Origin of the sequence: Pseudonocardia sp., assembly GCF_050250275.1 — a bacterium.
GTDB lineage: Bacteria > Actinomycetota > Actinomycetes > Mycobacteriales > Pseudonocardiaceae > Pseudonocardia.
On sequence record NZ_JBFWOY010000010.1, the window covers coordinates 111,786 to 165,580 of the forward strand.

A 53,795-nucleotide genomic window follows, 5' to 3' on the forward strand; every position below is an offset into this window, starting at 1 on the left:
TTGCTCGTCGTCGGCTGCGCCGCGTCCGGCGACCCCGACGGGTCGCCGCCGTCGGTGCCGCCCGGGATCGTCGACCGCCTCGACCGTGCCGACGTCGTCTTCGCCGTCGGCGATGCCGAGCCGACCGTGCTGTTCTACGCCGAGGCGTGGCGCGTCGAGCGCCTCGACGGCGTCGCCTCCCGCGACGGCCGCCGGGTCGCGGCCTGGTTCGCCGGCCATCCGGGCGCGACCGCGGTGCTCGTCGACCCGGGCGATCCCCGCCAGGTGACCACGGTGGTGTCGGCGCTGCTGCCCGCGCTGCGGGTGGAGTCGCTCGACGGGCCGGGGCTGGCCCCGCCGCGGCGGTACCCGCTGGGCTGGTCGACGGAGTGACCGGCTCCCAGGGGGACGAGTTCCAGGGTGACGACTTCCAGGGGGACTTCCACCGCCTCGCGCGGGCCCGCCGCGACGTGCGGACCGGGTTCCGCCCCGACGTCGACGTCGACGACGACGTCCTGCACCGCATCCTGGCCTCCGCCCATGCCGCCCCGAGCGTGGGCCACTCGCAGCCGTGGGACTTCGTGGTGCTGCGCGACCGCGCCGTGCGCGAACGGGTCCGCGACCTCGTGCACCGCCACCGCGACGCCTACGCCGCCGCGCTGCCGCGGGCGCGGGCCGCGGCGTTCGCGTCGTTGCAGGTCGAGGCGATCCTGCAGACCCCGGTCAACGTCGTCGTCACCAGCGACCCGACCCGCGGCGGCCGGCACACCCTGGGCCGGTACGCCCAGCCCCGGATGGGCACGTTCTCCACGGTCACGGCCGTGCAGAACCTGTGGCTCGCCGCCCGCGCCGAGGGCCTCGGCGTCGGCTGGGTCAGCTTCTTCGACGACGCGGGCGAACGCGAGCTCACCGGCCTGCTCGGGCTGCCCGCGCACGTCGAGGTCGTCGCCTACCTGTGTGTCGGGCACGTCGACGGGTTCGCCGACGCCCCCGAGCTGGAACGGGCCGGCTGGTCGCGGCGGCGGCCGCTGCGCTGGGCCGTGCACCACGACGTCTACGGCCGCCGCGGACTGCCCGGGGAGGCACCCATGGACCTGGTCGACGAGACCGTCGCCGCGATCGAACCCGTCTCCGGGGACGCACGCGACGCCGCGCGGGAGCGGCTGGACCGGATGACCAAGCCGCGTGGCTCGCTGGGGCGTGTCGAGGACGTCGCCGTCGCCCTCGCCGCCATCGCCGGCGCGTGCCCGCCGCCCCTGCCCGAGCCGGCTGTGGTCGCGGTGTTCGCGGGCGACCACGGCGTCCACGCCCGGGGGGTGACGCCGTGGCCGCAGGAGGTCACGGCGCAGATGGTGGGCAACTTCCTGGCGGGCGGGGCGGTGGTCAACGCGTTCGCGGCCCAGCTCGGCGCGGAGGTGTGCGTCGTCGACATCGGCGTCGCCGCCGATCTCGACCCGGTGCCGGGGCTGTTGCCGCGCAAGGTCTCCCGCGGTACCGCCGACATGACCGCCGGGCCGGCGCTGACCCGGGGGCAGGCCCGCGCCGCCGTCGAGGTGGGGATCGAGACGGCCCGCGACCTCGTCGCCGCCGGGAACCGCTGCCTGCTCACCGGTGACATGGGCATCGCCAACACCACCGCGGCCGCCGCGCTGATCTGCGCGTTCACCGGCGCCGACCCCGACGTGGCGACCGGGCGCGGCACCGGCGTCGACGACGACACCCTCGCCCGCAAGACCGATGTCGTGCGGGCGGCGCTCGACCGGCACCGCCCCGACCCGGCCGACCCGCTCGGGGTGCTGGCCGCGTTCGGTGGTCTCGAACACGCGGGCCTCGCCGGGCTCGTCCTGGGCGCCGCGGTGCTGCGGGTGCCGGTGCTGCTCGACGGCGTCTCCGGCGGCGCCGCCGCCCTGGTCGCGGCCGCGTTCGCGCCCGCCGCGGTGCAGTACTGCCTGGCCGGGCACCGTTCCGCCGAGCCCGGGCACACCCTGGCGCTGTCGCACCTGGGCCTGGACCCGTTGCTGGACATGGGGATGCGGCTGGGGGAGGGCACCGGCGCGCTGCTGGCCCTGCCCGTCGCCCAGGCCGCGGCCCGGGCCCTGCACGACGTCGCGACCTTCGACTCGGCCGGGGTCGTCGACAAGAACGCCTGAGGTCGCGAGTGGCGACCGTCGCCGCTCACGGCAGCCAGGAGTCCATCGGGTCCGCGCGGCTGAGGGCGGGGTCGTCGCAGGACAGGGTGCGGGCCGCGCCCGGGCCGGAGGCGCGGGTCTCGAACCGGACCGTGACCCGGCCGTGCCCGGCGCCCTGCACCCAGCCGTGCCCGTGCTCGGCGTGGGCGACGTCGTCGCCGGCCCGCCAGGGCGCCGCCGGTGCCGGCGGGCGGTGGGGGGCCTCGGGCGGCTCGGTGACGGGGTCGGTCACCGGAGCGGGGGAGCCCGCCGCGACGGCCGTCCAGCCGTCGGCCGAGGCCACCGCGTCGAAGAGCGCCGGCGGCGGGGAGTCGTCGAGACCCGACAGCGACACCCCGATCAACCGGATACCGCCCTCGCCGACCGCGGTGCGCGCCAGCCGCTGCGCCACCGCGGTCAGGGTGCCCAGGTCGGTACTCGGGAAGGCGGTGGTCTCCGACCGGCTCGACGTGGCGAAGTCGGCCGTGCGGGCCTTGACGGTGACGGTCCGCGCCGCCCGCCCCGAGGCGACGAGCCGCCGGTGCGCGGCCTCCGCCATGCGCGCGACCGCGGCGTGCACGTCGGTCATCGTCGTCAGGTCGGTCTCGAACGTGGTCTCGGCGCTGACCTGTTTGGCCGCACCGCGGGGCGCGACGGGACGGTCGTCGATGCCGCGGGCCAGCCGGTGCAGCTCCGCCCCGACCGCCGAGCCCAGCACGCCGCCGACCTCGCGGCCGTCCATCGCCGCGAACTGCCCGATCGTGCTCACCCCGAGCCGGTGCAGCGCCGCCTCCGACACCGGGCCGATGCCCCACAGCGACCGCACCGGCAGCGGGTCGAGCACCGCACGCTCGTCCTCGCGTGCGACGACGCGCAGCCCGTCGGGCTTGGCCAGCTCGGAGGCGATCTTGGCCAGCTGCTTGCCCGAGCCCGCCCCGACCGACGCGGGCAGCCCCGTGCGCTCCCGCACCGCCGCGCGCAGCGCCGTCCCGAACGCGGTGACCTCCGCCGCGCTCGCTCCGGCCAGAGCGGGCGGTTCGAGGAAGGCCTCGTCGAGCGATACAGGCTCCAGCACCGGCGCCGCCTCGCCCAGCACCGTCATGACCATCGCGCTCAGCGCCTTGTAGAGCTCGAAGCGCGGCGGCAGCACCGTGGCGTGCGGGCAGGCGCGACGGGCCTGGGCCATGGGCATCGCCGACCGCGCTCCGAACACCCGCGCCTGGTAGCTCGCCCCGGCCACGACCCCACGCGGACCGGCGCCGCCGACCAGCACGGGACGGTCGGCCAGCGTGGGCCGGGTGAGCTGCTCGACGGAGGCGTAGAACGCGTCCATGTCCAGGTGCAGCACCCAGCGCCGTCCCGGACCCGTCACCCGGCCATTCTCACCCCGGGCACCGACAGTGTCCGTCGGGGCGATCAGCCCTCGGCGGCCACCGGGTCGCTCTGCAGCGCGTCGAGGAACGCGCGCACCGTCGCCGGCCCCTCGTGGAGCACCCCGTTGACGAAGAACGACGGCGTCCCGCGCACCCCGGAGCGGATACCGGAGTTGAAGTCGGCCTCCACCCGGTCCTCGACGAAGCGGGTGTTGGGCCACAGCACCTTCTCCGGCGGGACGCCGATCTCCTCGGCGTAGCGGCGCAGGTCGGGCTGGGTGAGGCGCGCCTCGTCGCCGGAGTAGAGCCGCGCGTGCATCGCCCAGAACTGGCCCTTCACCGACGCGCCTTCGGCCGCGGTGGCAGCCGCGAGCGAGAACGGGTGCAGCTCGTAGAGGGGGAAGTGGCGGAACGCGAAGACGAGCTTGTCGCCCAGCCGCTCGATGACCTCCTCCACCACCGGGTAGGCCGCCCGGCAGTAGGGGCACTCGAAGTCGCCGTACTCGACGAGGGAGTAGGGGGCATCGAGGACACCCCGCAGATGGTCGTACGCGCCGATCGGCGGATCGAGCCGGAATGTGCTGATGGTCGCCCTCCTGATCGCGGGTCGCCCGGGCCGGGCAGGATTCCTGGCGTGGCCGTCACGACACTAGCCGAGCGCGGGGACCTGAGCCGCGCCGCGCGCCAGTTCCTGCGCACCGAGTCCGGCTCCGCGGTGATGCTGCTCTCGGCCGCGCTCGTCGCCCTGATCTGGGCCAACGTCTCCGGCAGCTACGAGACGTTCTGGCACACCGAGCTCTCGCTGCGCTTCGGTGGCGTCGCCCTCACCGAGGACCTGCGGCACTGGGTCAACGACGGCCTGATGGTCATCTTCTTCTTCAGCATCGGTCTGGAGATCTCGCGCGAGATGACGATCGGTGAGCTGCGCGGCGGGAAGGCGATCGCCACGCCCGCCCTCGCCGCGCTCGGCGGGCTCACCATCCCGGCGCTGCTCTACGTCGCCTTCAACGCCGGCGGTCCCGGCGCGAGCGCCTGGGGCATCGCGATCTCCACCGACACCGCGGTCCTGCTCGGGGTGCTCGCGCTCGTCGGTCCGCGCTGCCCGGACCAGCTGCGCATCTTCCTGCTCGCGCTCGCCGTCGTCGACGACATCGGTGCCATCGCCGCGATCGCGATCTTCTACACCGACCACGTCGAGTGGACGGCGCTGCTGATCGCGATCGGGCTGTTCCTGGCCACCGTCGCGCTGCGGTTCGTGAACTTCTGGCGCACCCCCATCTACGTGCTGATCGGCGTCCTCATGTGGGTGTCGGTCCTCGAGTCGGGGATCCACCCGAGCGTCGTCGGTGTCCTCATGGGCCTGCTGGTCAACGCCTACGCCCCGCAGCGGCGCGACCTGATGCGGCTGCAGCTCGCCGGCACGAGCCTGCTCGTCGACCCCACCCCGGAGCGGGCGCTGGCCGCGCAGGCCGCCGCGGTCGGGACGATCTCGCCCAACGAGCGGCTGCAGCTGCGCATCCAGCCGTGGTCGGGCTACGTGATCGTGCCCCTGTTCGCGCTGGCCAACGCCGGCATCGTGCTCGACGGCCAGACGCTGCGCGCGGCCGCGTCCTCGCCGATCACGTGGGGCATCGTCGTGGCGCTGGTCGTCGGCAAGCTGCTGGGTGTCTCCGCCGGAACCTGGGTGGCGCTGCGCACCGGTCTGGGCCGGGTGCCGGACACGCTGCGCTGGGGTCAGCTCGTCGGAGGCGCCGCGCTCTCGGGGATCGGGTTCACCGTCGCGCTGTTCGTCACCGATCTCGCGTTCGACGACGAGGCGCTCAAGAGCCAGGCGACCATCGGCATCCTCGCGGGTTCGGTGCTCGCGGCGCTGCTGGGCTGGCTGATCTTCCGGCTGCTGGGGGAGCGGGGTGGCCAGTGCGCCCCGAGCGGGCTGCCGGTCCTGCCGCCGCGCCCGTGGCGCCCGCCGGCCTGACCCGGGTGCGGCGCGGGACGTCATCGGCGCGCGTCGTGCCGGGTCCCGGACCCCGGCGGGGCGTCGGGCACGCTCACCCGTGGGGGCGCCGGGCACGCAGCACGGCGTCGCCGTCGTGCTCGGTGACGGGCGGCGCGACGGCGCCCAGCCCGGCGACGGCGGCCGGATGACGCAGCCGCGGTGTCAGGTCGACCAGCCAGAACGGGCCCGCGGGCGCGTCGTCGCCCGCCCAGCCCAGCACGGCCGCAGGCGTTCCCGGCGGGCTGAGCGTGATCGAGTCCATCGGCCGTGACAGGCCCTCGCCGGTGACCTTGAGCAGCGCCTCCTTACGGGTCCAGACCCGCAGGAACTCCTCGGTCGTCGCCGGCGCCGGCCGCAGCCGCTCGGCCGGCGAGCTGACGTGCTCGGCCATCGACGCGACGTCGGACAGGGTCCGGTGGTGCTCGGCGTCGAGCCCGACCGCCACGTCGGCGACCGCGAGCCCGACGAGGTCGCCGGAGTGGGTGAAGGAGAACTCTGGGGCCCCGGGCTCGTCCAGGCGCGGTTTGCCGTGCTGGGCCCCGCACCGGCACCTGCGGTCGAACCGCACACCCGCGGGATGGGTGGCGGTGCGTTCGCCGAGGACGAGCCGGGTCAACGCGTGCGCGGCCAGGTAGCGGCCCGCGTCGTCGGGCTTGCGGAACGCGCGCAGCCGGGTGCGTTCGTGCTCGTCGAGCAGGCCGACCAGGTCGGACCGGCCCGCGGGGTCGATCGGCCGGGCCCACCAGATCGCGCACCCCGTGGCGCGGGCTGCGGACGGGCCGGTCGGGTCGGGGTCGGGCACGTCGCCAGCGTCGCACGACGGCCGCGACCGGTGCCGGGGGCGTGACGCGCGCGACGTGGAGACCGCGTGCGCGGGACGCGGTAACACCTCGCGTCCCGCGCACGGCCCCCCGATGCGGCCCGCCGTCACCAGCGGCGGGCCGCGGTGTCAGCCGCTGCGGCGGGCGGCGAAGTCGGTGCGGTGGTGCGCCGGCTTCGTCGACACCGATCCGTGGGACGTGGACGACGCCCCGGGGATCGTGCGCTGCGGCTGGTCCCCGCCCTTGCGCCGCGCACGTCGTTCGGCGCGGTTGAGGACGGGCTGGTCGGTCCCGGCGGTGGTTGCCGCGGCGGGAACCGGGAGAGGGGACGGGACGCGTGCGGTCATGCGGACCTCCTGTGAGCTGGGCCGGCGCGCAGCGGCGGACGGCGGGTGCCGGCCGGTGGGCTGGGACGGGGCTGCCCCGCGACGAGTGCGGGGGCGACGGCGGGCGGGCGCCCGCGGTCGGCTCAGAGGAACAAGCGCATGGCCGGAAAGGTAGCCGCGCACCCGCGGGCCCCGCCACTGATTTACCGTCGACGTCGTGACCAGCACGAACGGTTCGGTCGACGTGGTCGTGATCGGCGGCGGGATCGCCGGGGCGTCGGTGGCCTACGAGCTGGCGGCGCACCGGCGGGTGCTGCTGCTGGAGGCGGAGCAGGCGCTGGCCACACACTCGACGGCGCGCTCGGCCGCGACCTGCATCCCCGGCCACGGCACGGGCCCGGTGCGGGCGCTGGTCGCGGCGAGCCTGCCACGGTTCGCCGCGCTCGCGCAGGAGCTCGACGCCCCGCCCCTGCTGACGGCGCGCGCGGTGATCTGGGCGGGCTTCGACGACGACGGCGTCCACGGCGTCGACGGGCTGCTCACCGAACGGGCCGGGGAACCGCTCGCGCCGCAGCGCATCTCCGCGGGGGAGGCGGAGCGGCGGTGCCCGGTGCTGCGCCCCGGCGTGGTGCGGGCGGCCGCGCTGACCTCGGCATCGGCCGACGTCGACGCCGCAGCCCTGCACGCCGCGTTCGTCCGCGGTCTGCGCCGCCGGGGCGGGGTGGTGCGCACCTCGGTACGGGTCACGGGGATCGGTCGGCTCGCCGCCGGCTGGCGGGTCGGCACCGGGGACGGCCACGTCGACGTGCCGGACGTGGTGGACGCGGCCGGGGCGTGGGCCGATGTCGTCGCCCGCGCCGCGGGGGTGGCCCCGATCGGGCTGGTCCCGTTGCGGCGCACCGCCGCCGTGCTGTCGGTGGCGGAGCCGGAGCGGCTCGTCGGTGCCGGCGGCGGGCTGCAGCCGATGGTCACCGAGGTGGGGGAGCGCTTCTACTTCAAGACGGAGTCGGGCGGGCTGCTGGCCTCGCCGGGCGACGAGACGCCGTCGGAGCCGGTGGACGCCCGCCCCGACGCCCTCGACGTCGCGCTGGCGTTGGAGCGGGTGGCCGCCGTGACGACGCTGGGGCTGCGCTCGGTCCGGACGTCGTGGGCGGGGCTGCGCTCGTTCGTCGCCGACCGGCGCCCCGTCGTCGGGTCCCGGCCGCAGGACCCGGGGTTCCACTTCGTCGCAGGTCAGGGCGGGTCGGGGATCGAGACGTCGCCCGCGCTGGCGGCGTTCGCGGCGGCGGTGATCACGGGGACGCCGGTCCCGGCCGACATCGCCGTCGACCCTGCGACCCTGAGTCCGACCCGTCTGAAGTAAGCATCCGCTCACTGTCGATGGCACGATGGGGGCATGACGGAGACCGCCACCACCGGTACCCCCGCGCTGCCCGCGCTGTTCGACGGCGAGTTCTGGAGCGACCCCTACCCGGCCTACGCCGCGCTGCGCGAGGCCGCCCCGGTGCGGCGCATCGACATGCCGGGCGGGCCGGCGTGGATCGTCACCCGCTACGACGACGTCCGCGCCGCGTTCACCGACCCCCGCCTGGCCAAGGACTGGCGCTGGACGCTGCCGCCCGAGCAGCGTGCCGACGCCCCGGCCACGCCGATGATGATCCTGATGGACCCGCCCGACCACACCCGGCTGCGCAAGCTCGTCAGCCGCCCCTTCACCGCCCGGCGGATGGCCGAGCTGCGCCCCCGCGTCGAGGAGATCGCCGCCGACCTGCTGGCCGACCTGCCCGCCGACGGCACCGTCGACCTCATGGCGCGCTACGCCTTCCTGCTCCCGGTGCGGGTGATCTGCGAGCTGCTCGGCGTCCCCGCCGAGGACCGCGACGACTTCAGCGCCTGGTCGGCCACGATGGTCGACGACGCACCGCAGGACGCCAAGATGCAGGCGTCGCAGCAGATGAGCGCCTACCTGGGCGCGCTCGCCGGGCGCAAGGCCGCCGACCCCGGCGACGACCTGCTCTCCGCCCTCGTCGCGGTGTCCGAGGACGACGGGGACCGGCTCTCCGGTGAGGAGCTCGTCGCGATGGGCGTCCTGCTGCTCATCGCCGGCCACGAGACCACGGTCAACCTCATCGGCAACGCGCTGCTGGGCCTGCTCACCCACCCCGAGCAGCTGGAACTGCTGCGGCGCGACCCGGAGCTGGGCAAGGGCGCGGTCGAGGAGTTCCTGCGCTGGGACTCGCCCGTCGGCAACGCACCGGTCCGGTTCACCACCGAGGACGTCGAGATCGCGGGCACGACGATCCCCGGCGGGTCGGTCGTCGTGCTCGGGCTCGGCGCGGCCAACCGCGACCCCGCCCGGTTCCCCGACGCCGACCGGCTCGACCTGACCCGCGACGCGAGCGGGCACGTCGCGTTCGGCCACGGCCTGCACTTCTGCCTCGGCGCGCAGCTCGCGCGGATCGAGGGCGACGTCGCGCTGCGGGCGCTGCTCGACCGCTACCCGTCATTGACCCTGGCCGCCGACCCCGACGACCTGGTGTACCGGCACAGCACGCTCATCCGCGGGCTCACCGAGCTGCCGGTCACGCTGGGCCGGTGACCGCGGGTCGCGGCCGTGCGTCAGCGCAGCGCCGCGGCGAGCTCGTCGACGGAACCCAGGACCGCCACCGCGCCCGCCTCCTCCAGCTCGCCCGGGTCGGCGTAGCCCCAGCCCGCGCCGAGGCACGCGATGCCGTGCGCGGCCGACCCGGCGACGTCGTTGCGCCGGTCGCCCACCATCACCGCGCGGGTTGCGGCACCGGGGCCCAGGCGGCGCAACGCCTCCGCGACCACGTCGGCCTTCGTCGGGCGGCCGGCGTCGAGGGTGTCGCCGACGATCGTCGTGAACAGCTCGGTCCAGCCGTGATGGTCGAGGATGCGTTCGGCGTAGACCTCGGACTTGCTGGTCGCCAGGGCCAGCCGGAGCCCGGCGCCCGACAGCTCGCGCAGCAGCGCGTCGATGCCGGGGTAGGGGGTGGAGTCGTAGAGGCCCCGCGCCGCGTAGTGCCTGCGGTAGACGACCAGCGCCTCGGCCGCCGCCTCCGCGCCGACGATGCCCGGCAGCGTCGTGTACAGCGGCGGGCCGAGGACGTGGCGGCCCACCGCACCCGGCGCCACCTCGATGCCCATCTCGGCGAACGCCGCGTCGAGCGAGCCGAGGATCCCGGACGCGGAGTCGACGAGGGTGCCGTCGAGGTCGAGCAGGACGGTGTCGGGGCGGGTCGTCACGCCGTCCATCGTGGCGGATCGACCGCGTCGCGGCCCGCGGCGGTCGGCGAGGTCACGCGGTGAGCCCGCGCAGGGCGGCGGCGGTCGCCGCGTCGGCCGGGTGGAACGTCTCCACGGCCAGCTCCTCCACGGTGACGTCCGCCGCCGTCGTGACGTGCGCGGCCAGCGAGAACAGGGCCAGCTCCGCGCCGGCGACACGCAGCCGCAGCGGCACGACGACCGCGCCCGCGCCCGGCGCCTCGTCGGTACCACCCGGGTAGGCGGCCAGCTCCGCGTGCAGCGCGGCCAGGCGCGCGTCGCCGGTCCGGTCGGCGCGGCGGCGGACCTGGCCGAGCAGGTGCGCCCGCCACTGCGGGAGGTTCGCGATGCGCGGCGCGAGACCGTCGGGGTGCAGGCTCACCCGCAGCACGTTGACCGGGGGTTCCAGCAGGTGCGGGGCGCAGCCGGCGAGCAGCGTCGCCGCCGCCGCGTTGGCGTCGACGAGGTCCCACCACCGGTCGAGCAGCAGCGCCGGGTGCGGCAGGTGCGCGGCCAGTACCGCCCGCAGTGCCCCGCGGACGTCGGCGAGGGCCGGGTCGTCGAGGCCGTGCTGCGGGTAGGCGGGCGCGAACCCGGCGGCGAGCAGCATCTCGTTGCGTTCCCGCAGCGGCACCTCCAGATCGTCGGCGATCCGCAGGATCATGCGCGCCGTCGGCCGGCTGCGACCGGTCTCGATCCAGCTCAGGTGCCGGGTCGAGACCTCGGTGCGGTTCGACAGCTCCAGCTGGGACAGCCGCCGGCGCTCCCGCCACTCGCGCAGCAGGACCCCGACGGGACGGGTCGCGGCCGTGGTCGTCATGGCGGCGACGGTAGTGCGCCGACGTCGTCACCACGATGACCTCCGAGGTCATCGACCCGCTGCCGTGGACGGCCGCAGGATCGTCGCCGTACCGACCGACACCACGAACGGAGACCGCGATGAGCACGCTCACCGACGCCTACCTCGCCTGCTGGAACGAGACCGACCCGCAGGCCCGCCGCACCCTCGTCGACCAGCACTGGGCCCCGGACGCCACCTACACCGACCCGCTCGTCGACGTCGCCGGCCGCGACTGCGTCGCCGCCACCATCGCCGCGGTGCAGGAGCAGTTCCCCGGGTTCGTGTTCACCCCCGTCGGGCCCGTCGACGCCCACCACCGGCAGGCCCGCTTCGGCTGGGGGTTGGGGCCGGCGGGACAGGAGCCGGTCGTCGTCGGGTTCGACGTCGTCGTCACCGACGCGCAGGGCCGCATCGAGCGGGTCCTGGGCTTCCTGGACAAGGTCCCGGCCTGACCGCCCACGGTGGGCGTCCCGGTCGGGGCGCCCACCGTGACCTACGCTCCGCGGCATGCCCGAACCGCCCGGGGGAATGCTCGGCCCGCTGCTGGGCGCGGACCGCGTCGCCGCCAGGCTCGACGGCCGGGCGTGGCTGGACGCCCTGCTCGCCGTCGAGGTCGCCCTCACCCGCGCGGCCGCGGAGGTGGGACTCGTCGACGCCGCCGACGTCCCGCACGTCATGGGGGCGGTCGCGAGGCTGCGCGACGAGCTCGACCCGGCAGTCGTCGCGGTCGAGGCAGTGGCGGGCGGCAACCCGGTGATCCCGGTGGCGCGCAGGTTGCGTGCTGCCGCCGGACCGGGTGCCGGGGCCGTGCACCCGGGCGCCACCAGCCAGGACGTCATGGACACCGCGCTGGTGCTGCTCGTCCGGTCGGCGACGGTGGTGATCGACGACGACATCGGCAACGCGGCCGACGCCGCGGCCCGGCTGGCGGCGGCCCACCGTGACACCCCGATGGCCGCCCGGACCCTGGGGCAGCAGGCGTTGCCGACCACGTTCGGCCTCGTCGCCGCGGGCTGGTGCGCCGGACTCGACCGGGCGGTGCACAGGCTCGTCGACGTCGTCGGCGCCCTGCCCGTCCAGTTCGGCGGTGCAGCCGGGACGCTCGCGGCGTCGCACCCGCACGGCCCGGCGCTGGCCGACGTGTTCGCCGACCAGCTCGGCCTGCCCCGCCAGGACGTCCCGTGGCACACCGAGCGGTCCCGCATCGGGCAGCTCGCCGGGGCCCTGGGCGTCGCCGCGGGTGCGTGCGCCAAACCCGCGACCGACGTCGTGCTGCTGTCCGCGACCGAGGTCGGGGAGGTGTCGGAGGCGGCGCCGGGCGGGTCGTCGTCCATGCCGCACAAGCGCAACCCGGTCGCCGCGGTGACGGCGCGGGCGTCGGCGCGCCGGGCTCCCGGCCTCGTCGCGACGCTGCTCGCCGCCGCCGACCACGAGTACCAGCGCGCAGCCGGCCCCTGGCACAGCGAGTGGCCCGCGCTCGTGGACCTGCTGTGCGCCACCGGTGGGGCCGGCGCCCGGCTGCGCACGTGCCTGGGCGGGCTCGTCGTGCACCCGGAAACCATGGCGCGCAACCTCTCCCTGACCGACGCGGGCGGCACCCCGCACCACGCCGGCGACCTGGTCGACCGGATCCTCGGTCGTCGCCCAGAGGCGTGAGTCCGCCGGTGGGGGAGCGGATGCTGACGCGGGAGGCGCTCAACCGGGCTCTGCTGGCGCGGCAGGGCCTGCTGGAGCGGGTCCGGATCGGCCCGGAGCGGGCCGTCGAACGCTTCGGCGGGCTGCAGACCCAGTACGCGCCCTCGGGCTACGTCGGGCTCTTCTCCCGGCTCGACGGGTTCGCCCGCGACGACCTCACCGCGGCACTGACGGCGGGGCGCGTCGTGCAGGGCTGGGTGATGCGCTGCACCATCCACATGGTCTCGCGCGCCGACTACGCCCCGCTGACGGCCGCGGTCCGGCTGCCGCGGCGCGGGTACTGGATGCGGCTGCACAAGGCCCACCCCGAACAGCGGTTCGTCGAGGCGTCGGCGCTGGTCCGTCGACGGCTCGCCGCCGGGCCTGCCACCCAGGCCGAGCTCACGGCCGTGCTGACCGACGCCGGGCTCGACCGCGCCCTGTTCCCCGGCACCCAGCTGTGGACCGACATGGTCCGCGTCCCACCGGCCGGGACCTGGGAGAAGCCCCGCGCCCACGTCTACGGTCTCGCGGGCGATCTCCTGGACGGGCCGGTCCCGGAACCCGACGACGTCGTCGCCGCGGGGGAGGAGCTGCTGGTCCGGCGCTACCTGCGCGCGTTCGGCCCGGCCGCGGCGAGCGACGTCGCCCGCTACGCCGGGGTCACCGTCGCCACGGTCCGGGCGGTCCTCGCGCGCCTGGACCTGCGCCGGTTCCGTGCCGAGGACGGCGCCGAGCTCGTCGACCTGCCCCGGGCGCCGCTGCCCGACCCGCACACCCCGGCGCCGGTGCGGTTCCTGTCGAACTTCGACGCCGTCCTCCTGCTGGGGCACGCCTCCCGGGCCGGCGTGGTCCCCGCCGGGTGCCGGGACCGGGTGTTCCACCGGTCGATCCCGCAGTCCGTGCCGACGGTCCTCGTCGACGGCAGGGTTGCGGGGAGCTGGCGGGTCGCCGACGGCCGGGTGGTCGTCACCCCGTTCGTGGAGCTGACCACGCGCCAGCGCCGTGAGGTCGACGACGAGGCCGAGCGCCTCGCCGCCTTCCGGACAGGCTGACGGCCCGGACGCCGTGTGGGCGTCCGGGCCGGGAACGGGTGGTCTGCCGGCACCGCGAGCGGGTCAGCGCAGGAGCTGGGCCAGGTCGGCGGGTGCGTCGGCCTGGGCCCGCAGGTCGGCCACCAGCCGCTGCATGTCGCGGTCGACGTGGTGGGAGTCGTCGCGGGTGAGCAGCCCGGTGAAGGGTGCGGAGGGACGGAACTGGGCGAGCCGGAAGGGCCGGGAGCCGTTGCGGTGCGCCCGAACCGAGACGGCGACGACGACGAGGACCAGGGCGAGAACCAGCAGTGAGAGGACCATGGCAGGAACTATCGGCTCGATGAGTTCCTGCCAACAGGCGGCAGGAAGTCAACCTCCGCAAAGATTCCGCCATAGACTGTGACCCATGCTGCGCAGCGTTGCCGCACTCGTCCTCGACCAGCTCGCCGTGTTCGAGTTCGGCGTGATCTGCGAGGTCTTCGGCCTCGACCGCTCCGAGGACGGCCTGCCCGTCCTCGACTTCCGCGTCTGCGGCCCCGAGGCGGACGTGCCCCTGCGCGCCACGTCGGGCGGTGTGCTCATCACCCCCGACCACGGCCTCGACGGACTGCAGGGCGTCGACCTCGTCGCCGTGGGCGCCACCCGGCTGCGTGAGTTCCCCGAACCCGTCCTCGACGCGCTGCGTGCCGCCCACGCCGACGGCGCCACGATCCTCTCGGTCTGCTCCGGGGTGTTCGTCCTCGGCGCCGCCGGCCTGCTCGACGGCCGCCGCTGCACCGCCCACTGGAACGCCGTCGACGAGATGCGCGAACGCCACCCCCTCGCCCTCCTCGAACCCGACCTGCTCTACGTCGACGAGGGCGACCTCGTCACCAGCGCCGGCACCGCCGCGGGCATCGACGCCTGCCTGCACCTGGTCCGCCGCGAGCTCGGCAGCACCGTCGTCAACGGCATCGCCCGCCGCATGGTCGTGCCGCCCCAGCGCGAGGGCGGCCAGCGCCAGTACGTCGACCAACCCGTCCCGGAATGCTCCGTCGACACCCTCGCCCCCGTCCTCGACTGGATGCTCGAACACATCGACCAGGACCACAGCGTCGCCGCGCTCGCCTCCCGCGCCGGCATGTCGGCGCGCACCTTCGCCCGCCGCTTCGCCGCCGAGACCGGCACCACGCCGGTCCGCTGGCTCACCCTGCAGCGCGTCCTGCGCTCCCAGCGCCTCCTCGAGGACACCGACCTGTCCGTCGAGGAGATCGCCCACGAATGCGGCTTCGGCGGCGCGGCCCTGCTGCGCCACCACTTCCGCCGCCAGGTCGGCGTCGCACCCGCCGACTACCGGCGCTCCTACGGTTGCGGGGCCGACTCCGTCGCCGCCAGGCTGCGCACCGCGGGCGCCTGACCCCCGATCCGCCGCGGCGCACCCCGGCGCGCCCTTGTGATCCCGGCCCGATCGACCCCGGCCAGGTCCGTGACCTGCACAATCCCTGCCCCGATCCGGCACGTGCGTGAGGTATGAATAACGTCGGTGCCCGGGATGACGACCCCCGGCGCAGCAAGGAGATCGCATGACATCCGCCCAGCCCAGAGTCGCCGTGATCGGTGCCGGACCGTCCGGCCTCTACGCCGCGGCCGCCCTGCTCGCCTCGGCCGCCGACACCGGCGTCAGCGTCGACGTGATCGACCGGCTCCCCGCCCCCTACGGGCTGGTGCGCTACGGCGTCGCGCCCGACCACGTGAAGATGAAGTCGGTCATCCGCGTCCTGCAGAAGCCGTTCGACCCCGCCGAGGTCCACTTCCTCGGCAACGTCCCCGTCGGCCGCGAGGACGGCGGCCTGCCGCTCGACGTGCTGCGCGAGCACTACCACGCCGTCGTGCACGCCACCGGCAGCTCCGTCGACCGCGCCCTCGGCGTGCCCGGCGAGGACCTCGTCGGCAGCGTCGGGTCCGGCCAGGTCGTGAGCTGGTACTCCGGCCACCCCGACCACCTCGGCTCCGCGCCCCCGCTCGACCACCCGGGCGTCGCGGTCGTCGGTGCCGGCAACGTCGCGCTCGACGTCGCCCGCGTGCTCGCCAAGTCCGCCGACGAGATGGCCACCACCGACATTCCCGACAACGTGCTCGCCGTGCTGCGCGAGAGCGCCGTCCGCGACGTGCACATCCTCATCCGGCGCGGCCCGCAGCACGTCAAGTTCACCCCGGCGGAGCTGCGTCAGATCGGCGAGCTCGCCCACGCCGACGTGATCGTCCACGACGACGACCTGCTCGCCGGTGAGGGCCCCGACCGCACCGGCATCGACGACCGCCGCCAGCACCAGAACCTCGACATGCTCGTCAAGTGGGCCGCCGCCGACATCGAGGAAGGCCGGCCGCGCCGCATCCACCTGCGGTTCCTGCGCAGCCCCGTGCGCGTCCTGGGCACCGACGGACGCGTCAGCGGCCTGGTGATCGAGCGCAACGAGGTCGTCGACGGCCGGGTCCGCGGGACCGGCGAGGAGGAGACCCTCGACGTCGGCCTCGTCGTGCGGGCCATCGGCTACTCGGCCGAGCCCATCCCCGGACTGCCGTTCGACGAGGCCACCGGCACCGTTCCCAACGAGGGCGGCCGGGTGATGCGCGACGGCGAACCCGTCGTCGGCTCCTACGTGACCGGCTGGATCAAGCGCGGCCCGAGTGGTGTCATCGGCACCAACAAGGGCGACGCCATCGAGACCGTCCAGAAACTGCTGGAGGACCTGCCGAACCTGCCCGACCCGAAGGCGCCCGCGCGGGAGGACCTGCTGGCCTCCCTCGTCGCGCACGGCGTCGAGGCGGTCGACTGGACCGACTGGCTGCGTCTCGACGCCGAGGAGGTCCGGCTCGGGGGGGCGCGCGGCGGTGCCGACCGCGTCAAGGTCGCCGAGCTGGCGGCGATGATCGCGGCCTGCCGCGGAACCTGACCGCCCCACGACGTGCTCGAGGCCCCCGCCCGGACGTTCGGCGGGGGCCTCGGCTCGCTCACACCCGGAGTGACCCGTCGAGCGGTCGGTCCGGGTGTGACGGTCTCAGGGGGTCAGCCGGGATCGACGGCCAGGACCATCGGGTGCGCGAGCATCCGGTCGGCGAAGCCGGGGGCCTCAGCGACGGTCATCGACATGGTGGCGAACACCGAGCTGTAGGGGACGCCCTCACGGACCTCGACGGAGAAGTCGCGGACGGGCAACCCGCAGTCGCGCAGCAGCTCCGCGGCCTGCAGCGCCCCGCCGAGCCCACCGGACACGGTGATCTCGTAGCGGCGGTACATGCGGAAGCCGGTCGACGGACGGCGGTCATCGAGAAGAGTCATGGCAGTGCTCCGGTCTGGGTCCTGAGAAACGAGGAACCCGAGCCAGGTCTCGGAAGTGAGCGGGCCGCAGGGGTGGGCGGCGGGAAGAATGCGCGCGGGCGGCCTGGCTCAGCCGACGCGCAGGGTTACTACCTCTGCGCGCGGAGCGATGAACTCGTCGAGGCGCACGGTGGTGACCGTAGCAACGTCGCGGCCCCCGATCAACCGACACGCCCGACCGCGGGCCGGACGCGTGGTGCCTGCCGGCGGTCGGCGATGGTTTAGCATCAGCACAACAGGTTCATTTGTCATCCTGTTTCGACGCGGTACGGGCGGGGGGCGAGGGGATGGTTGCCGACGACGCCTCCCCACCACCGGCGGTCCCCACCGGGGGTGGTCCCGCCGTCGGGCGCCGGCTGCGCGTCCCCAAGATGGCCGAGCTCGTCGCCGCGCACCTGCGGCGCCAGATCATCCGCGGTGAGCTCTCCGCGGGCGACGCGCTGCCCTCCGAGGCGGCCCTGATGGAACAGTTCCAGGTCTCCCGGCCCACCCTGCGCGAAGCCTTCCGGGTCCTCGAGTCGGAGTCGCTCATCAGCGTCCGGCGCGGCGCCCACGGGGGAGCACGCGTCCAGGTCCCCGACGCCGACGTGGCCGCCCGCTACGCCGGGTTCATCCTCGAGCACCGCGGGACCACTCTGGAGGACGTCTACGACGCCCGCCTCGTCCTCGAACCGCCCTGCGTGGCCCTGCTGGCCGAACGCCGCGCGGACGACGACGTCGCCCGCCTCAGAGCGGCCCTCAAGGCCCACGACGACGTCAGCGGCGACCACGACCTGACCATCCGCACGCACACCGCGTTCCACACGCTGCTCATCGAGTTGACCCGCAACCAGACGCTGCAGGTCCTCATCGGCATGATCGACCACATCATCGCGCTGGCGAACTGGTCGCACATCGCCGCCGACGCGGGCACCCCGCAACACCTGCGGGCCATCCGCCGCGGGCTGCGGGCCCACCACCTCGTCGTCGAGCACATCGAGAGCCGCGACGCCGTCGCCGCCGAGGCGATCTGGCGCAAGCACCTGGACGAGGCGCGGGACTACCTGCTGCGCGCCGACTTCCGCACGGTGCTCGACCTGATGGACTGAACGCGACCGTCCACGCGGCTGTGTGCCTGCGCCGGTTCGCCACCGGCGTGGTCCGGGCCCGGCCACTCCGGGCCCGGCCCTGACCGACCCGGCCGAACGGCGAGGACTGATCCGAGCGGGTCGGATCGACCCGGCCCGGATCTGCGCCGGTCGGATCGACCCCCGATCCGAGCGGGGTCGATCGACGGCCCCGGAACCGGGCCGGTCCGATCGACGAGGCCCGGAACCGGTCCTGCCAGGACCGGTGGGCCGATCGCCGGCCGCGACGACGAGGCCCGCGACGACGAAGCCCCGCAACGACGAAGCCCCGCAACGACGAAGCCCCGCAACGACGAAGCCCCGCAACGACGAAGCCCCGCAACGACGAAGGCCCCGCCCGGAGTCCGGGCGGGGCCTTCGACGTGGAGTGCGACCGTCAGTCGGTCGGATCCTTCGGGCGTCCGGCGTCGGGACGGCCGGCCAGCGCGGGCTCGTCGTGACGCTCGCGCTCGTTGATCCGGTCGACCTCGGCCTCGTGGAGCTCCGCCCGCGCCCGGTCCAGAGCCACGGTCTCCTCGACCGGGTCCGGGGTGAGCAGCGAGCCGGGGACCGGGTGGCCTGCCGAACCGAGCTGGTTCATCCGCTTGGGCACCGGAGCGCCCTGGTAGGCCAGCGGTACGGCGTGTCCGTGCGTGTCCACCCCGCCGAGCGGCTGGTGGACCTCGATGAACTCGCCGTGCGGGAGCCGCTTGATGATGCCGGTCTCGATGCCGTGCTCGAGGACCGCGCGGTCGGACCGCTGCAGGCCGATGCAGATGCGGTAGGTCACCCAGTACGCGATCGGCGGGACGATGAGGGCGCCGAGACGCCCGGCCCACGTGGTCGCGTTCAGGGAGACGTGGAAGAAGTAGGCGATCCAGTCGTTGATGCCCGAGAGCACCAGCCACACGTAGAACGAGATCGCCATGACGCCCAGCGACGTACGGACCGGCGCGTCACGCGGGCGCTGCAGCAGGTTGTGCAGCGCGTTGTCCTTGGTGAAGCGCCGCTCCAGCGCCGGGTAGATGCCGGCGACGATGTAGAGCAGCGGGAGGAACGCGGCCGTGCCCCAGAAGGCGGCGGGGATCGTGTAGTTCCCCAGGTATATCTCCCACGGCGGGAAGATGCGCGCCATGCCTTCGGTGAACAGCACGTACCAGTCGGGCTGCGACCCCGCGGAGATGTGCGAGGGGTCGTAGGGGCCGATGTTCCAGATCGGGTTGATCTGGAACAGGCCCGCCATCAGGCCGATGACGCCGACGGTGACGGCGAAGAACGCGCCACCCTTGGCCGCGAACGCCGGCAGGATGCGGACGCCGACGACGTTGTGCTCCGTGCGGCCGGGGCCGGGGAACTGGGTGTGCTTCTGGTACCAGACCAGGCCCACGTGCACGGCGATGAGGGCCAGCAGGATGCCCGGGATGATCAGCACGTGCGCGATGTAGAAGCGCGGGATGATCTCGGTGCCGGGGAACTCGCCGCCGAACAGCAGCCACTGCAGCCAGGTGCCGATGACCGGGGCGGTCATCGTGATACCCGACATGATCCGCAGGCCGGTGCCCGACAGCAGGTCGTCGGGCAGGGAGTAGCCGGTGAGGCCCTCGAAGAAGCCCAGCAGGACCAGCAGGACGCCGATGATCCAGTTCGTCTCACGCGGCTTGCGGAACGCGCCGGTGAAGAACACCCGGAACATGTGGACGACCATCGCCGCCATGAACAGCAGGGCCGCCCAGTGGTGGACCTGGCGGACGAACAGGCCGCCCCGCACGTCCATCGAGATGGCGACCGAGCTCTCGAACGCCTTCGACATGTGGACGCCGCGCAGGTTGTCGAACGACCCGTTGTAGGTCGTCTCGGCCATCGACGGGTCGAAGAACAGCGCCAGGTAGGTCCCCGACAGCAGCAGGACGATGAAGCTGTACAGCGCGATCTCGCCGAGCATGAACGACCAGTGCGTCGGGAAGACCTTGTTGAACTGCTTGCGCAGCCCGGCAGCCGGGTGGTACCGCTGGTCCAGCTCGTCGAGTGCCCCTGCGGCCTTGGCCTGCAGCCCGCTGGGGGAGCTGGTGGGCGTCGTGATCGAACTCATGATCTCCGCTCCCAGAATGCGGGGCCGACAGCTTCGTGGAAGTCGCTCCTCGCCACGAAGTAGCCCTGCTCGTCGACCGTGATCGGCAGCTGCGGCAGCGCCCGGGTCGCAGGCCCGAACACGGGCCGAGCGTACTCCGTCGCAAGGAACTGCGACTGGTGGCAAGGACAGAGGATCCGGTTGTCCTGTGCCTGGTAGAGCGAGGTGGGGCAGCCCAGGTGGGTGCAGATCTTCGAGAAGGCGTAGTAGTCGCCGTAGTTGAAGTCCTCCTGGCCGGCCCGCTTGACGACCTGGGTGCCGGGCCGCAGGCGGATCAGCATGACCGGGGCGTCGGAGGCCTTCTGCGCGTGCAGGAGGGCCTCCTCGTCACCGCGCTCGCTCTCCCGGAACGGGAAGACCGTCTGCATGGAGCCGGGCTCCATGTCCTCCGGGCGGACCCGGCGGATCTCGGAGAGCTCGCCGGTGTCGCCGCGCAGGTAGACCGTCTCGCCGTTCTCCGGCTTCCACCCCGTCACCCACAGCGGGGAGTTGGGGCCGTCCTTCCACGGGTTACGGATCATCGGCCCGATCGCGGCGATGCCGAGGCCGATGCCGAACAGGCCGGCCGCCGCACCCGCCGACCGCTTGATCAGCGAGCGGCGCGCGATCGTCGTGTCCTTGCCCGCCGAGGCGAGCTGGGCCATGACGGTCCGGCGGGCGACCTCGTCGGACGGCCCGTCGTGACGCTGCTGGACCGAGATCTCCTCGGGGAAGAACTTGCGGACGTAGGTGATGACGCCGATGCCCAGCGACAGCACGGCCAGGCCGAACGTGACGCCGACGACCGGGGTGTACAGCGAGTACATCGTGTAGCCGGGGTCGGACGGCGGCCGGTACTCGTGCGGCCACGCGATGAACGCGACCACGAACGCCAGCGCGGCGACCGCCGACAGGACGAACCAGAACGCGACAGCGCGCTCGGCGCGCTTCTCCGCCCGCGTCCCCGGGACGGGGAACCTCGGGGCGTTGTGCTGGACGACGACGTCGTCGAGCTCGGTGGCGAGCCGGGCGAGCTCCTCGGGCGTCATGTCGTCGAGCTCGGCCGCGGTCGGGGCCGGCCTCGCGCCGCCCTCACCCGTCGTGACGCTGCTCATTGCTTTGCTCCCAACCACATCGCGAACCCGACGAGTGCGGCGATGCCGACGATGAAGGCGATCACGCCCTCCGACGTCGGGCCGATGCCACCCAGGCCCGCGCCGCCGACGTCGTTGTTGCCGTCACCGACGGACTTGACGAAGGCGATGATGTCCTCCTTCTCCTCGGGCGCGAGCTGCGCGTCGGAGAACTTGGGCATGTTCTGCGGGCCGGTGAGCATGGCCGCGTAGATCTGCGACTCCGTGGCCGGGTCGAGCGCGGGGGCGTACTTGCCCGACGACAGCGCACCGCCGCGGCCGGTGAAGTTGTGGCACGACGCGCAGTTCAGCCGGAACAGCTCGCCGCCGCGCGCCGGGTCGCCGCCGCGCAGCGCCTCGCCGGTGGCCGCGGGCATCGTGGGTCCGCCGCCGTTGGCCTGGACGAAGGCACCCAGCGCGGACAGGTTGTCCTGACCCTCCGGGGTGTGCGGGTCGAACTCGGCCCTCGGCGGCTTGCGGGCGGCCTGGGCCTCCTGGCGGGCCATCGGCATCCGGCCGGACGAGACCTGGAAGTAGACGGCCGCGTCGCCCACGCCGACCAGGCTCGGGCCGCGGTCCGTCACCCCCTGCAGGTTCGATCCGTGGCAGGAGATGCAGGCGTTGTTGTAGAGGTCCTGGCCCTTGGCGACGGTCGCCGCGTCGGCCGTCTGGGCCACCGCGGTCTGCGGCGTCGGCTCGACGACGGAGTAGAGGGCGCCGACCGACAGCAGCCCGATTCCCAACGCGAGCGCTCCGGCCAGTCGGCGCCGCACCTTGCCGTGCGGTCGTCGACCGCGGCGGGACCGCGGCTCAGGTGGTGTGGTGGTCGTGGATTCCATCGTCGGCGTTGTCCAACCCTCGCGTCGAGTTCGGGGCGCTTGCGAAGCAGGCCTAGCGGATGAAGTAGATGACGGCGAACAGGCCGACCCACACCACGTCGACGAAGTGCCAGTAGTACGACACGACGATCGCCGCAGTGGCCTGCGCCGGTGTGAACTTGCTGAGCTTGGTGCGGATGAGCAGGTACACGAACGCCACGAGACCACCGGTCACGTGCAGCGCGTGGAAGCCCGTCGCGAGGTAGAAGACGGTGCCGTAGGCGCTGGAGGACAACGTCGTGTGGTGGTCGACGACCAGCACCCGGTACTCGTTCGCCTGACCGAGCACGAAGATCGCGCCCATGATCAGGGTCAGGACGTACCAGCGGCGCAGGCCGAAGACATCACCGCGCTCCGCCGCGAACACGCCGAACTGGCACGTGAACGACGAGGCGACGAGGATGATCGTCACGACGAGGGCGTAGGGGACATTGAGCTCGGTCGGCGGCGGAGGCCATTCGCCGACGTTCTGCGCGCGCGCCGTGAAGTAGATGGAGAACAGCCCGGCGAAGAACATCAGCTCGCTGGACAGCCAGACGATGGTGCCGATGCTGACCAGGTTCGGGCGGTTCAGCGAGTGGATCCGCGCGCTGATGTTGGGGGCGGCTGTCGTCACCCGGGCATTATGACCCCACCCGAACTTCTACAGCGTGTCGGGGGACCAGGGATTCACGTCACTCCTCGTCAGGGGTAACGGCCACCGCCCCGCCGCGGTTCCCGGGCGGACCGTCCCGCGCACGCCGGGGCGTGTGACGGTGCCCATTACGATGACGTGCGTGACCAGCCCCGCACCCCGCAACGCCGGAGCGGCCTCCGAGCCGCACCGCCCCCTCAACGTCCTGGTGTTCAGCCACCGTCCCGAGGTCCGGGAGGGCATCGTGTCGGCCGTCGGCCGTCGCCCCGCCCCTGACCTCGGGCGTGTCACGTTCACCGAGGTGGGCACGATCGCCGACGTCCTCGCCGCGGCCGACGCGCACACCCAGGACCTGCTGATCCTCGACGGGGAGGCGCAGCCCACCGGAGGCATGGGGGTGTCGCGGCAGCTCAAGAACGAGATCACCGACTGCCCGCCGATCGTCATCACGGTCCGCCGCCGCGACGACCGCTGGCTGGCCACCTGGTCGCAGGCCGACGCCGTGCTCGTGCACCCGCTCGACCCGCTCGCCGCCGCCGAGACCGTCGCCGACGTCCTGCGGCGTACCGCGGGCGTCGCCGTTCGTGGCTGACGTGGCAGCTGTTCCCGCGGGCGCGGCCGCGGAGGGCCGGACCTGGCCGAAGCTGCTCGCGAGCCTGATCGCGGGCCGCGACCTCGACACGGCCGACACGGCGTGGGTCATGGACCGGGTGCTGTCGGAGGACGCCACGCCCGCCCAGCTCGCCGGGTTCCTCGTCGGCCTGCGGGCCAAGGGGGAGACGGCGGCCGAGGTCGCCGGCCTCGCCGAGGCGATGCTGGCCCGCGCGCAGCGGGTCACCGTCACCGGTCCGGCGGTCGACGTCGTCGGCACCGGTGGGGACCAGGCGCACACCGTCAACATCTCCACGATGGCGGCGGTCGTCGTCGCCGCTGCCGGGGTGCCCGTGGTCAAGCACGGCAACCGGGCGGCGACGTCGAAGTGCGGCGCGGCCGACCTGCTGCAGGAGGTCGGGGTCGCCATCGCGCTGCCCGCGGCCGGCGTCGAGGCCTGCGTGGCCGAGGTGGGCATCGGGTTCTGCTTCGCGCCGGTCTTCCACCCGGCGATGCGGCACACCTCGGGCCCGCGCGCCGAGCTCGGCGTGCCGACGGCGATGAACCTGCTCGGGCCGCTGACCAACCCGGCGCAGCCGTCGGCCGGTCTCGTGGGGTGCGCCGACGGGCGGCTGGCCCCGGTGATCGCGCAGATCTTCGCCTCGCGCGGGCAGTCGGTGCTCGTCGTCCGCGGCGACGACGGGCTCGACGAGCTCACCACGACAATGCGGTCCACGGTGTGGGTGGCCGGTGCCGGCGGGGTCCGTGTCGCGGGGGTGGACCCGGCGGCACTCGGGATCGAGCCCGCCACCCGGGCGGACCTGCGCGGCGGCGACGCCGCGTTCAACGCCGCCGCCTGCCACGCCGTGCTCGCGGGCAAGCACGGTCCCGTCCGCGACGCGGTCCTGCTCAACGCCGCCGGCGCACTGGTCGCCGCCGACGGTGTGCCCGACGAGGCGGGGGCGGGAACCGACGAGGCCCCGGACCTGACCGGGTTGCTGCGCGGCGCGCTGGAGCGCGCCGCCGCGGCCGTCGACTCCGGCGCGGCCGCCGACCTGCTGGCCCGCTGGGCGTCGGTGTCGTCACGGCTGGCCGCCTGACGTCGTTGCCCGAAGTCGGGTGGCCGGCCCCGCCGGGGCCGGCCACCCGACCGGTCATTCCATGCCCGCGGTGAAGTTCGCGTCGTTCTCCGTGCTGGAGTTGGTCCGGAACGCGAGGTGGGTGTCGGTGCGCACGACGCCCGCGACCTTGCTGAGCCGGCCCGCGATCACATCGGCGAGCTCCTCGTGTGCGGTGACCTTGACGACCGCGATCAGGTCGACGTCACCCGCGCACGAGTACACCTCGCTGACCCCGTCGAGGTCGGCGATCGCCTGCGCGGTCTCGGGAATCCGGTCGGCGGCGGTGTGCACCATGACGATCGCGGTGATCACGGTTGCCCTCCTGGGGGGACGTCGGGGCGGTCTCGGCCGCGCGGCGGCACCCTCGGCGCGGCGACGACCGGGACCGAACACTAGCCGAGGGTGATCTCCGAGGGGCTGCCGAGCGGTACCGGCCGGGCCCGCCGCGCCCAGTCCGCCCAGGCGGCCGCACCGCGGGCCGGTTCGGCCCAGGCCGGTTCGCTGTGGACCAGCCGCGTCCCGCCGCCGGTGAGCCAGCGGCGCACCAGGTTCACCTCCTCCGCCGACGCCCCGGCGAGCGGCCCGTCGGCGGGCAGGATGGTCTGTGCGGTGCGGCGCAACGACTCCACGACCGGCATCGGCGGGGTACCGCGACGCGCGACGTCGGCCGCCGCGAGCCGGCCGTGCCGGACGACCGCGAGCTCCCAGCCGCCCCGTCCGTCGGGCCGTGCGCCGACGACCTCCGGCAGCGCGGCCAGCGCGGCGAGCTGCTGCGAGCGGGCGAGCGCCGACGCCAGGGCGGCCAGCCGGTCGCGATCACGGGCCGCCGACTCGAACCGCTCGCGGACGGCCAGCTGCTCGATCCGGTCGGCGAGGACCCGCAGCGGAGCGTCGTCGGTGCCGGTGACCAGGTCACGCAACGCGCGCACGCCGGGGGCGTAGGACTCGATGCTCTGCAGCCCCGCGCACGGCGCCCGGCAGCGGTCGAGTTCGTGGAGCACGCACGGGCTCGCCGTGGGGGAGCGGGCGGGGATGCGCTGGGTGCAGCTGCGGATGGGCAGCGCGTCGAGCAGCGTCTCCACCGCGTCGGTCGCGCCGCGGCGTGACCCGAACGGGCCCAGCGCCGGCTCACGCGGCGCCGTCACCACCGACAGCCGCGGGAACGCCTCCTCGGTCGGCGCGACCCACCAGGCGCGTCCCGGGTTGCGCGAGCGCCGGTTGTAGCGGGGCCGGTGCGCGGCGATGAGCCGCAGCTCGCGCACCCCCGCCTCCAGCGCGTGCGCGCAGACCACGGTGTCGACGCGCTCGGCCAGCTCCACCATCTCCCGCATCCGCCGGCGCCGTTCGCCGGCGGTGAAGTAGCTGCGGACCCGACGCCGCAGGTCGCCGCTGGTGCCGACGTAGAGCACCTCGTCGCGGGCCCCGCGGAACAGGTACACACCGGCCGCCTCGGGCACGTCGCGCGCCAGGGTCCGGCGCCTCCGGACCCGCTCGGGCGGGCGGTGCGCCGACGCCCCCCGCGCCAGCGACAGCAGCTCCTCCAGGCTCTGCACCCCGAGGTTGCCGATCCGCTCCAGCAGGTGGTGCAGCACCTCGACCGTCGCCCGCGCGTCGGCCAGCGCCCGGTGCGTCGGCTGCGTCGACGTGCCGAACAGCCGGGCCAGCGCACCGAGGCGCACGCTCGGGGCCTCGGCCGGGCTCAGCACCGCGCGCGCGAGCCGGGCCGTGCACAACACCGGTGGGCGCGGCCACGGCCGCTCGTGGCGCTCGCACGCGGCCCGCAGGAACCCCGCGTCGAACGGTGCGTTGTGGGCCACGAGCACCGCGCCACCCAGGAACTCCAGCAGCGCGGGCAGCACCTCACCCAGCCGCGGCGCGCCCGTGACCATCGCGGTGGTGATGCCGGTGAGCGCCACGATGTTGGGCGGCAGCCCCGTCCCGGGGTCGACGAGCGTGGCCAGCTCGCCCAGGACCTCTCCGCCGCGGACCTTCACCGCCCCGACCTCGGTGATCGAGTCGTTGTTCGCCGAACCGCCCGTGGTCTCCAGGTCGAGCACCACGAACGTCACGTCGCGCAGGGGCGTGCCCAGCTCGTCGAACGACAGCTGCGCGAGGGCGCCGGGACGTGCGGATCCGGGGGGAGCGGACACGGCGCGGACCGTAACCGTCGGCACCGACAGGTTCGCCGCGGCGCGCGCTGCATGGCGGTCGCGGCCGCCCGAGGCACACGGATAACCTGGGCGGATGTCTGCGGAGGAGAGGGAGCCGGCCGGGTGCGGCCCCGCGCCCGCCGCGGACGACGCATCCGCCTCCCCGGAAGGTGAGGCGGCGGTCGCCCCGCTCGACTGGGACCGCCTCCCCGAACCCGTCCGCGGCCGCCTCGCCGAGCTGGCCGCTGCCGCCGTCGCCGGCCTGCCCGAGGTCGACGTCCCGCACCGGCTGCGCCGCTTCGCCCGGTTCACCCCGGCCAAACGGGCCCGCCTCGGTGGGCAGGCCCTCCTGCACGAGCTGCGGGGCTCGGCCGCGTTCCGGGCCGCCGTGCTGGCCTGGTGCCACGACCACCACCCCGCGGCCGCCGACACCGACGACCCGCTGGGCGCCGCCGCGCTCGCCGTCCTCGGCAACGCCCCCGACGTCGCGACGCTCGTCGCCGACGCCGCCCGTCGCGGCGAGGCGGGGGAGCTGCGCGCCGAGCTCGACGCCGCGCTCTCGCGTGCCGACAAGCTCAGCCTCGAGCTCGAACGCATGCGGGCCGAGCTGGCCGAGGCACGGGAGGAGGCCCGCACCGCGGGCCAGGCCCGCGACGCCGAGTTCGCCCAGCTCCGCCGGCGCGTCGGTGAGCAGGGCGCCCGGCTGCGCTCGGCCACCGACGCCCTCGACGCCGCCGCGGCCGACGTCGAGGCCGTCCGCGAGCAGGCCCGCCGGCAGCTCGCCGCGGCGGTCGCCGAACGCGACCAGGAACGCGCCCGCGCCGACCGCGAACGCGCCCGCGCCGAGCAGGCGGCCGCCCAGGTGGCGGCGGCCCGGCAGTCGGCCCGCGAGGCCCGGCAGGCCGACGAGGTGCGCCTCGGGCTGCTCGTCGAGACCCTCGGCGGCGCGGTCGCGGGCCTGCGCCGCGAGCTGGCCCTCGGCGGGGGCGGGCCCCGCCCCGCCGACCTCGTCGCCGGCGCCCGCCACGTGCGGGCCGGCGCGCCCGTCGACGACCTCGCCGCCCTCGACGCGCTGCTGGCCGTGCCCTCGGTGCACCTCGTCGTCGACGGCTACAACGTCAGCAAGACCGGCTACCCGGACCTGCCGCTGGCCGACCAGCGCACCCGCCTCGTCCGCCAGCTCGCCGCACTCGCCGCCCGCACCGGGGTCGAGGTGACCGTCGTGTTCGACGGGGCCGGGGTCGTCGCCGCGCCGACCCGGGGCTCCCGCGGGGTGCGGGTGCTGTTCAGCGACGTCGGCGTGCTCGCCGACGACGTCATCCGGGCTCTCGTCGCCGCCGAGCCGGAGGGCCGGCCGGTGCTCGTCGCGACGTCCGACCGGGCCGTCGTGGCGTCGGTGCGGGAGCGGGGTGCGCACGCGCTGCCCTCGGCGGTGCTGCTCGCCCGGCTCCGCGGCTGAGCCGGTCCTCCCTGCTGCGGCGACGGCTGCGGCCGTGACGGCTGCTGTGGCGACGGCTGCGGCCGTGACGGCTGCTGTGGCGACGCCGCGGCGGCTGTCGACACCGCCGTGGCGCGGAACTGTCGGTGCCCCCGCCTAGCGTCCGCCCTGTCCGAACGACGACGGTGGGAGGAGGCCGGGATGATCATCGACTGTGACATCTGCGCGGTGCGGGGCGACGCCTGCGGCGACTGCGTGGTGGGCGTCCTGCTGGGTGTGCCGGACCCGGCGACACGCCCGGCCGGGCTGCCGTCCGGCGCGTCAGTCGTGCAGCTCGACGCTCCGGAGGCGCGCGCGATCCAGGTCCTCGCTGATCAGGGGCTCGTACCGCAGTTGCGCCTCGTGTCCACCCGTCCCCCGGCGGCGCCACGGAACCCCGAATCCGGTGACCCCTCTCGCAACGCAGGGTGACGGCGCGCCGAGCCGCTAGCGACGCGCCGAACACTGTGGCCCCTGTGGGTGAAGACGGTTCGGCGACGCGCCGACCCGCCCCGGTGATGGATCACTCACCGCGCTGTTCGTAATCTCCCCGCGATCTCGTGATCGGTATGCCGCTCGTCCGGAGCGCAGGCACGAGACACCGCACCGCTCCCGCGGGAACGTGCACGACTCGTGGGAGCAGCGGTCCGCGAGGAGGGGGCACGTCCGGGTGGTGGCGCCTCGTTCCGACGGCCGCGGACGCAGCGGACGCCCCGACACGGTCCCGCGCCGCCGCGGCCGTCCGGCCTCCCGCTCCGTGACCGTCGTCCTCGTCGCTGCGATCGCCGGTGCCGGACTCACGGCCGCCGTCACCGGCGAAGCCATGGCCGACCCCGCCCCGCCGCCGCCCCCGGGTGTGGCGGTGCCGCTCGTCCCGCCGCCCGTCGGGTCCGCACTGCCGCTCGCACCGCCGCCCGCGCCGGTGGTCCCGCCCCCGCCCACCGACGCCGCGCAGGCTCGTGACCAGTACCAGCAGGCTCAGCGCGACGCCGAGGCCCTCACCGAGCAGTGGCACGCCGCCACCGACGCCCACGACACCGCGGAGGCCGACGCCGACACGGCCCGCGAGGCCGTCGAGCCCGCGCAGCAGGCCGCCGCCCGCGCCGAGGCCGAGGAGGAGCAGTACCGCGGCCAGCTCGACGTCATGGCGCTGGCCACCTTCGAGAACGGCCGGCTCGACCAGTTCGACGCCCTGCTGTCCAGCACCTCACCGCAGAACTTCCTCGACCAGATGTCGGCGCTGGAGTCGCTGACGGCCGAGCACCGCGTGCAGCTGCAGGAGTTCGAGGCCAAGGTCGCCGCCGCCCGCCAGGCCCGCGCCGATGCCGACGCCGCCGTCGCCCGCGCCCGGCAGACCGCCGACGACGCCCGCCGCACCGCCGACGACATCAAGGCCCGCAAGGCCGCCGCCGACCTCCGGATCACCGACGTCGAACGCATGATCTCCCGGCTCGGCCCGGCCGAGCGGGCCAAGCTGCTCAGCCCGGACGAGGGACCCCCGATCGGGATCGTCCTCGGCAGCGGCATCGGCGCGAAGGCCCTCGCGATGGCCGCCACGAAGCTGGGCCGGCCGTACGTGTGGGGCGCCGCCGGGCCCAACAGATTCGACTGCTCGGGGCTGACCTCGTGGGCGTTCAAGCAGGTCGGGATGACGTTGCCGAGGTCGAGCAGCGCCCAGTCGCGGGTCGGGACGCCGGTGTCGTGGAACGAGCTGCAGCCCGGCGACCTCGTCTTCTACTACTCGCCGGTGAGCCACGTCGGCATCTACGCCGGCGGCGGCAAGATGATCAACGCCCCGGAGTCGGGCGACGTCGTGAGGTACCAGACCGTCTCGCGGTCGGCCTTCAGCGGCGCCCGCAGGCTCTGACCCGGCGCGGCCGGGCCCCGACCCGGCCGCGCCCTCGAACGGCCGCTCCCCGGCGGACGGGGCGGCGATCCGGACGGATCGCCGCCCCGCGCGGCCCCGCCCCCGTGGCCACGGCGGAACGAACGGCACAGTGGTGCCACTGGATTGCACGGCGCCGGGGCAGGGCGCCGGGGGTCACCCGGCCGGTGGCGCGGGACGGGCCGGTAGCTTCACCGGCCGTGGCCCGCACGTTGCTCGTGACCAACGACTTCCCGCCCCGAGCCGGCGGCATCCAGACCTACCTGCAGGCCCTCGCCGACCGCCTCCCGGCGGGTGAGCTCGCGGTCTACGCCCCGGCCTGGGAGGGCGCGCCCGCATTCGACGCGGACCGTGGCTACCCGGTGCACCGGCACCCGACGTCGCTGATGCTCCCGACGCCCGACGTCGCGCGCCGGGCCGCGGACCTCGCCCGCGAGCACGGTGCGCAGACCGTCTGGTTCGGTGCGGCGGCGCCGCTGGCACTGCTGGGCCCGGGCCTGCGGCAGCGGGCGGGGATCCGGCGGGTCGTCGCCAGCACCCATGGCCACGAGGTGGGCTGGTCGATGCTGCCCGGTGCCCGGCAGGCGTTGCGCCGCATCGGGTCCGACGCGGATGTCCTGACCGTCGTCTCGCGGTACACCCGGGGCCGGGTGGCGGCGGCCTTCGGGGCGCGGGCGGCGCTGGAGCACCTCCCGCCGGGTATCGACGCCGACGTCTTCCGGCCCGACCCGGCCGCCCGGGCCGGGCTGCGCGCCCGCTACGGGCTGGGCGCGGCCCCGGTGGTGGCGTGCGTGTCCCGGCTGGTCGCGCGCAAGGGGCAGGACATGCTGGTCCGGGCCCTGCCGGCGCTCCGGGAGCGGGTGGCGGGTACCCGGTTGCTGCTCGTCGGCGGCGGGCCCGACGACGACCGGCTGCGCCGCCTCGCCGCGGACGTGGGTGTCGGCGAGCAGGTCGTGTTCACCGGCGCGGTCCCCGCCGACGAGCTCGCCGCCCACCAGGCCGTCGCCGACGTGTTCTCCCTGCCGTGCCGCACGCGGGGCCGCGGCCTCGACGTCGAGGGCCTGGGCATCGTGCTGCTGGAGGCGTCGGCGTCGGGGGTGCCCGTCGTCGCCGGGGACTCGGGCGGTGCGCCGGAGACGGTGCGGGAGGGCGTCACCGGCCATGTCGTCGACGGGCGCGACCTGGACGCGCTCGTCGCGGCGGTCGGCGGGTTGCTGGCCGACCCGGACCGCGCCGCGCGGATGGGCGCGGCGGGCCGGGAGTGGATGCTCGCGGACTGGACGTGGGAGGCGGGTGTCGCACGGCTGCGGCACTTCCTCGCCGGGACGCCGGTCGCGGGCTGAGGCCTCTCAGGCGGGCTGTCGCGTGCCCCCGTAGATGCCGGCGATGACGTCGGCGTGGTTGGCGACGACGACCGCCCGCTTCACCTTCATCGTGGGCGTCAGCTCGCCGGTGGCCTCGGTGAAGTCGCCCGGCAGGATCCGGAACTCCCGGATCTGCTCGGCGCGCGAGACGGCCTTGTTCGCGTCGGCGACGGCGGCCTCGATCTCGGTGCGCAGGTCGGGGTCGTCGGCGACGTCGGCCGCCGCGGCGGCGGGTTTCCCGTGGCGCTCCAGCCACCCGGGCAGCGCCTCGGGGTCGATGGTCACGAGCGCGGCGATGAACGGCTGGGCGTCGCCGACGACCATGCACTGGCTGATCAACGGGTGCGCCCGCAGCCGGTCCTCCAGCACGGCCGGGGCGACGTTCTTGCCGCCCGCGGTGACGATGATCTCCTTCTTGCGGCCCGTGATGCGCAGGAAGCCGTCGTCGTCGAGCTCGCCGATGTCGCCGCTGTGGAACCAGCCGTCCTCGATGGCCTCGGCGGTCGCGGTGGGGTTCTTCCAGTAGCGCTCGAAGACGATGCTGCCCTTGAGCAGGATCTCGCCGTCGTCGGCGATCTTGACCGACTGGCCGGGGACGGGGCGCCCGACGGTGCCGACGCGCTGCGCGGAGATGGCGTTGACGGTGATGCCGGCGGAGGTCTCGGTGAGGCCGTAGCCCTCGAGCACCGGCAGCCCGACGCCGCGGAAGAAGTGGCCGAGCCGTTCGCCGAGCGGCGCGCTGCCCGAGACGGCTCCGACGACCCGTCCGCCGACGGCCGCGCGGAGCTTGCCGTAGACGAGCCGGTCGAACAGGGCGTGTTTGAGTTTGAGGCCCAGTCCGGGGCCACCGGTGTCGAGGGCGCGGCTGTAGGCGACGGCGGTGGCGTCGGCGACGTCGAAGATCGCGCCCTTGCCCTCGGAGTGCGCCTTCTGCCGGGCGCCGTTGTAGACCTTCTCGAACACGCGGGGGACCGCGAGCAGGAACGTGGGCCGGAACGAGGCGAGGTCGCCGAGGAGGTCCTTGACGTCGGGGGTGTGGCCGATGGTCGTGCGGCTGGCGATGGCACCGCACTGGATGACCTTGCCGAAGATGTGGGCCAGTGGCAGGAACAGCAGCACCGACCCGTCGGCGTTGAGCAGCTCGGTCAGGACCTGGCGGGTGCCGTAGACCTCGGCGACGAGGTTGCGGTGGGTCAGCTCGACGCCCTTGGGCCTGCCGGTGGTGCCGGAGGTGTAGATGAGGGTGGCGAGGTCGTCGGCGCCGACGGCGCCGTGGCGGGCGCGGACGTCGTCGTCGGACACGGCGGCGCCGAGCGCGGTGAGCGTGTCGGTGGCGCCGTCGCCGGAGGCGGGTTCGATCGTCCACACGGTGGCGAACCCGGGGTCGGCCTCGGCGACGAGGGCGGCGTGCCGGTCGGTCTCGACGACGGCGGCGACGGCGCCGGAGTCGGACAGGATCCAGGCGATCTGCTCGGCCGAGGACGTCTCGTAGATCGGCAGGGTGACCGCGCCCGCCGACAGGATCGCGTAGTCGAGCAGGGTCCATTCGTAGCGGGTGCGCGACAGCAGTGCGACGCGGTCGCCCGCTCCGATCCCGGCTGCGACGAGCCCGCGCGCCACGGCCCGTACCTGGGCGCCGAAGTCGGCCGCCGTGACGTCGCGCCAGATCCCTGCGGCGTCGGTGCGGCGGATCAGCACCTCGGCCGGGTGGTCGCGCTCGGCCGTGAGGACCGCGTCGAGCAGGGTCTCACGCGGACCGATCTCGATCGTCGTGGGCACGCTGTACTCGCGCACGCAGACCTCCTGTGCCGCACCGCTGGGGTATTTCTCCCAAAACTATCGTGGTCGAGGGCGGCACCGCACCGTCGTGGCCGGGCCGTCGGTGGCCCACCCCGGTCCGGCCGCCCGCGAACGGGGGTGGCGCGCACGATGCCGACGGTCGATGTGATGGACGAGACGTTCCTCGTCGTCACCCGTCCCCGCCTGGCCGCGGTGTTCGCCGATCCCGCCGGCTGGCCGCGGATGTGGCCGGACCTGCGGCTGCGCACCGTCTCCGACCGTGGTGCCCAGGGGATGCGCTGGACGGTGACGGGCGCGCTGGTCGGGAGCATGGAGGTGTGGCTGGAGGAGGTGCTCGACGGCACCGTCCTGCACTACTACCTGCGCGCCGACGGCGCGGGGCCCGACGGGGCGCCGGTGCCGCTGCCGCCGCGGCGGGCCGCGGCCGAGGCGCGTCGCCGCCACCGTGCGGCGAAGGCGCTGGCGTTGGCGCTCAAGCGGGTCCTGGAGGGTGGCCGCGCCCCGGGCGAGCCGGCGGCCGACGCCTCCGCGGGGTCGTGAGTGGCCATCGGTGTGGCGCACCGGGGTCTGTAGCGTCGCGGGCATGCGCGTGCACGTGGTCTCCGACGTCCACGGCAACGTCGAGGGCCTCGCCCGCGCGGGCGACGGTGCCGACGCCCTGGTCGTCCTCGGTGACCTCGTCGACTTCATCGACTACGGCGACCCCGCGGGCGGGATCGTCGGCACGGTGCTCGGCGCCGAGGTGAGCGGGCGGCTCGCGCAGCTGCGGCGCACCGGCGACCGGAACGCGTGGCGCGAGTACGCGAGCGCGGCGTGGGCGGCGGTGGGGAACCCGCGCGCGCTGGTCGAGGAGGCGATCTCGGAGCAGTACGCGCGGATGTTCGCGGTGCTGTCCGCGCCGACCTGGGCGATCCCCGGCAATGTCGACGTCCCGCACCTGTGGCCGGCCCACGCCGGGCCGGGGGTGCAGCTCGTCGACGGGAAGGTCGCGGAGATCGGCGGGCTGCGTTTCGGGTTCGTCGGCGGGGCACCGCTGCCCGCGGGGGTGACGTTCCGTCCGGGTCCGGCGTGGCGGCCGAACCTGGTGCCGTGGGAGGAGTACGCGGCGGTGGTCGACGGGTTCTCGGGCGTCGACGTGCTGTGCAGCCACGTCCCGCCCGCGATCACCGAGCTCGCCTACGACACGGTCACCCGCGGCCCGGAGGTCACCGGGCCGGGCCTGCTGGAGGCCATCGACCGTGACCGGCCGCGGGCGGCGTTGTCGGGTCACGTCCACCAGCCGTTGGCGCAGCGGGTGCGGCGCGGACGCACCGAATGTGTGAACGTCGGCTACTTCCGGCGCGACCCGCTGCCCTACGTGCTGCGGTGGTGACGGTCGCGGCGGCCCCGGGGCGGTAACCTCCGCGCATGGCCGACGCGACCACCTCCTCGATCTCGATCGCCGCGGACCCGCAGCGAGTGATGGCGGTCATCGCCGACTTCGAGGCGTACCCGAAGTGGGCGGAGCAGATGAAGTCGGTGGAGATCCTCGACGAGGGGGCCGACGGCCGGGCCCGCCGCGTGAGGTTCACGATGGACGCCGGCCCGATCAAGGACTCCTACACCCTCGACTACGACTGGGCGCCCGACGGCAGCTCGGTCAGCTGGAACCTCGTCAAGGGCCAGATGCAGAAGGCGCAGAACGGGTCCTACGTCCTCGAAGGCGACGCCACGTCGACGACGGTCACCTACTCGCTCGCCGTGGACCTCAGCATCCCGATGATCGGCATGCTGCGCCGCAAGGCCGAGAAGGTCATCATCGACACCGCGCTGAAGGGTCTCAAGCGCCGCGTCGAGCAGGGCTGACCGGCACCCGGCCCCGCCGGGAACGGGTGCGGCCCGCTGCGCCGCTACGCTCGTCGGATGCGGGTCGTGCTGTTCACCGGCAAGGGTGGGGTGGGGAAGACCACCCTGTCCGCGGCCACCGCCGCCACGCTGGCGCGGTCGGGCCGCAAGACGTTGGTCGTGTCGACCGACCCGGCCCACTCCCTGGGCGACGCACTCGACACCGAGCTCGACGGTGAGCCCCGCGAGCTGCCGGGCATCGGGGGGCTCTTCGCCGCACACGTCGACACCCGGACGCTGCTCGACGGTGCCTGGGGCACGCTGCAGGGGCACCTGCGGGCGTTGCTGGCCGGGATCGGGGTCGACGAGATCCTCGCCGACGAGCTGACGGTGCTGCCCGGTGTCGAGGACCTGCTCGCGCTGTCGGAGGTGCGCCGGCTCGCCGAGACGGGGCCGTGGGAGGTGGTGGTCGTCGACTGCGGGCCGACCGCGGAGACGCTGCGCCTGCTTGCGCTGCCGGAGGCGCTGGCCGCGTACCTGGAACGGGTCTTCCCGGCCCATCGCCGCGCCGTCCGCGGGATGCTCGCGGGCCTCGCCGGGCGCGGCTCGGCCGACTCCGCGGCCCGTCTCGACCGCACCGTCGACGCCCTCGACGCCCTGGCCGAGCAGCTCGGCGGCCTCGCCTGCCTGGTCACCGATCCGGCGCGCAGCAGCGTCCGGCTGGTCCTGACACCCGAGCGGGTCGTCGCGGCAGAGACCCGGCGCACGCGCACAGCGCTTGCGCTGCACGGCATCCGGGTCGACGGGCTGATCGTCAACCGGGTCGTGCCGGCGCCCCCGCCGTCGCTGCGCGGACCCGCCGCGGCCTGGCTGCGTGAGCGCAACACCGAGCAGCGGGCCGTCCTCGACGAGCTCGCGCCGGGCGCCGACGGCGCCGCCGTCCGGGTCGTCGGGCACGCGGCCGCGGAACCGACGGGCGTCACCGCCCTGCTGGCGCTGGCCGACGACCTCTACGGCGCCGACGACCCCGTCCCGCCGGCCGGTGCCGCTCCGCCGACGCTCACCGTGCGGCGCACCGCGGGGCAGGGCACCGCACTCGAGTCGGAGTTCGTGATGGACCTGCGCCTGCCCGGCGCCGACTCCGGCCCGCTCGACCTGGTCCGGGTCGGCGACGAGCTGGTCGTCACCGTCGGGTTCGCCCGCCGCCCGGTGGCGTTGCCGTCGGTGCTGCGCCGCTGCGAGGTCGTCGACGCCCGGCTCGACGGCACCGGCGAGGCGGCGGTGCTGTGCGTGACGTTCCGCCCCGACCCGTCGGCATGGATGCGATGACCGCCCCCGGACCGGACGCTGCGGGAGCGGGTGCCGACACCGGCGGGGCGTCCTGCGGCGGGCATCCCGGTGTCGCCGGGGAGGCCCGCACCCTGCTCGCCGGCCTGATCGACCGGCTGCAGCCGGCGCTCGACCGGTACGCCGCCGCACCCCCGGGCGGTGATCCCGACCCGGCCGGGCCCGCCGCGTGTGCCTCCTGCCCGGTGTGTGCCGTCATCGCGGTGCTGCGCGGTGAGCGTCCGGAGCTCGCGGCCCAGCTCGCCGAGCACGCCTCCGGGCTGCTCGCGGTCCTGCGTGCGGCCCTGGCCGAGGGCGCCGGGGCGCCGCCCCCGCCCGACCCGTCCACCGGCGCCGACGAGCCGGCACGGCCCACGGTGCAGCGCATCACCGTGACCCGCGGATGAGCGCCGGGGCACCGAGGACGCACGCCGCCGACGCCGATCGGGTACTGGCCGTCGGTGTCGACGTCGGCGGCACCAGCGTCCGGGCGGGCGTCGTCGACGCCGAGGGCGAGGTCCTCGACACCCTCCGCGCCCCCACCCCGGTCGGGGAGGAGGCGTTGGAGGAGACGATCGCGGGCGTCGTGAGCGAGCTGGCCCGCCGGCACCCGGTGCGCGCCGCCGGTCTCGCGCTCGCCGGGTTCGTCGCCCCGGACCGTGACACCGTCCGCTACGCGCCGCACCTGTCGTGGCGCGACGCGCCCGTCGCGACGCGGGTCGGCGCCCGGCTGGGCCTGCCGACGGTGGTCGAGCACGACGCCAACGCCGCCGCGCTGGCCGAACGGCGCTTCGGGGCGGCGGCGGGCGCGTCGACGGCCGTGTTCGTCGCGCTCGGCACGGGCATCGGCGCGGCGTTGCTGATCGGCGGGGAGCTGTTCCGCGGCGCCCACGGCGTCGCCCCCGAGCTCGGTCACCTGCGCGTCGTCCCCGACGGCCGGCCCTGCCCGTGCGGCAAACGCGGCTGCTGGGAGCGCTACTGCAGCGGCACCGCGCTCGCCACGACCGCGCTGGAGCTGCTGGGCGCCGACCGGTCGGGCGGGTCGATCCTCGCCCGCGACGCCGCCGCCGACCCGGGGAGGATCAGCGGGCAGCGCGTCGCCGCCGCCGCGCGCGAGGGCGACCGGGTCGCCCGCCGGGCCATGGCCGAGCTCGGGCACTGGCTGGGGGAGGGCCTCGCCGTGGTCGCCGACGTGTTCGACCCCGAGGTGGTCGTCGTCGGCGGCGGGGTGTCGGGTTCGGCGCCGCTGTTCCTCGACGCCGCCCGCGAGCACTACGCCCGCATCGTCACCGGTGCCGGGCACCGGCCGCTGGCGCGGATCCGCACGGCCCAGCTCGGGGACGCGGCCGCGGTCGTCGGTGCGGCGCAGCTGGCGCGGGAGGCGTTCGCGGCGCGCACCGCGCCACGCGCGGACGTGGCGACCTCGTAGTCGCCGCAGGTCAGAGGACCGCGCCGTCGTCGTCCTCGTCGGGGTCGTCGGCCGGGGTGGGCCAGAGCCGCAGCACGAGCCAGCCCAGGCCCGCGGCCAGCGACAACAAGCCCAGCGGCAGTCCGTAGACCGACGACATGCCGAGCACGCTCGGTGCCACGACCAGCAGCAGGCCCAGTGCGAGCAGCGCGATACCGACGATTGCGGGCGGACCCAGCCGCGGCAGCGGCGGCGGCTCGGGCGGCACGAAGTGCTCGTCGGGCTCGTCGGCGTCGTCGGGCCGGGCGTCGGCCGGGGGGCGGGTGGTGCCCCGGGCCGGCGTGGGGTCGTCGTCACCGTGGTGGGGTGGCTCGGGAGCGGGCGCCACGGTGGTGGCGGGGGTCTCGTCGGGCCACTGCGGGACCGGGCCCTCGCTGCGCCACCCCGCGACGATCCGGTCGAACTCGTCGATCTCGGGGTCACGACCGGAGCCACCGGTACCGGGACCGTAGCGATCGTCGGGATCGTGGTTCAACCGGCACCTCCCGTGCTCGTCCTGCCCCGGCCGGGGTCCGGGACGACGATGTCCGACCATCCTGACACGTCGGACGCCGAATCGGTCGGCTCCGGCGCTCATCGTGACCCGGCGACGTCCGTTTCGTCCCGAACACGTGGGTCGGCGGGTTCGGGGCCGCGCCGCGCAGACCCGCGGGCGCGATCGGCTGGCGGGTGCCGGGGGCCGTCCGTAGGCTGTGCGGCGTCGAGCGGAGGGGAGCCCGCCCCGGTGTTGTACTGGTGGTCGAAGTTCGTGCTGCTCGGGCCGCTGATGCGGTTGCTGTGCCGGCCCACGATCGAGGGCCTGGAGAACGTGCCGGAGCGCGGTGGCGCGATCCTCGCGAGCAACCACCTCGCCGTCGTCGACTCCTTCTTCCTGCCGCTGCTCGTGCCGCGACGCATCACGTTCCTCGCCAAACGGGAGTACTTCACCGAGCCCGGCGTCCTCGGTTTCCTGAAGAAGCAGTTCTTCACCGGGGTCGGCCAGGTCCCGGTCGACCGCTCCGGTGGCTCCGCCGCCCAGGACGCCATGGACACCGCGGTGCGGCTGCTGCGCGCGGGCACGCTGCTGGGCATCTACCCCGAGGGCACCCGCTCGCCCGACGGCCGGCTCTACAAGGGCAAGACCGGTGTCGCGCGGATGGCGCTCGAGGCGGGCGTGCCCGTCGTCCCGGTCGCGATGATCGGCACCGACAAGGTCAACCCGATCGGCTCCCGCATGTGGAAGCCCCACCACGTGCACATCAAGGTGGGGGAGCCGCTCGACTTCTCGCGCTACGCCGGCATGGCGGGCGACCGGTTCATCGAACGCTCGATGACCGACGAGATCATGTACTCGCTCATGGAGCTGTCCGGGCAGACCTACGTCGACCTCTACGCGGCCTCGGTCAAGGAGAAGGCGGCCGCCGAGGCGGCCGACCGCGTGCCGGGCACCAAGGCCGGATGACCGCCCCCGCCGGCGACGCGGCGCCCGACGGCGTCTCGTTCCGGTTGCTGGGCCCGCACGAGGGTCACGTGCTCACCTCGTTGATCTCGGCCGTCTACGGCGACAGCTACGACGTCCGCTGGGTCTACGACGCCCACGAGGTCGCCGCCCGCCTCGCCGAGGGCCGCTACGTCTCGGTCGTGGCCGAGTCCGCGACCGGAAAGCTGCTGTGCCACATGGGCATGAGCCTCGCCACCACCGGTGACCTCGTCGCCCACTCCGGCCAGGCCGTGACCCTGCCGGCGGCGCGCGGGCACCACGTGTTCACCCGCACCAAGCGCTTTCTCATGGACTGGGCCCGCGGTGCGGGGCTGCGCGGCATGTACTCCGAGGTCACGGCCGCGCACCCGTACAGCGAGCGCGCCAACATCGCCGTCGGCGCACACGAGACCGGGTTCCTGCTCGGCTGGATCCCGGCATCGGTCGCCAACGACGCGGCGCTCGACGCCCGGCGCCGGCGCCGCTCGGCGGCGTTCTTCTACACCAAGCTCGGTGACGGCAGCGCCCGCGACGTGTACGCGCCCGAGCGGCACCTGCCCGTCGTGACCCGCACGCTGGAGGTCTGCGACCTGCGCGGCACGCCGGCGCGGCCACCCGGCGACGCCGTGCTCCGCGCCCGCAGCACCCTGCACGTCGACATCGAGGCCGACCACGCCATCGCGATCCTCACCGTGACCGCCCCCGGCGCCGACCTGGGCGACGTCGTGCGCGCCGAGCGGCACCACCTGTTCCACCGCCGCGGCGTCGACGCGGTCTACCTCGACCTGCCCCTCGACGACCCGGCGACCGCGCTGGTCGCCGACCACCTCGAGGAGCTCGGGGTGTCCTACTCGGGGATCTTCCCCAACTCCCGGGCCGACGGGGACGTGCTGCGCATGCAGTCGTTGCACCGGGTCCGGATCGCCGCCGACGACGTCGTCGTCGCCTCCGACCACGGTCGCGACCTGCTCGACTACGTGCTCGCCGACCTGCCTGCCGACGCACGCGCATCGCCCGCAGCGCGATGAGCTGCGGGGATCGGGTCCGGGACCGGCCGGGCGGGGCACGAGCCCGCGTGGGTCCGTACCCTCGTCGGCGGCCCGGAGCGCGGGCGCACGAGACCAGCCAGAACGGAACGGAATGCGGTTCTTCTACGACTGCGAGTTCATCGAGGACGGCACGACGATCGACCTGGTGTCGATCGGTGTCGTGGGGGAGGACGGGCGCGAGTTCTACGCCGTGTCCACGGAGTTCGACCCGGGCCGGGCGGGGGCGTGGGTGCGCGCCAACGTGCTGCCGAAGCTGCCGTCGCCGGCGGACAAGGCGTGGCGCTCCCGTGCCGCGATCCGCTCGGACCTGCTGGCGTTCCTGACCGGCGCGCCGGGCGAGGTCGAGCTGTGGGCGTGGATCGCCGCCTACGACCACGTCGCGCTGTGCCAGCTGTGGGGCGCGATGCCGGCCCTGCCGCGGGCCCTGCCCCGGTTCACCCGGGAGCTGCGCCAGCGCTGGGAGGACGCCGGGCGGCCACCGCTGCCGCCGCCGTCGTCGGACGCCCACGACGCGCTGGCCGACGCCCGGCTCAACGTCCGGCGCTGGGAGGCCATCGAGTCGGCGGTCGCGGCCCGCTGAGCCGCGACCGCCGACCGCCCGTCAGGTGAAGATGCTCACCCCGCCCGGGCCGACGAGCAGTCCGACGACGATCAGCACGATGCCCCACAGCAGCTGGCGCCGCACGATCGCGACGATGCCGGCGACGACCAGGATGACCGCGAGGATCCAGAGGAGAGTTGCCATGCGGGGGGAGTACACCGCGAGTCCGATGTGGAATCGGTCCGATCGGGTGACGGCGGCCTCCGGACGGCCCAGCCGCCCCGCGGCGCCCGCCCCCCGAACGGCCGTCGGAGCCCTGTCGGGCCGCGCGGCGAGCATGTTCCGCGACGGCCTAACCTGACGGTGTGAACTGGTCGGTCGACGCCCCTGTCGAAGTCCTGCCCGAGCTGCCGCCGCTGCCCGCGGACCTGCGCGCCCGCCTCGACGACGCGCTGGCGCGTCCCGCGGCCCAGCAGCCCGACTGGCCCGACGCCGAGCAGGTCGCGCACGTGCGCACCGTCCTGGAGAGCGTCCCGCCCGTCACCCTGCCCGCGGAGGTCGACCGGCTCCACGAGCGGCTCGCCGACGTCGCCAACGGGCGCGCGTTCCTGCTGCAGGGCGGCGACTGCGCGGAGACGTTCGTCGACAACACCGAGCCGCACATCCGCGCCACCATCCGCACGCTGCTGCAGATGGCCATCGTCCTCACCTACGGAGCGTCGCTGCCCGTGGTGAAGCTGGGCCGGATCGCCGGGCAGTACGCCAAGCCGCGCAGCAGCCCGACCGACGCGCTGGGTCTGCCCTCCTACCGCGGCGACATCGTCAACTCCATCGTCGCCGACCCGGTCGCGCGCATCCCCGACCCGTCGCGCATGGTCCGCGCCTACGCCAACGCCAGCGCCGCGATGAACCTCGTCCGCGCGCTCACGGCCACCGGCATGGCCGACCTGACGATGGTCCACGACTGGAACAAGGACTTCGTCCGCACCTCGCCCGCGGGGGAGCGCTACGAGGCGCTCGCCGGCGAGATCGGCCGGGCGCTGCAGTTCATGGACGCGTGCGGCGTCGAGGACTACCGCATGCACACCACCGAGTTCTACGCCTCGCACGAGGCGCTGCTCATGGACTACGAGCGGGCCATGCTGCGCCTCGACACCCGCGGGGGGAGCCCGAAGCTCTACGACCTGTCGGCGCACTTCGTGTGGATCGGCGAGCGGACCCGCCAGCTCGACGGCGCCCACGTCGCCCTGTTCGAGCTGCTGGCCAACCCGATCGGGCTCAAGATCGGCCCGACGACGACCCCGGAGCAGGCCGTCGAGTACGTCGAGCGGCTCGACCCCCACGGGGTTCCCGGCCGGCTCACGCTGGTCAGCCGGATGGGCAACGGCAAGGTGCGCGACGTGCTCGCCCCCATTGTCGAGAAGGTCACGGCGTCGGGGCACAAGGTCATCTGGCAGTGCGACCCGATGCACGGCAACACCCACGAGTCCACCACCGGTTACAAGACGCGCCACTTCGACCGGATCGTCGACGAGGTGCAGGGTTTCTTCGAGGTGCACCGTGCCCTGGGCACGCACCCGGGCGGCATCCACGTCGAGGTCACCGGTGAGGACGTCACCGAGTGCCTGGGCGGGGCGCAGGAGATCTCCGACGCCGACCTGTCGGGCCGCTACGAGACGGCGTGCGACCCGCGGCTCAACACCCAGCAGTCCCTGGAGCTGGCGTTCCTCGTGGCGGAGATGCTGCGCGGCTGACGGTCAGAAGACCGTCAGGGTGATCGTGGTGCCCCGCGGCAGCGACTCGCCGGCGTCGGGGTACTGCGCCACGACGCGACCGTTGTCGCGGTTGCCGAAGGGGAAGTCGGACTCGGTCTCGACGTCGAACCCCGCCTCACGCAGCGCCTGCGTGGCCTGCTTGACCCGCATCCCGACGACGTAGGGGACCTCGACGGTCTTCGGCTGCTCGCCCTTGCTCAGCACCAGGGTGACGGGCGCGCCGATGGGCAGCGCCGTGCCCGCCACCGGGTCGGTGCGCAGGACCGCGCCCTCCGGGACACGGTCGCTGAACTCGGTGGCCGCGACCGAGCGGACCGGGGTGAGGTCGTTGTCGCGCAGCTGCTGCTCCGCCGCCGCGACCGCCGCACCCGGCGCCACCGCCGGCACCACGGGCCGTCCGCTCGACACCGTCAACGTCACGTGCGCGCCCCGCAGCAGCCGCGACTGCGCCGCCGGGTCGGCCTGCGCGACCACGTTCGCGGCGATGGAGTCGTGATGCTGCTCGCTCACCGTCACCACGAGGTCGGAGTCGGCCAGCAGCCTCTCCGCCGCCGGCCGGTCTAGCCCGACGACCGACGGCATCGCCGTCCACCGCCCCGAGCCCAGCCACCACGCCGTGCCCGCCACCGCGAGCCCGAGGACCAGCACGACCGCGATCCACAACGCCAGCCAGCGCCTGCTGCGCCTGCGGGCCGCGTGGTGGGCCGGCGGCGCCGGCGGGGCGGCGTCGGGTGCGAACGGGTCGGCCACCGGGGGACGTTCCATCGTGCGGGTACCGCCCGGCCCGGCCGGCCGGGCCGCGGGGACCGTCAGCTGCTCCTCGACCGGCCGCACCGGTGGGCGCACCGGGACCCGTGGCACGCCGAGCCGGTCGCGGACCGCCCGCAGCGCCGCCAGGAACGCGCCCGCGTCGGGTGGGCGGGCCGCCGGGTCGCGCCGGGTGGCGGCCAGGACCAGCTCGTCGAGCTCCGGGGGGACCTCGCCCGCCACCAGCGACGGGGCCGGGACGTCCTCGTTGACGTGGCGCAGCGCCACCGTGATCGCGACGTCGGCGACGTAGGGCGGCGTGCCGGTGAGCAGCTCGTAGAGCACGATCCCGGCGGAGTAGACGTCGCTGCGGGCGTCGGCCGCGCCGCTGGCCACCTGTTCGGGGGACAGGTAGGCGAGTGTGCCCATGATCATGCCGGCGTGGCTCGCGCCGCTCTGGGCGGCCGCGGTGACCAGCCCGAAGTCGGCGACCTTCACCTCGCCGTTCTCCGAGATCAGCACGTTCTCCGGCTTCACGTCGCGGTGCACCATGCCGAGGCGGTGGGCCTCGGCCAGCCCCGCCAGCACCGGCTCCATCACCGCGAACGCCGTCGGCACGCCGACCGCGCCCCGCACCCGCAGCACGTCGCGCAGCGTGCCGCCCTGCACCAGCTCCATGACCAGGAACAGCGCGCCGTCGGGGCCGTCGCCCTGGTCGTGCACGTCGACCACGGCCGGGTGGTCGATCCGGGCCGCCAACCGGGCCTCACGCTCGAACCGGTTCCGGAACGCCGGGTCGGCCGCCATCGCGCCGTCCATCACCTTGATCGCGACGGGACGGTCCAGCCGCGTGTCGAGGCCGTGATAGACCGTCGACATGCCGCCCCGGGCGATGACCCCTCCGACGCGGTAGCGCGCGTCCAGCAGCGCACCTGCGAATCCGGTCGGGGCGTTCACCCCCCGACGGTACCGTCCGGTCGGACCCTGCCCGTCACGGTGGGTGTTATGGCATGGTGTCGGGCTGTGAGTGAGCGCCGACCAATGAACCGACGACACGGCATGGCTGAGCGAACGGCCGGCCGCGCATCCGGCGAGGCCGGACTGTGACCGACAGGTCGGGCACCCCCGCGGTGCTCTCCGACGACGTCGTGACCCTCCCGGTCGCCGACGTCGCGCAGTCGTTGTCCGTCCCCGTCTCCCGCGTGCACCAGCTCGTGCGCGACGGGCAGCTGTTGTCGCTGCGCCGCGACGGGGCCACGGTGGTCCCCGCGGACTTCCTCGACGACGAGCACGGGATCGTCAAGGGCCTCAGCGGCACCATCACGGTGCTGCGCGACGGCGGCTACTCCGACGACGACATCCTGCGCTGGCTGTTCGCCGACGACGACTCCCTGCCCGGCACACCCGTCGCCGCCCTGAAGGCCAAGCGGCACAAGGAGGTCAAGCGTCGCGCGCAGGCGATGGCGTTCTGACCCGACCGGCGGTTCCGGCGGCGCGGACCGAGGTCCGCGCCGCCACTGCCCTGACCAGACCCGGGAGCGCGACGCCCGCGCGTCGCGCCGTCCCGACGCGGACCCGCTGGTGCAGCACGGCGTCGTAGCCGGCGTCGGCGACCCGGTCGAGGATTCCCCCGTACAGGGTGGCGGCCGCGCCGATGCACGTCCGTGACACCGGTTCGAGCATCCCGATCCCGGGCGCCGCGCGCCGGTACACCGCGCGGGTCCGCGCGACCAGGTGCGCGAGCGCGGCCCGGACCCGCGGGTCGCGGGCGCGCCGGCGGCGGCACCACTCCAGCAGGTCGCGGTCGACACCGAACGCGGCCAGCTCGTCGGCGGGCAGGTAGACGCGGCCGCGGTCGAGGTCGTCGCCGACGTCGCGCAGGAAATTGGTCAGCTGGAACGCGACACCCAGTGCGGCGGCGTGCGGCTCGGCCTCCTCGCGGGGGACGACCGTGCCCAGGATCGGCACCATCTGCAGCCCGATCACCGCGGCCGATCCGTGCATGTAGCGTGCGAGGTCGTCGTAGGTCGGGTACTCGGTGACCTCGGTGTCCATCCGCATCGACGTCAGGAAGTCACGGAAGTGCACCGGGTCGATGTCGTAGCGGCGCGCGGTGTCGGCGACGGCGGCGAGCACGGGCCCGGCGTCGCCGCGTCCGACGACGGCCGCGGGCCCCGCGCCGGGGGCCAGTGCGGCGTCGAGTGCCCGCCCGAGCGCGTCGATGCCCGCCGCCCGGTCACCGGCGGAGCGGCCGTCGGACAGGTCGTCGACGATCTCGTCGGCGAACCGGGCGAACCCGTACAGGGCGTGCACCGCGGGCCGGCGCCCGGCGGGCAGCAGCCGCGTCGCCAGGAAGTACGTGCGCCCGTGCGTGGCGTGCAGGGCACGGCACGCCGCGTACCCGGCGCGCAGGTCCGGATCGTCCAGGCCTGCGGCGTCGAGCTCAGCGCGGCCGCTGCCCGGCACCGGCCGCCGCCACGGGATCGCCGGTCCGCTGCGCCACCGGCGCCGGCGTGCGCCGGCGCAGGCGGAGCGGGTCGGGGTTGTGCAGCGACCAGGCCGCGAGCAGGCAGCCGAGCGCGCAGACCGCGAGGTAACCCCAGTTGTAGAGTGCGTCCTCGCCGTTGGGGTAGTAGACGATCACCAGCCACAACGATCCCGCGACCAGCCACGACAGGTGCTTGCGCGACCACGGCGCCATCGCCAGGAACGCGATGCCCCAGCTGAGGTACCACGGCAGCGTCGCGGGGGACAGGACCGCGACCGCGAGCAGGACGATGCCCGCCCGGCGCAGCGCGTCCGGACCGCCGTCGCGGGCCGCGAGCCACTGCTTCACCGCGATCCACACCAGCAGCGCCGCGCCCACGATCCGCGCGACGTTGATGAACGGCTGCTTGGGCACCGGGAAGACCAGGTTGACCAGCCAGTGCACCAGCTCACCCGCGCCCGTCGGCCAGGACAGCCAGTTGACGATCATCGACGGCGCCGACAGCGCGGGCAACCAGCCCAGCCCGACCCCCGCGGCGACGCTGATCAGGCCGAACGTCACGACGAACACGCCGATGCCGGCGCCGATCGCCTTGACGATGCGGACCGTGCGCGTCGAGCCGGGCATCTGCATCGCCCAGATCAGCACGACGAACGGGAGCGCGACCGCGGCGCTGGCCTTGACGGCCATCGCGGCACTGACGATCACGATCGCGAGCAGGCACTTCCCCCGCAGCGCGTACAGGCCGCCGACGGCCAGCAGGCCCATGACCAGCAGGTCGTTGTGGCCGCCGCCGACCATGTGGATCACCATCAGCGGGTTGGCGACCGCGACCCACAGCGCCACCGGCACCTTGCCGCCCATGCGGCGGGTGAGCTCCGGGAGCGCCCAGACCAGCAGCACCAACCCCAGGCACAGCACCAGCCTCATCAGGATGACGCCGAGGATGATGTTGTTGCCCGCGAGCGCCGCGGTGCCCTTGGCCATCAGGATGAACAGCGGCCCGTAGGGCGCCGGGGTGTCCTGCCAGAAGAAGTGCACGTTGTCGGTGAAGACGCCCGGCATCACGTCCGGCCCCACCGCGTACGGGTCGAAGCCGTGCAGCGGCAGCGCGCCCTGCGCCAGGTAGCTGAAGACGTCGCGGGTGAACAGCGGCGGCGTGACCAGCATCGGAATCAGCCAGACGACCGCGGTGGACAACACCGCGCGCCCACCCACGCGGCCGGCGAGGACCTCGCGACCCAGCCGGATCCACGCCCACGCCAACAGGACGACGCCGAGGTAGACGAGCGCCGTCGCGATCTCGGAGCCGTGGCCGTAGCGCCAGAACCCGACGGGGGAGTTGGTCAGCCAGGGATCGCGGATCAGGGTGCCGCCCGCGCCGAAGCCGCCGACGAGCATCAGCAGCGAGGCGCCCAGGCCCATCAGCAACGGGCCGCGGGGCGGGTCGCCGAAGCGTGAGCGGCGCGTCGCCGGTGCGGGTTCGTGACCGTCGGGGGCGACCGTCGCGCTCACCTGCGACGAGGACCCGCGGGGCGGCTCAGCGGTGGTCTGCGAGGTCGTCTCCGGGAGCGTCGCGGCCGGGTCCGCCGCGGCCGGACCCACCGTCGGCTCGGCCGACGACACCGATTCCGATGTCGTCGGCTCGGGCGCCGCCGGCCGGGGGACCGGGGTGGAGGGCTGGGCGGTCATGTCGGCGACCATGCTCGCACGCCCGCCGTCAGGACCGTGCCGGGACCCTGCGGTCCCGCTCCCCGGGGCCCCCCGACCGCGGCGCCCGGCCGGCCGCGCGGCGGCGCGGCGACGGCCCGGTGATCCGCTCCGCGGCGAGCCGTCCCGACAGCACCACCGGCGGGATGCCCACACCCGGCGTCGTCCCGCAGCCGGCCAGCACGACGTTGTCCAGCCCGCGCACCAGGTTGCGCGGCCGGAACGGGCCCGTCTGCGCCAGCGTGTGGGCCAGCGAGAACGGTGTCCCCGCGCCGAGCCCCTGCGCGGCCCAGTCGGCCGGTGTGACCAGCCGCGAGACCTCGATCGACCCCGACAGGTCGCCCCAGCCACGGTCGGCCAGGACGCCGAGGAGCTCGTCGCGGTACGCCGGACCCACGCGGGGCCAGTCGATCGACGACGACACCGTGTTCGGGCACGGCGCCAGCACGAACAGCAGATCCCCGCCCTCCGGGGCGAGACCTGCGTCGGTCGCGGTCGGTCGCGTCACCAGCAGCGACGGGTCGCTCATCAGCCGGCCCCGGTCGATGACCTCGGCGAACGTCTCGTCCCACGCCGCGCCGAACGAGATCGTGTGGTGCGCAGCCGTGTCGGGCGACGCGTCGAGACGACGGTCCAGCCCCGCGTGCAGCACGACCGCGCTCGGCGACCAGCGCAGCGGCACCGGCCGCCGCGGCCGGCGGCCCAGCAGCCGGTGCACGACCGGCAGGTCGGGGGTGAGCACCACCGCATCGCAGACCAGCCGGTCGAGGTCGCCACCGCTGCCGTCGCTCGCGCGGTGACGCACCGCCCCCACCCGGCCCGAACGCCGGTCCAACCCGGTCACCGTCCGCCCGTACAGGATCCGCCCGCCCGCCGACGTCACCGCGCCGGCCAGCGCCGCGCCCAGCGCGCGCATCCCGCCGCGCGGGAACCACACCCCCGCGACCGTGTCCATGTAGGCGATCACGCCGTAGGCGCCCAGCGCGTGCCGCGGGGCCACCCCCGCGTACAGCGACTGGAAGGAGAAGATGCGGCGCAACCGCTCGTCGGGGATCCGTCGCGCCACCTGCGGGCCGAGCCGGCCGAAACCGCCCGCCGCCACCAGCCGCGCCAGATCCGGCACGAGCAGGTCCAGCGGCGAGTCCAGGTTCGCGCCGATGAACGTGTCGATCTCCGCCCGGTACAGCCGGGTCAGCCACGCCCGCAGGTCGCGGTAGCCCGCCGCCGCCCCGGGCCCGCACACGCGGCGCACCTCGGCCTCCATCGCCTCGCCGTCGGTGTGGACGTCGATGGCCGAGCCGTCGGCGAACCGGGCCCGGTACGCCGGGTCGAGCGGGACCAGGTCGAGCCGGTCGGCCAGCCGTTCCCCGACGGCGGCGAACGCCTCGTCGAACAGCTCCGGCATCGTCAGCACGGTCGGGCCCGTGTCCACCCGGAACGTGCCCGACGGGCCCTCCAGGTCGAGCGCACCCGCCCGGCCCCCGGGGCCGGTGCCGCGCTCGACGACCGTCACCTCCCGGCCCGCACCCAGCAGGTGCAGCGCCGAGCACAGGCCCGACAGGCCCGCGCCCACGACCACCACGTGATCGGACGGGCCGGGCAGCGTACGGGGGGTCACCGGCGGCGGCGGGTCGCGCGGTCGGCGAGGTCGGCGAGCATCGCCGCGGCCGGCTCCGCCACGTCGGCGCCGGCCAGGGCGTCCAGTGCCGACGTCGTCAACGTCGCGATCCGGTCCTCCACGGCGTCGGTCGCACCCAGGTCGACCAGCACCTGCCGGACCCGGTCGACCCCGGCGTCGTCGAGCTCCGGATCGCCCAGCGCCCGCGTGACCACCTGCGCGGCCGCCGCGTCGCCGCGCTCGCCCGCCCGCTCCAGGGCCAGCGCGACGAGCAGCGTCCGCTTGCCCTCGCGCAGGTCGTCACCCGCCGGCTTGCCCGTGACCTCCGGGTCGCCGAATACGCCGAGCATGTCGTCGCGCAGCTGGAAGGCGACCCCGACATCGGCACCGAAACGGCGGTAGGCGTCGGTCAGCTCCGCGTCGGCCCCCGCGAGGGCCGCGCCGATGTGCAACGGCCGCTCCACCGTGTAGGCGGCCGTCTTGAACCGGTTGACCCGCATCGCCGACGCACTCGTCGTGTCGGCCCGGGCCTGCGCGAGGACGTCGAGGTACTGACCGGCCAGCACCTCCGTGCGCATCGCCCGCCACGGCTCGCCCGCCCGCGCCAGGGCCGCCGCGTCGAGCCCGCAGCCCTGCAGCATGTCGTCGGCCCACGCCAGCGCCAGATCGCCCAGCAGGACCGCCGCCGCCGCCCCGAACCGCTCGGAGTCGCCCGTCCACCCCTCGTCGCGATGCCGCCCCGCGAACTCCACGTGCACCGTCGGACAGCCACGGCGGGTCGCGGAGGCGTCGATGAAGTCGTCGTGCACGAGCGCGCACGCCTGCAGCAGCTCCAACGCGCTCACCGCGCGCAGCACCGCGCCCGCCCGGTCCGGGTCGCCGCCCGCACCCCGCCAGCCCCACCAGGCGAACGTCGGCCGGATCCGTTTCCCGCCGCCCAGCACGAAACGCTCCAGCACCTCGACGGCGCCGTCCACCTCGGGCGCGACCGCCGCCGCGTCACGGCGGCGCTCGGCCAGGCACACCGCGAGCTCGCGCTCCACCGCGGCGGGGACGTCGGCATCCGTGCGGGCGAGGGCCGGCCGCGGATCCATGTGGACGGCCGGGGCGTCGGTGCACGTCACCGGAGGGCGGGTCAGGTCGAGGTCGGCGGCGCCGGAGCGGGACATCAGCCCGGTCCCCGCCCGCTCGCGTTCGTCATGGGCACGAGCCGAGACTATCGGCGGGACCACCGCTCGGCGCGCCGGCGCGCACCGGACGATCCGGACCGATCGGACTCGACCGCCCCGGGGTGGCACGTCCCCGGCCACTCCCCGCACAGGGGGACGGGCCGCCGCGGCCCTGGCCGTACGCTGGGCCGGGTGAGCAGCAGCCTGCCTCCGCGCGCGACGGTCACCGAGCGGCTCGACGTCGACCGCCCTGTGTTCTCCGTGGAGTTCTTCCCGCCCAAGGACGCTGCGGGCGAGGCCCAGCTGTGGAGCGCCATCCGCCGTCTCGAACCGCTCGACCCGGCCTTCGTCTCCGTCACCTACGGAGCCGGGGGGTCCAGCCGCGACCGCACGATCCGCACCACCGAGTGCATCGCCTCCGACACGACGCTCGTCCCGATGGCGCACCTCACCGCCGTCTCCCACTCCCGCGCCGAGCTGCGCCACGTCATCGGGTCCTACGCGGCCGCGGGCGTGCGCAACGTGCTCGCCGTCCGTGGCGACCCTCCCGGTGACCCGCTGGGCGAGTGGACCCCGCACGCCGACGGCCTCACCTACGCCGACGAGCTCGTCACCATGGTCCGCAGCCTCGGCGACTTCTGCGTCGGCGTCGCCGCCTTCCCCTACGGACACCCGCGCTCCACCGACGCCGACAGCGACTTCGACCGCCTCGTCGCGAAGATCCGGGCCGGCGCCGACTTCGCCATCACACAGCTGTTCCTCGAACCCGAAGGGTTCCTGCGGCTGCGCGACCGGCTCGACGCCGCGGGCTGCCACGTCCCCCTGCTGCCCGGGATCATGCCGCTGACCACCGTCCGCACCCTGCACCGCGGCCCCGAGCTGTCGGGTGCACCGCTGCCCCCGGACCTCGTGTCCCGGCTCGACCCGTTCGCCGACGACCCCGCCGCGTTCCGCGCCGCGGGCATGGACGCGACCGCCGAGCTGTGCGAGAAGCTCCTCGCCGAGGGGGTCCGGGGGCTGCACTTCTACACGCTCAACCGCTCCCCGGCCACCGTGGAGCTCGTCGGGCGCCTCGGACTCGCGTCGGGGCGCTGAGGCCGTCCCGGTCAGCGACCGGGTGGCGGCACCGGAGGGTTGCGGGTGCGGTGAGCCAGCCGGACCACGCCCAGCGCCGCCGCCAGCACCACCAGACCGAGCCCGACCGTCCACGCCGTCGCCGACGGGGCGTTCGGGTCGTCGTAGGCCACCGACGCCCGCACGTCACCCACCTGGCCCGGGGTGAACGTCCAGCTGATGGTGCCGGAGTCGGTGTCGCCGTTGGTGTCCAGCACCTCGCCGGGCACGCTGATCTTGAGCTGGAAGTCCGCCCTGTCGACCGGGATCGACGTCAGGTCCACCTTGCCGGCGACCAGGACCCGGTTGCCCGCCCGGCGCAGCGTCAGCTCCGTGCGCTGCTGCCCCGCCGGGCCCGCGACCCCGACCAGCTGCGACACCTGCTCGAACGACAGGCCCGAGAACCGCAGCAGCGAACCGGTGTAGCCGTCCTGCCGGTACTCCGAGACGTCGATCTCGTCGCGGATGTCCTCCGGCAGGGTCAGGGCCGGGCCGCGGTCGTCCGGCGAGGTCTGCGGCGTCGCGACGACGATCTCCCCGGTGACGGTGTCGTCGGGCTGCAGGGCCAGGGCCGCCCGCACCCGGGCGCACCCGCCGAGGGCCCCGAGCACGAGCAGCGCCATCAGCACGACGGCGAGCACGCGGCGGCGGTTGGAGCGGACGCCTGCGACGGGCGGGGACTGCATGCGGCCATCGTGCCATCGGCGTACCGACGCGCCGTGACGGCGGGTCGCCGTGTCCCGCGACGTCAGCCGGGACGCCCCGGCGACGCGCCGGTGTCCGGCGGGTCCAGCGGCAGGCTGCGGCCCAGGACCGCGAACGGACGCGCGTCACCGGTGAACCGGTGGTGGCGCAGCACGTCGACGAACCCCGTGCGGCGGTAGAGCCGCCACGCCCGGCCCGGCTGACGCTCGCCGTACTCCGGCGTCGACAGCAGGACCCGGCTGTGCCCGGTGTCGGTGAGCAACGCCCGCAGCAGGCCCTCGCCGAGCCGCGCGCCCTGCGCGTCCGGCCGGACGTGCAGCTCGGTCAGCTCGAGGTAGTCCGACAGCCACGACGAGGCCGCCGGGTCGTCGTGCAGGCCGCGGCGCACCTCGTCGTACCACCACTGGCCGGCGCCGCCGGAGTAGCCGTAGGCGACGCCGACGAGCGCGCCCGTCGCGTCGAGCCAGCCCACCGCCCGCCATCCCGGCCGGCGGCCGTGGTCGAGCCACAGGCTGCGGCGCTGCCGGGCGGTGCTGCGCGGGTAGCCCATCGCCGCGACGTAGACGGCGAGCGCCTCGTCGACCCGTGCCGCGAACTCGACCGGTCCGAACTGGACGAGACGGTGCCGCGGTGGGGCGGCGGTCATCGCGGGGCCCGATCCGGGTGTGGGCGGTGTCCCGGGCCGGTCGGGCGCTGCGGGGTCGGGCGCTGCGGGGCCGGGCGCTGCGGGGTCGGGCGCTGCGGGGCCGGGCGCTGCGGGGTCGGGCGCTGCGGGGCCGGGCGCCGCGCGGCCGGTGCCGGGGTGGTTCGGGCCGGTGCGGGGGGTGGTGTCGTGGGGCCGGCGGTCCGGCGTGCGGCCGCGCGCGTGGCGGCCGGCCGCACCCGACAGGGGTGCGGCGAGGGCGGGCGGTCCGGGCCGTGCACCGCGACATCTCATCACGTCCCCCCGCGATCGTGCAGGGGCGGGCAGTCCGACTTGACGCGACCGGAGGTGGCGACTCTACTGGAACGATCGAACATGTGTTCGATATGATTGCCGGGTCGTGCCGGCCGGCGAGCGAAGGGAAGCGCTCGCCGGCGGCGCGGCCCGTGAGGGGTCGTGAGGAGCGTGGTCGAGGTGCGGGCACCGTCGGGGACGAGCAGGGGCAGGCCGGTGGGGACGGCGTCGGGTACGGCGTGGGGCGGGTCCGGATGAGCGGGTTCAGCCGGGTGTTCGGCCCGCGCCAGCCGATGCCGATCCAGGTCCGCTGGCAGGACGGCGAGCCCGTCGAGTTCTCGCGCAGGCCCGTGCGGCGCGGGCCGCGCTACCTCGTCACCGATGTGCGGGAGCGCTGGATCGAGGAGTCGCCGTGGCCGTTCCCGTCGCCGATGCCGATCGGCGGCGACCGGTTGCGGTGCTGGCGGGTCACGGCCCGGTCGGCGGAGGAGCCGCACGCGCCGGAGACCGAGTTCGTGCTGCGGATGCGGGCGGGGCCGGGCGTGTGGGACCTCGTGCGGGTGCCGAAGTGACCTCGCGGGCGCGGGTTCGTCCGGTGCTGGTGCGGGTGGACGGGGACGACACGGAGGACGACACGGAGGCGGAGGCGACGGTGGACCACGTACTGGAGCACGTGCGGGAGCAGGCACCCGGCCGGCCGGACGCGCCGTCACGTGACGGCGGGCCCGAGCGGCAAGGCGAGACCCCGGGGCAGACGGTGCTGCC

The 53,795-nt window shown here is 74.9% G+C and carries 54 protein-coding genes (1 of these 54 only partly in view); 30 read left to right on the top strand and 24 right to left on the bottom strand.

The features are described 5' to 3' along the window. Together AB7F12_RS11815 and cobT are read left to right on the top strand one after the other, a co-directional pair. Positions 1-372: the 3' portion of a hypothetical protein gene (locus AB7F12_RS11815; RefSeq protein WP_428499695.1), read on the top strand. It extends 99 nt beyond the left edge of the window; 372 of the gene's 471 nt are visible here — the last part of the coding sequence; its start codon lies beyond the left edge, outside the window; the stop codon is at positions 370-372. After that, positions 369-2,129: a nicotinate-nucleotide--dimethylbenzimidazole phosphoribosyltransferase gene (cobT, locus tag AB7F12_RS11820; RefSeq protein ID WP_428499694.1), complete on the top strand. Its 1,761-nt coding sequence runs from the start codon at positions 369-371 to the stop codon at positions 2,127-2,129. Before AB7F12_RS11815 ends, cobT begins: the two co-directional genes overlap by 4 nt. A 25-nt stretch (positions 2,130-2,154) precedes the next feature. Here cobT and AB7F12_RS11825 read toward each other — a convergent pair whose 3' ends face one another. Then, positions 2,155-3,519, bottom strand: a complete 1,365-nt coding sequence (locus AB7F12_RS11825; RefSeq protein ID WP_428499693.1) for a DNA polymerase IV — start codon at positions 3,517-3,519, stop codon at positions 2,155-2,157. A gap of 44 nt (positions 3,520-3,563) precedes the next feature. Further along, positions 3,564-4,121, bottom strand: a complete 558-nt coding sequence (locus AB7F12_RS11830; RefSeq protein WP_428517928.1) for a DsbA family protein — start codon at positions 4,119-4,121, stop codon at positions 3,564-3,566. Positions 4,122-4,154: 33 nt separating this feature from the next. On the opposite strand from AB7F12_RS11830, the gene nhaA reads away from it, so the two are divergent. After that, positions 4,155-5,495, top strand: coding sequence for a Na+/H+ antiporter NhaA (nhaA, locus tag AB7F12_RS11835; protein ID WP_428499692.1), 1,341 nt, complete (start codon positions 4,155-4,157; stop codon positions 5,493-5,495). A 73-nt stretch (positions 5,496-5,568) separates the two neighbouring features. On the opposite strand, the gene AB7F12_RS11840 is transcribed toward nhaA, so the two are convergent. Both AB7F12_RS11840 and AB7F12_RS11845 read right to left on the bottom strand, forming a co-directional pair. Then, entirely contained in the window at positions 5,569-6,318 is a 750-nt protein-coding gene (locus AB7F12_RS11840) for a 4'-phosphopantetheinyl transferase family protein (protein WP_428502249.1), read from the bottom strand. A 147-nt stretch (positions 6,319-6,465) separates the two neighbouring features. Next, on the bottom strand, positions 6,466-6,684 hold the full coding sequence (locus AB7F12_RS11845) for a hypothetical protein (RefSeq protein ID WP_428502248.1): 219 nt from the start codon (positions 6,682-6,684) through the stop codon (positions 6,466-6,468). Between the two features lie 196 nt (positions 6,685-6,880). Here AB7F12_RS11845 and AB7F12_RS11850 point away from each other — a divergent pair, with 196 nt between their 5' ends. Together AB7F12_RS11850 and AB7F12_RS11855 are read left to right on the top strand one after the other, a co-directional pair. Then, positions 6,881-8,026, top strand: coding sequence for an NAD(P)/FAD-dependent oxidoreductase (locus AB7F12_RS11850; protein WP_428502247.1), 1,146 nt, complete (start codon positions 6,881-6,883; stop codon positions 8,024-8,026). Between the two features lie 33 nt (positions 8,027-8,059). After that, positions 8,060-9,262: a cytochrome P450 family protein gene (locus AB7F12_RS11855; protein ID WP_428502246.1), complete on the top strand. Its 1,203-nt coding sequence runs from the start codon at positions 8,060-8,062 to the stop codon at positions 9,260-9,262. A 20-nt stretch (positions 9,263-9,282) separates the two neighbouring features. Here the strand turns inward: AB7F12_RS11855 and AB7F12_RS11860 are convergent, their stop codons facing one another. Both AB7F12_RS11860 and AB7F12_RS11865 read right to left on the bottom strand, forming a co-directional pair. After that, entirely contained in the window at positions 9,283-9,939 is a 657-nt protein-coding gene (locus AB7F12_RS11860) for an HAD hydrolase-like protein (protein WP_428502245.1), read from the bottom strand. Between the two features lie 43 nt (positions 9,940-9,982). Continuing rightward, positions 9,983-10,768: a helix-turn-helix domain-containing protein gene (locus AB7F12_RS11865; protein WP_428502244.1), complete on the bottom strand. Its 786-nt coding sequence runs from the start codon at positions 10,766-10,768 to the stop codon at positions 9,983-9,985. A 119-nt stretch (positions 10,769-10,887) separates the two neighbouring features. Here AB7F12_RS11865 and AB7F12_RS11870 point away from each other — a divergent pair, with 119 nt between their 5' ends. The 3 genes from AB7F12_RS11870 to AB7F12_RS11880 are packed head-to-tail and all read left to right on the top strand — an operon-like array spanning position 10,888 to position 13,518. Next, the gene (locus AB7F12_RS11870; protein WP_428502243.1) at positions 10,888-11,241 is read left to right on the top strand and encodes a nuclear transport factor 2 family protein; all 354 of its coding nucleotides are present in this window, start codon (positions 10,888-10,890) and stop codon (positions 11,239-11,241) included. Between the two features lie 55 nt (positions 11,242-11,296). Beyond that, positions 11,297-12,445, top strand: a complete 1,149-nt coding sequence (locus AB7F12_RS11875; RefSeq protein ID WP_428502242.1) for a lyase family protein — start codon at positions 11,297-11,299, stop codon at positions 12,443-12,445. 20 nt (positions 12,446-12,465) lie between these two features. Next, positions 12,466-13,518, top strand: coding sequence for a winged helix DNA-binding domain-containing protein (locus AB7F12_RS11880; RefSeq protein ID WP_428502240.1), 1,053 nt, complete (start codon positions 12,466-12,468; stop codon positions 13,516-13,518). Between the two features lie 63 nt (positions 13,519-13,581). Here the strand turns inward: AB7F12_RS11880 and AB7F12_RS11885 are convergent, their stop codons facing one another. Further along, positions 13,582-13,818 carry a hypothetical protein gene (locus AB7F12_RS11885; protein ID WP_428502239.1) on the bottom strand — a complete coding sequence of 79 codons (237 nt, stop codon included), beginning with the start codon at positions 13,816-13,818 and terminating at the stop codon, positions 13,582-13,584. A gap of 85 nt (positions 13,819-13,903) precedes the next feature. Here AB7F12_RS11885 and AB7F12_RS11890 point away from each other — a divergent pair, with 85 nt between their 5' ends. Then, complete coding sequence (locus AB7F12_RS11890; RefSeq protein ID WP_428502238.1) at positions 13,904-14,893, top strand: helix-turn-helix domain-containing protein; 990 nt, start codon at positions 13,904-13,906, stop codon at positions 14,891-14,893. A gap of 166 nt (positions 14,894-15,059) precedes the next feature. Next, positions 15,060-16,430 (top strand): FAD-dependent oxidoreductase, encoded by a 1,371-nt coding sequence (locus tag AB7F12_RS11895; protein WP_428502237.1) that lies wholly within the window; start codon positions 15,060-15,062, stop codon positions 16,428-16,430. A 113-nt stretch (positions 16,431-16,543) separates the two neighbouring features. On the opposite strand, the gene AB7F12_RS11900 is transcribed toward AB7F12_RS11895, so the two are convergent. After that, the gene (locus tag AB7F12_RS11900; RefSeq protein WP_428502236.1) at positions 16,544-16,816 is read right to left on the bottom strand and encodes a hypothetical protein; all 273 of its coding nucleotides are present in this window, start codon (positions 16,814-16,816) and stop codon (positions 16,544-16,546) included. Between the two features lie 326 nt (positions 16,817-17,142). Here AB7F12_RS11900 and AB7F12_RS11905 point away from each other — a divergent pair, with 326 nt between their 5' ends. After that, entirely contained in the window at positions 17,143-17,943 is an 801-nt protein-coding gene (locus AB7F12_RS11905; RefSeq protein ID WP_428516387.1) for a FadR/GntR family transcriptional regulator, read from the top strand. Positions 17,944-18,358: 415 nt separating this feature from the next. Here AB7F12_RS11905 and qcrB read toward each other — a convergent pair whose 3' ends face one another. From qcrB to ctaE, 4 genes are read right to left on the bottom strand one after another with little or no spacing between them, the layout of a single operon-like run. Next, positions 18,359-20,050, bottom strand: coding sequence for a cytochrome bc1 complex cytochrome b subunit (qcrB, locus tag AB7F12_RS11910; RefSeq protein WP_428502319.1), 1,692 nt, complete (start codon positions 20,048-20,050; stop codon positions 18,359-18,361). Beyond that, a complete protein-coding gene (gene qcrA, locus AB7F12_RS11915) occupies positions 20,047-21,183 on the bottom strand; it encodes a cytochrome bc1 complex Rieske iron-sulfur subunit (RefSeq protein ID WP_428502318.1) in 1,137 nt (378 codons plus the stop codon). Before qcrA ends, qcrB begins: the two co-directional genes overlap by 4 nt. Then, positions 21,180-22,040 carry a cytochrome bc1 complex diheme cytochrome c subunit gene (gene qcrC, locus AB7F12_RS11920; RefSeq protein ID WP_428502317.1) on the bottom strand — a complete coding sequence of 287 codons (861 nt, stop codon included), beginning with the start codon at positions 22,038-22,040 and terminating at the stop codon, positions 21,180-21,182. Before qcrC ends, qcrA begins: the two co-directional genes overlap by 4 nt. Before the next feature lie 52 nt (positions 22,041-22,092). Then, on the bottom strand, positions 22,093-22,695 hold the full coding sequence (gene ctaE / locus AB7F12_RS11925; protein WP_186817113.1) for an aa3-type cytochrome oxidase subunit III: 603 nt from the start codon (positions 22,693-22,695) through the stop codon (positions 22,093-22,095). A gap of 160 nt (positions 22,696-22,855) precedes the next feature. Here ctaE and AB7F12_RS11930 point away from each other — a divergent pair, with 160 nt between their 5' ends. Further along, positions 22,856-23,305: a DNA-binding response regulator gene (locus tag AB7F12_RS11930; RefSeq protein WP_428502316.1), complete on the top strand. Its 450-nt coding sequence runs from the start codon at positions 22,856-22,858 to the stop codon at positions 23,303-23,305. Then, positions 23,298-24,404, top strand: coding sequence for an anthranilate phosphoribosyltransferase (trpD, locus tag AB7F12_RS11935; protein WP_428502315.1), 1,107 nt, complete (start codon positions 23,298-23,300; stop codon positions 24,402-24,404). Before AB7F12_RS11930 ends, trpD begins: the two co-directional genes overlap by 8 nt. 54 nt (positions 24,405-24,458) lie before the next feature. Here the strand turns inward: trpD and AB7F12_RS11940 are convergent, their stop codons facing one another. Both AB7F12_RS11940 and AB7F12_RS11945 read right to left on the bottom strand, forming a co-directional pair. Beyond that, on the bottom strand, positions 24,459-24,737 hold the full coding sequence (locus tag AB7F12_RS11940) for an Lrp/AsnC family transcriptional regulator (protein ID WP_428517923.1): 279 nt from the start codon (positions 24,735-24,737) through the stop codon (positions 24,459-24,461). An 80-nt stretch (positions 24,738-24,817) separates the two neighbouring features. Further along, a complete protein-coding gene (locus AB7F12_RS11945; protein ID WP_428502313.1) occupies positions 24,818-26,575 on the bottom strand; it encodes a DEDD exonuclease domain-containing protein in 1,758 nt (585 codons plus the stop codon). 94 nt (positions 26,576-26,669) lie between these two features. Between AB7F12_RS11945 and AB7F12_RS11950 the strand changes: the two genes are divergently transcribed. The 4 genes from AB7F12_RS11950 (at position 26,670) to AB7F12_RS11965 (ending at position 31,280) form a co-directional block, all read left to right on the top strand. Continuing rightward, positions 26,670-28,034: an NYN domain-containing protein gene (locus AB7F12_RS11950; RefSeq protein WP_428502312.1), complete on the top strand. Its 1,365-nt coding sequence runs from the start codon at positions 26,670-26,672 to the stop codon at positions 28,032-28,034. Positions 28,035-28,214: 180 nt separating this feature from the next. Further along, on the top strand, positions 28,215-28,484 hold the full coding sequence (locus AB7F12_RS11955; protein ID WP_428502311.1) for a hypothetical protein: 270 nt from the start codon (positions 28,215-28,217) through the stop codon (positions 28,482-28,484). A 325-nt stretch (positions 28,485-28,809) separates the two neighbouring features. Next, positions 28,810-29,919: an NlpC/P60 family protein gene (locus AB7F12_RS11960; protein WP_428516385.1), complete on the top strand. Its 1,110-nt coding sequence runs from the start codon at positions 28,810-28,812 to the stop codon at positions 29,917-29,919. Between the two features lie 218 nt (positions 29,920-30,137). After that, positions 30,138-31,280: a glycosyltransferase family 4 protein gene (locus tag AB7F12_RS11965; protein WP_428501041.1), complete on the top strand. Its 1,143-nt coding sequence runs from the start codon at positions 30,138-30,140 to the stop codon at positions 31,278-31,280. 6 nt (positions 31,281-31,286) lie between these two features. Here the strand turns inward: AB7F12_RS11965 and AB7F12_RS11970 are convergent, their stop codons facing one another. Further along, complete coding sequence (locus tag AB7F12_RS11970; RefSeq protein WP_428501040.1) at positions 31,287-33,095, bottom strand: AMP-dependent synthetase/ligase; 1,809 nt, start codon at positions 33,093-33,095, stop codon at positions 31,287-31,289. 153 nt (positions 33,096-33,248) lie between these two features. Between AB7F12_RS11970 and AB7F12_RS11975 the strand changes: the two genes are divergently transcribed. From AB7F12_RS11975 to AB7F12_RS12000, 6 genes are read left to right on the top strand one after another with little or no spacing between them, the layout of a single operon-like run. Next, positions 33,249-33,641 (top strand): polyketide cyclase / dehydrase and lipid transport, encoded by a 393-nt coding sequence (locus AB7F12_RS11975; RefSeq protein WP_428501039.1) that lies wholly within the window; start codon positions 33,249-33,251, stop codon positions 33,639-33,641. Positions 33,642-33,684: 43 nt separating this feature from the next. Continuing rightward, complete coding sequence (locus tag AB7F12_RS11980) at positions 33,685-34,473, top strand: metallophosphoesterase family protein (RefSeq protein WP_428501038.1); 789 nt, start codon at positions 33,685-33,687, stop codon at positions 34,471-34,473. Between the two features lie 35 nt (positions 34,474-34,508). Beyond that, complete coding sequence (locus AB7F12_RS11985) at positions 34,509-34,946, top strand: SRPBCC family protein (RefSeq protein WP_428501037.1); 438 nt, start codon at positions 34,509-34,511, stop codon at positions 34,944-34,946. A 57-nt stretch (positions 34,947-35,003) separates the two neighbouring features. Next, a complete protein-coding gene (locus AB7F12_RS11990; RefSeq protein WP_428501036.1) occupies positions 35,004-36,254 on the top strand; it encodes an ArsA family ATPase in 1,251 nt (416 codons plus the stop codon). Then, a complete protein-coding gene (locus tag AB7F12_RS11995; protein WP_428501035.1) occupies positions 36,251-36,658 on the top strand; it encodes a hypothetical protein in 408 nt (135 codons plus the stop codon). The genes AB7F12_RS11990 and AB7F12_RS11995 overlap by 4 nt, the downstream gene beginning before the upstream one ends. Beyond that, the gene (locus AB7F12_RS12000) at positions 36,655-37,680 is read left to right on the top strand and encodes an ROK family protein (RefSeq protein ID WP_428501034.1); all 1,026 of its coding nucleotides are present in this window, start codon (positions 36,655-36,657) and stop codon (positions 37,678-37,680) included. Before AB7F12_RS11995 ends, AB7F12_RS12000 begins: the two co-directional genes overlap by 4 nt. 10 nt (positions 37,681-37,690) lie before the next feature. Here the strand turns inward: AB7F12_RS12000 and AB7F12_RS12005 are convergent, their stop codons facing one another. Further along, on the bottom strand, positions 37,691-38,194 hold the full coding sequence (locus tag AB7F12_RS12005; RefSeq protein WP_428501033.1) for a hypothetical protein: 504 nt from the start codon (positions 38,192-38,194) through the stop codon (positions 37,691-37,693). 249 nt (positions 38,195-38,443) lie between these two features. Here AB7F12_RS12005 and AB7F12_RS12010 point away from each other — a divergent pair, with 249 nt between their 5' ends. The 3 genes from AB7F12_RS12010 to AB7F12_RS12020 all read left to right on the top strand — a co-directional run bounded on the left by AB7F12_RS12010 (position 38,444) and on the right by AB7F12_RS12020 (position 40,807). Beyond that, positions 38,444-39,160 carry a lysophospholipid acyltransferase family protein gene (locus AB7F12_RS12010; protein WP_428501032.1) on the top strand — a complete coding sequence of 239 codons (717 nt, stop codon included), beginning with the start codon at positions 38,444-38,446 and terminating at the stop codon, positions 39,158-39,160. Further along, entirely contained in the window at positions 39,157-40,206 is a 1,050-nt protein-coding gene (locus tag AB7F12_RS12015; RefSeq protein ID WP_428501031.1) for a hypothetical protein, read from the top strand. The genes AB7F12_RS12010 and AB7F12_RS12015 overlap by 4 nt, the downstream gene beginning before the upstream one ends. A gap of 112 nt (positions 40,207-40,318) precedes the next feature. Then, positions 40,319-40,807, top strand: a complete 489-nt coding sequence (locus tag AB7F12_RS12020) for a polyadenylate-specific 3'-exoribonuclease AS (protein ID WP_428517925.1) — start codon at positions 40,319-40,321, stop codon at positions 40,805-40,807. 21 nt (positions 40,808-40,828) lie between these two features. Here the strand turns inward: AB7F12_RS12020 and AB7F12_RS12025 are convergent, their stop codons facing one another. Beyond that, entirely contained in the window at positions 40,829-40,972 is a 144-nt protein-coding gene (locus AB7F12_RS12025; RefSeq protein WP_428516399.1) for a GPGG-motif small membrane protein, read from the bottom strand. A gap of 161 nt (positions 40,973-41,133) precedes the next feature. On the opposite strand from AB7F12_RS12025, the gene AB7F12_RS12030 reads away from it, so the two are divergent. Further along, complete coding sequence (locus AB7F12_RS12030) at positions 41,134-42,522, top strand: class II 3-deoxy-7-phosphoheptulonate synthase (RefSeq protein ID WP_428501030.1); 1,389 nt, start codon at positions 41,134-41,136, stop codon at positions 42,520-42,522. 3 nt (positions 42,523-42,525) lie between these two features. Here the strand turns inward: AB7F12_RS12030 and pknB are convergent, their stop codons facing one another. Next, a complete protein-coding gene (gene pknB / locus AB7F12_RS12035) occupies positions 42,526-44,247 on the bottom strand; it encodes a Stk1 family PASTA domain-containing Ser/Thr kinase (protein WP_428501029.1) in 1,722 nt (573 codons plus the stop codon). A gap of 146 nt (positions 44,248-44,393) precedes the next feature. Between pknB and AB7F12_RS12040 the strand changes: the two genes are divergently transcribed. Beyond that, positions 44,394-44,762: an Rv2175c family DNA-binding protein gene (locus tag AB7F12_RS12040; RefSeq protein WP_428501028.1), complete on the top strand. Its 369-nt coding sequence runs from the start codon at positions 44,394-44,396 to the stop codon at positions 44,760-44,762. Here AB7F12_RS12040 and AB7F12_RS12045 read toward each other — a convergent pair. The 4 genes from AB7F12_RS12045 to AB7F12_RS12060 are packed head-to-tail and all read right to left on the bottom strand — an operon-like array spanning position 44,731 to position 50,200. Next, positions 44,731-45,756, bottom strand: coding sequence for a phytoene/squalene synthase family protein (locus AB7F12_RS12045; RefSeq protein ID WP_428501027.1), 1,026 nt, complete (start codon positions 45,754-45,756; stop codon positions 44,731-44,733). The genes AB7F12_RS12040 and AB7F12_RS12045 overlap by 32 nt on opposite strands. After that, a complete protein-coding gene (gene mptB / locus AB7F12_RS12050) occupies positions 45,734-47,470 on the bottom strand; it encodes a polyprenol phosphomannose-dependent alpha 1,6 mannosyltransferase MptB (protein WP_428501026.1) in 1,737 nt (578 codons plus the stop codon). Before mptB ends, AB7F12_RS12045 begins: the two co-directional genes overlap by 23 nt. Before the next feature lie 28 nt (positions 47,471-47,498). After that, the gene (crtI, locus tag AB7F12_RS12055; RefSeq protein WP_428501025.1) at positions 47,499-49,106 is read right to left on the bottom strand and encodes a phytoene desaturase family protein; all 1,608 of its coding nucleotides are present in this window, start codon (positions 49,104-49,106) and stop codon (positions 47,499-47,501) included. After that, on the bottom strand, positions 49,103-50,200 hold the full coding sequence (locus AB7F12_RS12060; RefSeq protein WP_428501043.1) for a polyprenyl synthetase family protein: 1,098 nt from the start codon (positions 50,198-50,200) through the stop codon (positions 49,103-49,105). The genes crtI and AB7F12_RS12060 overlap by 4 nt, the downstream gene beginning before the upstream one ends. 267 nt (positions 50,201-50,467) lie before the next feature. Between AB7F12_RS12060 and metF the strand changes: the two genes are divergently transcribed. Beyond that, a complete protein-coding gene (gene metF, locus AB7F12_RS12065) occupies positions 50,468-51,370 on the top strand; it encodes a methylenetetrahydrofolate reductase [NAD(P)H] (protein ID WP_428501024.1) in 903 nt (300 codons plus the stop codon). A gap of 11 nt (positions 51,371-51,381) precedes the next feature. Here metF and AB7F12_RS12070 read toward each other — a convergent pair whose 3' ends face one another. Next, entirely contained in the window at positions 51,382-52,074 is a 693-nt protein-coding gene (locus AB7F12_RS12070) for a DUF3153 domain-containing protein (RefSeq protein WP_428501023.1), read from the bottom strand. Positions 52,075-52,136: 62 nt separating this feature from the next. Next, entirely contained in the window at positions 52,137-52,739 is a 603-nt protein-coding gene (locus AB7F12_RS12075) for a GNAT family N-acetyltransferase (protein ID WP_428501022.1), read from the bottom strand. A 545-nt stretch (positions 52,740-53,284) separates the two neighbouring features. On the opposite strand from AB7F12_RS12075, the gene AB7F12_RS12080 reads away from it, so the two are divergent. Continuing rightward, entirely contained in the window at positions 53,285-53,602 is a 318-nt protein-coding gene (locus tag AB7F12_RS12080; RefSeq protein ID WP_428516383.1) for a hypothetical protein, read from the top strand. Positions 53,603-53,795 lie beyond the last annotated feature (193 nt).

Excerpts from the sequence above, each read along its gene's own strand:
- AB7F12_RS12020 (WP_428517925.1), top strand. The coding sequence starts at position 40,319 with ATGCGGTTCTTCTACGACTGCGAGTTCATCGAGGACGGCACGACGATC.
- AB7F12_RS11860 (WP_428502245.1), bottom strand. The coding sequence starts at position 9,939 with ATGGACGGCGTGACGACCCGCCCCGACACCGTCCTGCTCGACCTCGAC.
- AB7F12_RS11865 (WP_428502244.1), bottom strand. The coding sequence starts at position 10,768 with ATGACGACCACGGCCGCGACCCGTCCCGTCGGGGTCCTGCTGCGCGAG.
- qcrB (WP_428502319.1), bottom strand. The coding sequence starts at position 20,050 with ATGAGTTCGATCACGACGCCCACCAGCTCCCCCAGCGGGCTGCAGGCC.
- AB7F12_RS11950 (WP_428502312.1), top strand. The coding sequence starts at position 26,670 with ATGTCTGCGGAGGAGAGGGAGCCGGCCGGGTGCGGCCCCGCGCCCGCC.
- AB7F12_RS11995 (WP_428501035.1), top strand. The coding sequence starts at position 36,251 with ATGACCGCCCCCGGACCGGACGCTGCGGGAGCGGGTGCCGACACCGGC.
- AB7F12_RS12000 (WP_428501034.1), top strand. The coding sequence starts at position 36,655 with ATGAGCGCCGGGGCACCGAGGACGCACGCCGCCGACGCCGATCGGGTA.
- AB7F12_RS12060 (WP_428501043.1), bottom strand. The coding sequence starts at position 50,200 with ATGGATCCGCGGCCGGCCCTCGCCCGCACGGATGCCGACGTCCCCGCC.
- AB7F12_RS12075 (WP_428501022.1), bottom strand. The coding sequence starts at position 52,739 with ATGACCGCCGCCCCACCGCGGCACCGTCTCGTCCAGTTCGGACCGGTC.
- AB7F12_RS11845 (WP_428502248.1), bottom strand. The coding sequence starts at position 6,684 with ATGACCGCACGCGTCCCGTCCCCTCTCCCGGTTCCCGCCGCGGCAACC.
- mptB (WP_428501026.1), bottom strand. The coding sequence starts at position 47,470 with ATGACCGCCCAGCCCTCCACCCCGGTCCCCCGGCCGGCGGCGCCCGAG.
- AB7F12_RS11980 (WP_428501038.1), top strand. The coding sequence starts at position 33,685 with ATGCGCGTGCACGTGGTCTCCGACGTCCACGGCAACGTCGAGGGCCTC.
- AB7F12_RS12080 (WP_428516383.1), top strand. The coding sequence starts at position 53,285 with ATGAGCGGGTTCAGCCGGGTGTTCGGCCCGCGCCAGCCGATGCCGATC.
- AB7F12_RS11955 (WP_428502311.1), top strand. The coding sequence starts at position 28,215 with ATGATCATCGACTGTGACATCTGCGCGGTGCGGGGCGACGCCTGCGGC.
- AB7F12_RS11975 (WP_428501039.1), top strand. The coding sequence starts at position 33,249 with ATGGACGAGACGTTCCTCGTCGTCACCCGTCCCCGCCTGGCCGCGGTG.
- AB7F12_RS11885 (WP_428502239.1), bottom strand. The coding sequence starts at position 13,818 with ATGGTCCTCTCACTGCTGGTTCTCGCCCTGGTCCTCGTCGTCGTCGCC.
- qcrA (WP_428502318.1), bottom strand. The coding sequence starts at position 21,183 with ATGAGCAGCGTCACGACGGGTGAGGGCGGCGCGAGGCCGGCCCCGACC.
- qcrC (WP_428502317.1), bottom strand. The coding sequence starts at position 22,040 with ATGGAATCCACGACCACCACACCACCTGAGCCGCGGTCCCGCCGCGGT.
- AB7F12_RS11990 (WP_428501036.1), top strand. The coding sequence starts at position 35,004 with ATGCGGGTCGTGCTGTTCACCGGCAAGGGTGGGGTGGGGAAGACCACC.
- AB7F12_RS11855 (WP_428502246.1), top strand. The coding sequence starts at position 8,060 with ATGACGGAGACCGCCACCACCGGTACCCCCGCGCTGCCCGCGCTGTTC.
- AB7F12_RS11870 (WP_428502243.1), top strand. The coding sequence starts at position 10,888 with ATGAGCACGCTCACCGACGCCTACCTCGCCTGCTGGAACGAGACCGAC.
- AB7F12_RS11900 (WP_428502236.1), bottom strand. The coding sequence starts at position 16,816 with ATGACTCTTCTCGATGACCGCCGTCCGTCGACCGGCTTCCGCATGTAC.
- AB7F12_RS11895 (WP_428502237.1), top strand. The coding sequence starts at position 15,060 with ATGACATCCGCCCAGCCCAGAGTCGCCGTGATCGGTGCCGGACCGTCC.
- AB7F12_RS12025 (WP_428516399.1), bottom strand. The coding sequence starts at position 40,972 with ATGGCAACTCTCCTCTGGATCCTCGCGGTCATCCTGGTCGTCGCCGGC.
- AB7F12_RS11875 (WP_428502242.1), top strand. The coding sequence starts at position 11,297 with ATGCCCGAACCGCCCGGGGGAATGCTCGGCCCGCTGCTGGGCGCGGAC.
- AB7F12_RS12015 (WP_428501031.1), top strand. The coding sequence starts at position 39,157 with ATGACCGCCCCCGCCGGCGACGCGGCGCCCGACGGCGTCTCGTTCCGG.
- AB7F12_RS12070 (WP_428501023.1), bottom strand. The coding sequence starts at position 52,074 with ATGCAGTCCCCGCCCGTCGCAGGCGTCCGCTCCAACCGCCGCCGCGTG.
- AB7F12_RS11880 (WP_428502240.1), top strand. The coding sequence starts at position 12,466 with ATGCTGACGCGGGAGGCGCTCAACCGGGCTCTGCTGGCGCGGCAGGGC.
- AB7F12_RS11985 (WP_428501037.1), top strand. The coding sequence starts at position 34,509 with ATGGCCGACGCGACCACCTCCTCGATCTCGATCGCCGCGGACCCGCAG.
- AB7F12_RS11905 (WP_428516387.1), top strand. The coding sequence starts at position 17,143 with ATGGTTGCCGACGACGCCTCCCCACCACCGGCGGTCCCCACCGGGGGT.
- AB7F12_RS11890 (WP_428502238.1), top strand. The coding sequence starts at position 13,904 with ATGCTGCGCAGCGTTGCCGCACTCGTCCTCGACCAGCTCGCCGTGTTC.